This is a genomic window from Halobellus captivus (assembly GCF_003697845.1).
Lineage (GTDB): Archaea > Halobacteriota > Halobacteria > Halobacteriales > Haloferacaceae > Halorubrum > Halorubrum glutamatedens.
Genome location: NZ_RDQE01000016.1, coordinates 1 through 57,671 on the forward strand (window position 1 = coordinate 1; position 57,671 = coordinate 57,671).

Genomic DNA, 57,671 nt, shown 5'->3' on the forward strand with positions numbered 1-57,671 from the left:
TCTCACCTCGCTCTCAATGTCTTTTCCATTCGCTCTCACCTCGCTCTCAATGTCTTTTCCATTCGCTCTCACCTCGCTCTCAATGTCTTTTCCATTGCTCCTTGCCCTGTTCTTAGATGATATTCTTATGGACGTACCACGCAGATTGTCTAGCTGTGAGCGAATAGGTTTGCGACTGTATGCCGCCACAGAATGAGAAATCTACTCGCTGCCAACTGGATTGGTGCTTGTTTTGAGATAGAACTCTGAGTTCTGCGACCCGGAAAAAGAGAAGCCAGTAGAGAGAGTCTAGTTGCTAGTCGTCTCCCAGATCTTTTCGGAGTTTGTTGATGCCGAAGATTTTCTGCGCGCCTTCTGCGTCGAGTTCGTCGCTGATCTTTTGGAAGTTGGTAGTTCTAGCTGCCTCAATATATCCGAGCTGACCAGCGAGCGACGACAGCAGTTTCCGCATCCCGTCGACATCTTTGACGACCCAGATGGCGTCGGCATCTGCGTCTCGGAGTTTGAAGAAGTCGTCTACGACGTGCCGCCGCTTCTCCGGGGACAGCTCAACTTCGATGACTTTGTCCCGATCGTCGGGGGATTCCTCTGTCGCCTCGACGTAGAGATCGAATTTGAGTTCGCTGCCCTCGGGGGTGTAGTACATGTATGTCTCGTACCCGAGCCCGTCGTAATATGCGTCAATGAGCTTGACGCCGACCCGGTGTTCCGGACTTTCCCGACCGTACTCACCACCGTCTCGTGGCGCGAGATTCTTGTCGACAACGACGTTTGCTTCGTCTGTCGGCCAGTAGTACGCCTGTCTGTTACCGAGTTCGAACTTCTCGAGGAAGCCCCACTCGATGAGATCAGGTGCCGTCTCGCTGTACGGGAGGACGTTCATCGTGTCCTTGATGTGGTAGCCAGTCACCCCGTCTGTGAGTGCGTCGAAGACCATCCGAAGGAAGGATTTGTGGTCGCCTGTGAACTCTTCAGAGTCTTCAGGATTGTCTCCATCACTGTCCGAGTCCTCGTCTTCGTCCGCACCAGGACCGGTCTTCACGCCGCTGTCCATGTCGATCGCTTCGTGCTCGCGGTTGACGCAGTGTCGGTCTCGACTTCGTTCACGGACTTGTTCACCCCGTGAGCTGACGTTGAATGTTCCCGCACTATGCCCTGGCGGGATGGGAAGCGGACGGAGTGTCAGTATCTCTGGCTTCTGTTTGTGGAAGCCCGTCGACGGGAGTTGGACGAGCCATTCTCCGCGTCGGAGCCCCGCGATGCGGTCTTTGATCTCGTCGTTTTCGAGATCTTCGTGGAACAGCGACTCGGCTAAGAGGTCGTCCGTCGCGACGTTGCCGATGATCTTCGTGTTGATGTTGTTGAGGATTTCTTTGTACGCCCGCCGGTTGTCCTGTGGATTATCCCCCAGTACCTGCTCTGGATACTGCATGATGAGCCCGAGCGAGAGGTTGAACTCACGCCCTTTCGGGAGGAGTTCTCGGTAGACGATTTCATTACGAGCGATGTTCGCAGACTCTTCGATGATGACGTTCGTGATGTATTCATCATCGTCTGGCGTCCAGATTGACTGCGCCGAAGTCCACAGGTTCGAGAGGAACAGGACGGTGAAAACTTCGCTGCTGGCCCCGCGGAGACTCCCCGTGTCGATGAGGACGACCTTGTTTGAGTTGAGGATGCTCTTCATGTCGAGCATCGGAATCTGCTCTTTGTTGTACCAGTTTGTGTCGTCGTTCCAGTACTCGTCATCGACTGTGTACGACAGCATATCCCAGATGAAGTCGCGCTCTTTCAGCTTTCGGATCCGGTTGAGGACTGCGTCAGTCGTGTTCATGAACTGGCGCGCGTCCTTCTCAAGGTGGGACTCGAGGATGGACGTCACCTGCGTGTCGACCGTTTGCGGGATGGCTTTGAGGACGGTTTCGTAGTCCTCGTCGAGGTCTTCGACTTGCTTGCCGTACTTCTGAAAGACCTGTGCGGCCTCCATGAGCTCACCGATTGAGAAGTAATCTTTCCCGTGTTCGCGGTCGAACAGCGCCTTGATTAGGTTGGTGAGGATTTCGTTCGCGACGAACGCTTGTTCGACTGTCTTCTTCCCGAGGACGAACCGAAGTAACTGAAAATAATGGTCGATGATATCCTGTTTGGCTGTCTCTCGGGTCCGTCCCGCACCCTCTGTGAGTGGCCGGAGATCGAAGAATGGCATCCCTGGAACCTTGCCATCCGCCTCCGGAATCTGGATGTATTCGACGTCCGCGAGATTCCCGAACAGCGTCCGGTGACACCGCAGATAGTTCTCACACATCTCGCCGTCCTTGGGATCGATGAGGATTGTCGGCCCCTCGAGATTGTGGTGGGTGGTGAGCATGTCGTTGAGTGTCGCGACCGTTTTCCCGCTCCCAGTAGTCGCCGCACGGATGTAGTGCTGGGTGAGATGATCTGCTGACAGTGAGAGCGCATCCCGTTTCGCGAGGTGGTCCCACCACTCGTTTTTGCTCTGGATGGTACTGATCTTGTCTGGCTCCTCGGAGTCATCTCGGAGTGCGGTGACGGCGTGACCGATCGTCATGCCGGTCGAGAACTCCTTGAATACTTCCTCGTTTGGCGAGGTGAGCGGCGACTGAGCTGTCGGTCTCCCGCCGGTCCCACCTCGGCTCGCTTTCGGCAGCGTGTCGATTGAGGGGACCGTGATGAAGTTTGAGAGCTCGTCGATGTTACAGACGAGAATCGGCTTTTGTCGCGACCAGGACTCGAGCCCGTTCGGGTAGGTGATCCCGTGGCTGAGCATCCGCTTGTACTCAGGTTCGTTCGTCCCGAGGTAGTTTCCCTCGATAGAGTAGAACTTCCCACTGAGCTGGTTGAGTGAATCTTGGAGATTCCGGGCGCACTCGGTGTCTGAGGTGGCCGCTCGGAGGGTGACGTTGTACGTGTGAGACGGGTCTTTCAGGTCGATCTGACCCATCCGTCCCGTGCCTGAGCGGTAGCCTGCTGTTTGTGAGTCGTGGATTGAGCCGCCGATTTCGTGGGGCGTATCGCTCCGGTGACGCTCCTGTCGCTCTTCGTCAGAGACGCCGAGGACCCCGTCGAGAAGCGTCCGAAGGACAAGGCCGCCGGTCGTGTGGACGCCCTGTTTGAGGTTTCCTTTCTGGCGTTCGGCCTTCGGAGACCAGTCTGCGCGTGGCTCGAAAACCGCTTGAAAGACGACCGAGCCCTCCGTTTGGATGATGGTTTCGAGGAGATTGGAGAGTGGCGAGCGTTCGATCGTTTCGTTGTCAAACGACGAGAGTGTCGTCATCCAGTCCCGTCGCTTCTCCTCAACGCCCTCCCACCGCACCATCTCAGGAACGTCATCGAAGACGTCCGTGATGTCGAAGTTTTCCCGTCCGAACTCGAAGTTTTCTGGATACTGCGATCGCGTAGTGCTTTCGAGCCGGTCACAGGTGACTTCGCCGCGTTCTCCCGGCCCGATGAAGAACTTGAATTGGGCTTCATCCTCGGGCTTGTAGATGATGAACTCGAAGTTTGAGACGGGCTCAATGCCGGCGATATGGAGCTCCATATCGAGTGGGAGCTTACGCCCGTTTCCGTACCGATGGAGTCCGTAGAGTTCTCGTTTGACCGTCTCTGAGTTCACCTCCTCGCGCACCGGAGTTATCTGGATATATTCTTGCTCAGATTCGATCTGTTCGATGAAGTCTTCCGCTTCGTCAGTGTCGATCTCCCCGCTCAGTGAAGCATTAGCGGAGGTCTCGTCAGCATCAGATTTTGGTGTGGAGTCCGCTTTTTCCGCATCAGGAGGCGTATCCGGATTTGTTGGTTCACCGGATTCCGGAGGTACCTCATCATGTTTGTTTTCTTTTTTACTCATGATGATATTCTCGACACACCCCCCCCTAAATAGCTCTTTTTGGGGGTCTACAAACTGTTCACTGTATTTACTATTCCAGGATTATCCAGATGGAACTACGGTAGCACAGCTCTGTTAAAACCCTCAATAGGTGATACATTCTGACCCGGTTGCGGTCAATACAGGCGAGGAACCGAACGGTTCATACATCCCAGATAGAATAAACAGACATGTCCGACCGAACCGACCGATTGCTTGCGGTCCTCGTTATATTGATGGGCCTGTTGGTCATCGCTCAAACGACCGTCGTTCCCCGAAATCAATCGCTTGGCACAATCGGCCTCATCGTCGGCGCTGCATCAATCGGGTACGCCGCATCTCAGATTGTTGCCGCTCGTTGATTCGCACAGACGGTAGGCCAAGCGGTATCTTCGCAGTTCTCATCGACTGGATGTTTCAGGTGAAAATATATCTGAAAAAAAAAAGGATTTCAACAGAGCCGACCAAGAGTAATTGTGGTCTAAGCGTAGTCAGAAGCGACGACGCAGCTACTCTATCCGTTCGTTTTCGAGCCGTTCGGCGACCTCCTCAGGGTGCTGTATCGCGACCTTCAACACCGCCTCGTGTAACTCTCGTCCCGTCTCGTTGCGGATATCCCGGTCACGGAGGTGGCGTTTCACCTCGATATCGAGGAAATCCTCAAACTTCTCGTGTGTGGATTTCCGTGGGTAGATCTGCGCTTGGACGGATTCGTCAAAAGAGAAGGCTGGCTGGTTTCTGTCGTCTACAGTCGACGTGCTCGTATCCTGGCCGGTGGTCTCATCGGCGTCGACGACGGGTCCGGACCCCTCTTCCTCTGTCGCTTGGTCTTTTCCCGCCTCGTTGAGGTCATCAAATCCGGTCATCGGTCGATCCCTCCTTGTTCGACGATCTGAGCGAGTTCGGCGTAGTTCTCCAGTTGGTCACAGCTCTCGTCGTAGTCACGGACGGGAAGAGCAGCGTCGTGCGCAGCGTCGATGGCGCCACGGAACCGGATCCCCGGAAGCCCACCCTCGTACTCACCGACGTCGATAGCGTCCCACTCCTCATGGGTGATGCGGGCGTAGGAAGGAATGATCTCGTCGGCGATATCGAGGGAGTTGAGCTGTTCGAGCAGACCCCGATCGCGGGTGTCCTGATCAATCCGGCTGTTAAGCGCTGTTGGTGTCACCGCGAGGATGTTCAGTTCGAAGTACTCCCGGGCTTCCTCAACGAGCCGTTGGATCGTATTCGAGAGGCCAGAGTCGTAGCCACTCTCAGGTTTGAGCGGAATGATGATGTTCCGCGTGGCGTACATTGCGTTGTCGTTCAGCTTCCCCCGGTTTGCTGGGCAGTCGACGACGATGTAGTCGTATTCGTCACCGAGTAGCGGATCGACGAGATGCTTGCGGAGCCGGGCGCTCCCCATCGTTGCATTCCGGAGTTCGTTCTCGACGGATTCAAGTTCGGTATGGGCTGGGAAGAGGTCGAGACCGTCGACGACGTTCGTGATGTACTGGATCGGCTCCTCGCTGTCGACGAGGACACGCTGTGTATGGTTCACCCCACTTGTAAACTCGTCTTCGAACCCGAGTTGGCGGGTCATGTGCCCGTTGTCGTCGAGGTCAATAACGAGCGCGCTCCCATTGCGGTGGGCGAGTTCGCGCGCCGTGTTGATGGCGGTAGTCGTCTTCCCGAAGCCGCCTTTCAACACGCCGACGCTGACCGCCCGTGGTTCTGTTTCAGACATAGGTATGGTAGCTAAGGTAGCTATGGCATCTGTGCCACCTGAGGTAACTGGTCCAGTTCACTCAATTGCCATAGTCCCTGTTTCTGCCTGAAACAGCGTCTGCGCCGCACTTGAATCTATCTATGCCAGCTACCCTCAGTAAAGTAGTTACCTTAGCTACCTCAGCTACTTTGGCTACGGCATCTGTTTATGATAACTACGGTAGATATCCCTGCGAGGTTAGCTACGGCAGGTGCCTAAGCTACCTAATGTAGGAGAGCTATCACCGCTATCAGAGGTATCTCAGATTGGATCTGTGTGACCTCATCCTGCCGATAGATTTTTAACATTCCGCGGAAATTAAAATATATGGCTGAATCCGCAGTATCACATTCACACCCGCTTGATACGATGCTGGCCGTCTCCGATGTGATTCGGAACGACCGGCTCGCCAAACTGTATGCTCGTGTCCTCGAACTTGACTCGCCAACCGTCGAGGAACTGTCAGAGGGCATCGAGAGTTCGACGACAACCATTTACGAGGATGTCAAATATCTCGCGGAGATCGATCTCTTGGAGCGGGTTACGGAGACGCAACCGTACCGCTATCGGGCGAGTCAGGTTGATATGACGATTCAGGCCGGCGGGGAGACGTTCCAGATCACGCCGACGCTCCTCGTTGCTCTCGCGGAACGCCAATCGAACGAGAATATTAGCCTCTATATCGACCGTCACGGTGTCAGCGGACTCGCAACAGCGATCGAATACGGTCGGGCGTACACGCAGTCGAAAATGAACGCTCGGATCATGTCCCGTGAACAAGAGATACCTGTTCTTGAAGCAGAAACCATCCTCCAAGAACTTCAGGAGATCATTCTGGAGGCTGAGCCTGACATCTCGACAAGCCTCAATATCGAGGAGCTTGACGCTGCTGTCGACGAACGATTAGACGAATAATATCCGTGCCAGCGCAACTGTTCCCATCTGTGGAGAGTCATATTATTGACGCAAACCTCTTCATCCGATTCGAGCGGCACAACACCGTCAATCTGCTTGAGCGGGCTGTCACCGAGCAGAATCTCGTCCTCCTGTTACCCACACGTGTCTATGAAGAACTCACGCCTGAATCACATCCCTACAACACTCCTCCGATAGAGGATGCGATCGAAGCTGGCTGGGTACAGCTTCTCGAAGAGGTCGACTATTCTAATCCGGTCGTTTCTGCGACGATGGACCTAATTCGTCAGTATATTTCTGCTGCCACCGATCGTCCCGAGCACACGATAGAGCAAGCAGATGCGGAAGTGGGTGGGGCAGCAGCAACACTCCTCGAACAGGGACGGACAGAATCGATCGGCATCTACACGAATGATTTGCCCGCGTTCCGCGGGATTGAGCGCGCCCTCTCACAGCATGGCTACGATGACGCAGTTCAACTCGTCAAGGCCTTCGACTTCGTCACGTCCGTCGAAAACCGGTACCAGTTCTCTGGATGATCGCTTTCTGACGCACTGACCACAGAGGATACGGCCATCATTCGTCGTTGATCTCGACAGAGCTCTACTTGTCGTCAAATTCTTCGAGGAGATCGCTCTCGACTTCATCGAAATCATCTGGTGTGTACGTCGTCGGGGGCGACTCGTCGTCACCAAGATCGAGAATCAAATCGATGGCTTCGACAAGATCATACGCAGTTCCAGAAGGAAGGTCTGCGAGGTTCGCGATCTGCCGGATTGTGACATCACCCTCACTGTGTGCTTTCACGAGGTCGTATGCGAGTGCAAACGTGACGATGCCGTGGTCTTCGAGAACCCGCTCGATCGCTGGATATTCGTTCTTCTGTGCGATCACTTCGATAAGTTCAGGCGTAATCGAGACTTCTGTCTCGCGGACTGTCAATGTCATTTCGAACTCTTCAGCGGTGTATACGGCAGTCCTGATATCATGGTCAACTTTGCTGATCAGGCCCGCCTGTTCCAGTTTATGCAGATAGTCGTACATCGTCTTCTTCGAGACTGTTGTTGTTTCAACGAGTTCAGGGCCTGTGGTAAGTCCCGGACCGCCGAATCGACGTATAGAGACTAGCGAGAGACGGGTTCTCGAGTAAATTCTGCGAACGTAGGGATTCCGGTGATCATCCCCGGAGTGTCACCCGCGTTTCGCACGTGTTTTGAATCGTAGCTCATCTTGTATAGAGTTACGAAACTAGAAACGTTCGCGACGGAAATGAGTCACTAGTTTGGATAAGAAGAGGGGAGATGGGGTTTCGCTATGAGTGAGAATTAGTTCTGCTGTGACGCACCTAGATACGGCAGGTAGTTCCACAAGCGCGCTAGTCGTCACCAACGCTGAACTGCGTGTATTCACTCACAGTATTCAAGACGACGCTTGTATTAGACTCCTGTACATCCGCATCACCTAAGAGACGCTTGATCTGATTGTTCATATCGTCGGAGTCTGCGAACTTTCCAATCGCGATAATGTCGTAATCGCCAGTCGTCTCATACACACTCATCATCTGTGGTTCATCGCGAAGCGCGTCTGTAATATCCGGTAGCCCGGGGCCATCGACTTTGAGCTGGAGAATGGCAGTCACGTCGTAGCCAAGTTTGCTGTAATCGACAATTGGCGTGTAACCCTCAATTGCGCCTGCTTCTTCGAGATCTGCTAAATGGTTCGAGACCGTCGTCACAGACACATCAAGCTCGTCGCTGAGATTGCGCAAGCTCTCACGGCCATCTCCTAGAAGCTCGTTTACTAGTTCCGTATCGAGGTTTTCGTACGCCATTGATCCTATTTTGATCTGTAGAGGCCATAATTGTTTTACTTGAGCTCTGGTGAATTGATATTTATCAGACATATTCTCGCCTGAGCCAGCTGGTCGATGAGAGTTGCGAATTACTCGGGGTGAAGATTTTATTACAACATAATGTCAAGCATGTTTTCAGTCATTTCTTGTTCACGCGATGGTCTGTCTGCGAGAACGCTTCGGTCGCCATGTCGGCACGCTCGGCCGCCTCGATATGCTGGTAGGCCTCGCGCACCTGTTCCTCACTGTTGTCGAGATACCGCGCGGCCGCGGCGTAGCCGAACTGCCGAACTAGCACTTCTCCGACACCCCGACGCCCGCCGTGTAGTTCGAGATAGTCGCCATCGAGTGAGAGGTCCAGTTCGTCGCGACGCTCGGCGAGTGTGTCGTGTGTCCAGAGCCGTTCCATGATCGACCGGGCACCGTCGGTGGTGAGCGGCTTCGGCGCGTCGAGGTCGTGCTCAGCAGCGACGATCAGGTCAGGTGCCCCGTTTCGAACACGCTCGATCGCGTTGTCGCGGAGACCGACAGTGGCGAGTCCATTGGCGACGTGTGAGGCAAGCGAGGGGCGGTGTAGCGTCGTGAACACCGGCCACGAGTCCGGCACGTCCAGCACCTCGGCGTACCGCTGCAACGGGCCGATAACGGGCTCGGGGAGTGATGCCTCCTTCCACTCACGGCTCTTTCGGAACACGGTGACGCTGCTGTCCGCGAACGACACGTCACGCCAGCGAATCCCGTTGCGGCCCTCACGGTCCTCCTTCGGCGCCGAGAGGAACTCCGAGCCGCGCAGGCCCGTGTAGGCGACGACGTACACGAGCGCCTGTTCGCGACACCGCTGGTAGGCCTCGAACCGGGCGCGCTGTTTGGCCTGCCACGCCTCGCTCTCTGGATCGCCCCGCTCGGCGTGTGGAACTTCGATCGCGCCGAGCGCGTCGAACGCTTCGGAGACGCACCGGTCAACGAACTGCGTGATCAGGTCACGGTGGATCGGCTCCCACGCCTGCTGGTCTCCTGGACGTCGGCCGTCGTTCTCGGGGAGCGGGTCCTCGGCGTCCGACTCCCGGGCGTAGTGCCGCGGGATGTACCCCTGCGCGTGCGCCCATCCGCACCACGACGCGACGTGCGCGTAGTAGGTGAGCACCGTCCCGGCGGCGTACCCGGCGGTTGAGAGATACCGCGCGTAGTCCGAGAACACCGTCGTATCGAGGTCTGCGAACCGGACGATGTCGCCGTCGACGACGCCCGCCCACGACTCCGGTGGGGAGGCGTTCGCCGGGTCGGCAGTCTCGCCGAGACACCAGCGGCGGAATCGCTGGAGCTCCCGCTCGGCGTCGGCACGATACGCGCCCTGCTCGCCAGCGTCGCCTTTACCCTTGTCGGTGAGGTATTTCGTGAACGTGTCGTCGATCGCGGTCTCGACGGAGCGGCGGCCCGTCATTGGACCACCGAGGTGTGGGGGTTACGCCGGTGGGACGCCGCTGCGGACGCGGGGTTCCGGCTGGAGCGACAGTCTGGGGAAGCGTCGGCCATAATTCTGAATCTGCCTCATTTTGAGCCACGGGTGGGGGTCACTAAGAGTTTACTCTGTCTTACTGAGTTAAGACCAAGTAACGCATTTCGCGGAGCCAGCTCGATTGTGAGCGCAGATCGCTGGGATTCTGGTGAGAGAAGGGTTGTACTCTGATTGACCCCAAAAATAAATCGTATGCCGCTATAGCAAAATTGGAAATGTGAGTTCCCACAGTTTCGGAGGATAGGCTAGTTTTAGATCGAATCGCCATCAAGTCGTGGTGATTCTCAGCAGTCGGGGATCGATTTTGAATCCCTACTCTCGAACTACCGGACGAGCGTACGAAATTGCGTGGATTTTGGCGCTGCTGAATACGGTTGTCACTCTTGAGCGGCGGACCCAGCGAGAGCTCAACCGATTAGTCGTGCGGGATCAACGCCGAGGCAACGAGCTCAACACACTCACCCGCAGTCAACACGGGTGCGTAGTCCATCTCTCCGTCGACACCTGCTTTCAGCAGGAAATCGGTGAGCCGCCAGATATTGTACAAGAGGACCGCGAACACGAAGTAGAATAGGCGAACACGGTAATCTTTCGAGGATGTCTTGGCGAGAAAGTCGCCCTTGATCGATTTGTACTCACTCTCGATCTGCCACCGGCGGCTGTAGCGCTGACAGAACGTCTCGGCTTCCTCGGGACCGACTCGGAGATTCGTCGCGAAGACGGCCGTTCCCTCTCCACTCGTCGACGGTACGTACAGGAGCCGCATTGGATGCGAGCCCGCCTCAACGTGGACAGAGGCCGATTCCCAGGTTCCTATATAACGGTGTGGCGTTTTATATGTCCAAATAATATTGTGCTTATGGGTACAAACCATACAACAGAGTCGAACAGTATTATTCAGTGGCCGTCGGAATCAGTGGGGTATGTGGCGGTTCTTTTGGCTTTCATTACGGGGATCATTCATCTCGTGGCGACGACACGGGCTATTGAGATGAGCGTTGTGCTGGCGGTCCTCTTCGTACTCAACGGACTGGGTTTCCTCGGCGGAGCAGCACTGTATTTCACCCGGTTCTGGCGACGCTCGTTTTTCCTCGCGGCTGCAGTGTACTCATTAGTGACGATTCTCGCGCTGTTCCCGTTCCAAGGTTGGGGGGTCGAAGCGTTCTACATGAACGGGGCGATTAACCCAATTGTCACCGTCACGAAAGTTGCGGAAGCTTTCCTTGTGATCGCGTCGGTTTACTTGTATAGCAGCACAAGCAATTGACATCCTCCCCGCCCTGAAGGAGAGAATCCCCGACCGCGTTGGGATAATTCTTTTTCCCGGTCTTGAATACGTAGGAGTGGTTCACTCCGAATCAACGCCTGTGGAGACTGCGCTCCCTGTGGACACCGTTGTGTCTGTAAAGCGCGCCGTGGAAACAGGAAGCCCCACCCTCAAGGAGCAAACGGCTAACACCGTGAGCGAGTAGGATGGGGTAGTTCACCGACCCACCCACCTAGCAGGTCTGTATCTAGCTTACCGTCGCAACGGTCCACGTCCGAACAGATGTCAAAAAGAACGTTGGTGCCAACGCGGTGGTATCCACGTTCAATTTTTGTATCCCTCACCCTCGATCGGACCGCTAAACACGCCATAGAGGAATTTGAAGTACCACAGTACAAGGAGAAGCGCCGGAAATCCGAGAATCGTCACGAGATTCAGCGCTAACGGTGAGACAACCGCTTCTCGAACCGTCAAGCCAGTTGGCGGATAGATATTCGGATACAGCAGGAGCGCGACCAGCAGGCTCAACAGCGCAGGAAGCCCGAGTGCGCTCACCAGCCAAGCACGGTACTCGCCGCGCAGGGCAAGAACACTTCCCCCTCCTCCCGCAACAACCGACAAGACGACAATCGCACCTACGGGAAGTGAAAGAACTGTTTCGGCAGCACCTCCGGCATCAGTTACGACAACAGTTGTCAGCAGAGCTATAACTCCGATCAAGTACGCCAGCGTCGCAATGATTCCGTACGTGCGCAGGTCGGACGCTAGCCGTGGTCTGGTTTTAGCTGTCAGAAAGGCTGCCCCGGTGGCGACCGAGACGGTCACCAGGCCGACACCGGTCAACAGTGCCGGCAGCGACAGCGTCGGCGCGTCGAAGATCCACCGACCGGCGAGAGTACCGAACAGCAGCGGCGCGAGAAAGCTCCCCCCGATAAAGGAGTAATCCCAGTACCGCTTCCAGCGCTCGTCGTCGCGCTGTTCACGCATTTCTGGGCCGAGCCCGCGGAACAGCAGCGCGAGCACGAACCCGAGCGCGAGCAGGTAGTGATCGGCCAAGACCCGCGAGTACACTCGCGGGAACGCCGCTAGCAGCATCGTTCCGAAGGCGACAACCCACACCTCGTTTGCGTCCCAAACCGGACCGAACGCCGTCAAGAGTGTCTCCTTCTCGTGTTCGTCGTCGCGAGTCGCGTACAGCATCCCGATTCCGAAGTCGAACCCGTCGAGGACTACGTACATCGCCAGCGCAAACATGACGGCACCGAACCAGATCTCGGGGAGTGCGTCGACGAGATACGCGTCGACGAGCAACACAAGCTCAGTCATCGTCGCTCACCTTCGGGACCGGACCGTACCAGCGATCGTCGTCCGATGCCCTCACTCCGAGCTCACTGAGCTCGTCTTCGACCAGCCACCGCAGCACATGAAGGGCTACCAAGATCAATCCGATATAGATAACGACGAAGCCGACGAGCGTCAGAGTCGCTTCGGTTCCGCTCAATGTCGAGGAAACGGCCTCACTAGTTCTGAGTTCGCCCTGAATGACCCACGGTTGTCGGCCGATCTCGGTGACGTACCACCCCGTGAGAAGCGCCGCGTAGCCGAGCGGCGACGCAGCGATCATCGTCTTCAGGAATCGACTGCTCTCCGAGAGGCGTCCGTTGTAGATGAGATACCCGCCCCATAGTGCCAGCCCGATGAACAGGAATCCGAGTCCGACCATGAACCGGAACGACCAGAACACTATCGCTACGGGCGGGTTCTCCTCATACTCGTTTAATCCAAGCACTTCGGCGTCAAAGTCACCACCGGTAGCGAGGAACGACCCGACCCCCGGAAGACTCACAGTAAAGAGGTTCTCGGCTTTCGGATCGGTGATTGCGTCAATGCTCTTTGGGAACGCGAGCAAGTGTAAGTCCGCCGTGCCGGTATCGTAGTGAGCTTCCATGGCTGCGAACTTCTGCGGCTGTGTATCTGCGACGTGACGCCCATACGCGTCACCATGGACTGCTTGCAGAGGAGCGGTGACGAGCAGGATGATAACCGCGAGTTTCAACGCAGTGTTCCACGCAGCGGCATCGCGCTTCTTCCAGACGATGTACGCCGAGACCCCGGCGACCAGCAGCGCGACAGAAATAACCGACGCATTGACCATGTGTACATACATCCACGGCATCCGGGGCGTGAAGAACGCAGCCAGCGGGTCGGTTAGCTTTGCGACCTCCATACCGTTACGCGTGATCATCTCGAAGCCCTGTGGAGTCTGCATCCAAGCGTTGACGATCAGGATCCAGAAGGCCGACAGCCAAGCCCCGACTCCCACCAGTACCGACGAGAGAATGTAGGTCCGATCGCTGACGCGTTCCTGACCGAACAGCAATACCCCGAGGAAAACAGCCTCAAGGAAGAACGCCATCTTCGCTTCGAATGCGAGCGGCCCACCGATCAGCTCTCCAGCCACCTCGGCGAACTGCGGGAAGTTCGTCCCGAACTGGAAGCTCATCGGGATGCCAGTGACCGTTCCCATGACGAATCCGGCGGCGAACACCTTTACCCAGAATGATCGCAGCCGTGTGAACCGCTCGTCGTCGGTCCGAACGTCCTTCCAAGTGAAGTAGACGATGAACGGCGCCAGCCCGACCGAGAGCGAGGCGAAAATTATGTGAACGCTGATCGTCCAGCCGAACTGCGCACGGCTCGCAAGCTCCGGCGAGAGCTGTAGCGCCCATCCCTGAATCAAGACGTCGGGAAGCACCGTCGAGAACATAGGTATATTTGATCACGGAAATAAAAGAGAAGTTGTATAATTCCCCCGTTCGAGGACTGTACTACGGTGGTTTATATCCACAGAGCCGTAGCTTCTGTAGTCAATACGAGACGGTCACGGGTAGCGCCGGAGGCGGAGCTCAGAACACCGTTTCATATCCTCGATGCTGGGGCTTTTCAGCAATCGTGATATCTACCGCTCGTAGCCAGCACCGTTCACAGTGTTCGCTCGACAAATTCCGACACGATACGATCCTCTGCGGTTCGTAGTCGATATTGAACCGTAGAACGGGGTTCATCAAGTATCGACGCAAGATCGGAGACAGAAACTTGTCTCGGCCGTTCGTAGTAGCCGTGCTTGACCGCCGCCTTCAGCACTTCCCAGTGTTCTGGCGAGAAGTCCGTTGCGAGGCGTTCGGTCGCCTTCCAGTCGCTGCCAGTAGTGATATGCGACACCGAAAGCGACACGCCCTCCCGAAGCTGTGCTTCCAGTGTATCGTAGATGTCTCCAATAGGAGAATTACCAGGAAAGAGAATGCGCCACCGGTACTCGTCACCGACTCGGCGGGATTCGAATATGGTTCCTGTCTGAATATGATCGAGTACGATATGCGGAAGTGAATGACAGCTGTCAATTTCCCGGCGAAGTGTGTAGATAGTTCGGCTGGTCTCTTGCCGATCTAGGACGCAATATGACCGGTCCGTATCACAATCTACGACGTCGAAACACTCGTTACAGCGGGTTTCGTTAAGAAACACCTCATCGAACGCGTCCAGCGCTTCGCTCGTCCCCTTCGCGTAGTCGAGCCGCCACATATAGCTGTCATTCACGAAGATCGCGGACGACCACAACGAGAGGCTCTCGTATTGTCGGAACACATCCATCAACTCATCGGCTCCTGACTCGAACTGGAGGACAAACTCAAACTCACGTGTCTCTTGGGCGGGTTCAGGCTCACCGTTCATTCATCTATTGCTAAATAGTAGATATACAAAAGAATTGTTTTTACTGCTGTTTCATTCTTTTAACATCAAATTTCATCTATTGCTAAAGCAATTCTGATTACTGTTACCGGGGTATGTAGAGATGCGATGGCAAACGAGAAAGAACACGGCAGCGGTTCCGTGGAACCGGGCGACACGAGCAAGCGAGTCGGCGCCGAGGTCATTCGCGAACGAGGCGTCGACCCCGAGGAGCTCCGAGAGAAGCTGATCGACGCGATCGGCGCGGAGTTCACGACCTACTATTACTACACGAACCTCCGGATGCACCTCGCCGGGGAGGAGGACTACAAGGAGATCACCGAGGACGCCCGTCTCGAAGACCGGGCCCACTTCGAGCTCGTCGTCCCCCGGGTGTACGAACTCGAGGGGTCGCTGCCGAACGACATCAGGGACTTCGCCGACCGGGCCTCCTGTCCCGACGCCGAGGTACCGACACCGATGGACGACAGCGGCGGCTTCGACACCGAGGACCTCGCGGTGGAAGACATCCTCGAGGTACTGCTCGAAGCGGAACGGTGTGCGATTCGCACTTGGAGCGAGATCTGTGATATGACCCGTGGGGCCGATCCGCGAACCTACGACATGGCCCAGCGGATCCTCAACGAGGAGATGGACCACGAGGCCTGGTTCATCGAGCTGCTGAGCAAGGAGCGCGACGACGAGATCAACCCGGCCGGGCACTTCGCGCGCGGCGAACCGGGCGACGCGCCATACACGAAGAACAACCCGTTCAACGACTCCGCCTGAGCGAGTAACAACGGCCTCCACTCTCCCCCTCATTTATGACACAGTCGTCGGACGATACGTGGACCGTCACGATCGTCGTTCCCGAGGAGTCGTCGCTGGACGAAGCCGGCGAAACACACGAATTTGCGGTCAGTGAGAACGAGACGATTCTGGCGGCCGCGCGTTCGGCGGGTGTGTGGCTCACAGCTGACTGTCAACAAGGTTGGTGTATCACCTGTGCTGCTCGTTTGGTTGACGGCGACGTTGTCCATCCAAACGCGCGTCGGTACGATACTGAAGACCGGGAGGCAGGCTACGTACTCATCTGTACTGCGAAGCCGCGGGCGGACTCGACACTTGTTGTTGAGCAGTACGATGAGTTCCTCGAATTTCGAGCAGCCAATAACAAACCCCCAGGAAACTCGAAGCTAAGTGACTAACATGTCCGAAAACATAACCCGAAAAGAACGAGATAGTTCGTTAACAACTCCGTACAGTGTTCGAAATCGCGGTTTACAACTGGTATGTTTCGATGGTCAAGTGCCTAGCAAAGAGACAGTGTTAGATCAGGGTGTCCGAACACAGACACTCGAGGCGCTTGAACGCGTTCGCACTGTCGCTGCTGAAGCTGGCGTCAGTCGTCAGGAACTAATGCGAACCACAGTATACCTGACTGACATGAGCCAATTAGAGGCAGTTACGCAGGCGTACGACGAATTCTTTGAGGGTCAACGGCCGTCACGGACCTTCGTTGGCGTCGAGCAGTTGCCGAACGATGCTACAGTTCAAATTGAGGCTACTGGTGTATGTAAATGAGGTCCTATTACAACTAAACGGCTCTGTTGAAATCCTCAGCAGGTGATATGTTTTTGCAGCTGTGCTGAATATAGAGCGCATACCGGTCACGTAGCCCTGTCTGTATCAGCGTAACATATAGAGCGGTTTCTTCGTACTGTATGGCTGCGCGCTCTGTTTCGTAATGAGCAGTTCTCGGATAATCGCCCCGAATGGCGGTCTCGTCCCAGTCGCCAAGATAGACACATTTTTGATGAACAATTCGAAATATCGTGCTATGGCAGCCCGTAACAACCGAGGTAAAAGTGGGAGCCCTGCCACGTTACCTGATGTGGTACCATTCGACTTGTCTCATCTAACCCGGCAGAGTTGGGAGTTGGGCAACTCCACCGTTCAGGACGAACAAGCAGCGATTCTTGGTAAATGGACTCATCAGAATAATCAGTGGCGGCTGTCGATTTTCGAGATTACCAGTGAAACAGCCATTATCTGTATCCGGACTCCTGTCGGTCGAGAACGATTTTACGGGGCGATTCAATCGGAACTCAAACCAGCTATTCAAAAACTCGAAGTGAATCCATCTTGGCAGCAAGTTCGGTAAGCACGCGTGTCTTAGGTATACAAGCACATTCTATCGGCTGATTCTGGAATCTTTTGAGAAAATACGCAGTTCTTGTGCTGACTACACGCTCTGTATCTCGCACGCCGGTCCTATCAGTTCCTAATGATTTCAACAGAGCCACTAAACCAGTAGGGTTCTCTTACTAGTAGCGTTCAAATAAGCAAGGGATCATCGGACCGGCGCACCCACGGGGGCCGCGAACAGACATCGATCGGCTCGTCGACGACCTCGAACGAGTGGCCACCACGTGACAGGTCGGGGGGTTCCGGGAGGCCAGCCACCGCCGGGTTCCCCCTCTTAGTTGTTGTTTGGAGCCGCCACCTGTATCGAGCCAGCGAAAAGGATCCAGAGCTCGATCAGTGCCCCATCGCGCCCCCGAGGGGCTGGTAATGCGGGAACATCGGATGTGGGAGGTGAACTCCGAGTGCCATCAATCCGTGCGCGAACAGCACGTATCCTAACACGACGAACACCACGCCGAGTAGCCGATGAACGCGTCGCCGGTGGGCCACGTCGATCGACTGGATAATCGTCCCATAGAGGAAGACGGCCGGAATCGTCCCAATACCGAGGGCACCGAGAGCGATTCCACCGGTGGTCGGAGAGCCACTCGCAAAGGCGAACAGATACGCGGGATACAGCATTGGGCAGGGAAGAAACGCGTGGACGGCCCCGAGACCGACAATACTCGGGCTGTTGACGTGCCGGTGAACTCTCGTTGCGAGCCACGACGTGACGCGCTGGACGCCCGGGATACGAATATCGCCTCCGCTTCCGCCGATGACATACCGAACGCCCGTCGCCACAATGAATCCCCCTACCGCAAGACCGACAGCACCTCGCAGGAAATCAGCGATCGGTGTTAGTTGGTCAGCGGTAACGAACACGACGCTCCCGAGCGCGCCGAAGACGGCCCCGAGAATTGCGTACGTCGTCGCCCGCCCGACGTTGAACAGGAAGTGCTGGCGAACCTCGTAGGTCGTGAGATGACCGGCACATCCGTCGTTGGCTGCTATTGTTCCGCCATCAGGCTGTGGCGTCATTTGTTTCGAGTACATCGTTACTAACGGCCCACACATCCCGATACAGTGTGCGCCGCCGAGCACGCCGATGAGAGCGAAGAGTACGACGTCAATTCGGAGGAGTGACTCGATCATAGTCGACCTCGGTTGCGTACAGGTTTGTGTCGTCTGGTGTACCTCTCGAACAAAAGAGTACTAATACTATCGGATAGAAGGCACGCATCAATTTCCATCCTCCGAGGTTGTGCGCGAAACCACGCAAACACCCTTGTTTGTTCCCGTGGGATTCCCACGCAGTCAGGCGGTTAAGTATGGCTTAGACCAGTTTTCACCGGGGTTACAGGATGTTCAAGTGGCTTCCGTCCCACGATTCTGTATGGTAGGACCACTCGGTGTGGCAGCAGCATTAGTCGGCGCAGTGATCGTCTTCGACACGGACGAAGATCACGACGACGTAGTCCAGAAGACGGCCGACAACCTCGAACCAAAACTCCCGAACACGCGACCTTGTACGCCGATCACCTCGACGGCGACTATCCGAATCCGCAGGGTGCGTTCACCGATATCAACAACACAGTTTGGATAGACGCTTGAACCACTCAACGAAGTCGAGGAGATCGACTTCCACCATAATCGACCTCCTCGGCTTCGTCTTTACTGATTTAACGGTCTATCCCGACGCTGTCTGTCTATTCAACACAGCAGAATATTGATCTCTGTTGAAGTTCGTGGTGGAAAATCAGGGCCACAGACCACGCGCCTCTATCGCCGCCCCGATACGTTTAAGCGCAACTACGTACGCTGCTTCTCGCCACCGAAGGGAGGATTCTTCGACTTCGGCTTTGACGCTATCCCACGCAGAGACCATCTCCGACTCCAGTTCGCTAACGACACGCTCCCTAGACCACTGGCGGTGGTTGATGTCCTGAAGCCACTCGAAATAGGACACGGTCACGCCGCCGGCGTTCGCGAGAATATCTGGTACGACACAGACGCCTCGATCGGCGAGGACATCGTCTGCGTCGGCAGTAGTCGGGCCGTTCGATCCTTCGACGACAATATCTGCCTGGATCTGGTCGACGTTACGGGTCGTGATGACATTCCCGACTGCAGCTGGAATGACGACGTCGACATCCAGCTCCAAAAGCTCCACGTTGGTGAGCGTCTCCGGAGCATCGTGGTTCAAAACACCTTCCGGATCTTCCTTATGTGACGGAACGGTTTGGGCGTCGAGGCCGGTGTCATCGTAGATCGCTCCGTTCACGTCACTAATAGCAACGATTGTTGCACCCCATTCATCGAGAAGTCGAGCAGCGTTCGCACCAACGCTTCCGTACCCCTGAACAGCAACCGTCGACTCCTTGATGTTTTTCCCATAGTACGCCATCGCCTCTCGGGCGATTATCGCAACGCTTCGGCCGGGTGCCTCTTCACGACCATAGCTTCCACCTACGACCGGCGGCTTGCCCGTTACAACACCTGGAACTGTCTCTCCCTGTTGCATACTGTAGGCGTCCATAAACCACGCCATCGTTTTCGCGTCGGTTCCCATATCGGGTGCTGGAATGTCCTGTTTTGCCCCAACCTCATCCCGGATCTCTTCGGCAAACCGACGTGTGAGACGTTCCTTTTCGTCGACACTGAGATATTTAGGATTCACGACGACACCCCCTTTGCCCCCGCCAAATGGGAGATCCATGACGGCGCATTTCCAGGTCATCCACATCGACAGTCCAATACACTCCTCCGCGGTGACGTCTGGGTGGTATCGGAGCCCGCCCTTGTAGGGTCCCCGAACGTCATCGTGCTGTGCGCGATAGCCGGTGAAAACCTCAACCTCACCGTCGTCGCGTTCGAGGGGTATCGAAACTTCAACTACTCTTGACGGGTGTTTGAGACGTTCGATGATCCCACGGTCGAGATCGACATGCGTCGCCGCATTATCGAGTTGGCGGCGTGCTGTTTCTAGCGCGGATGTGTGTGCTGTTTCGTCATCGGGAGTCTGTTCTGTAGTCTGTGTGGTTGTCATAGCTGAGTGCGAGTGTGGCCGTGTTTCGGCACAGCTATGTCCCTACTGTAACCCAGAAAGACCCGGGTGCTGTTGAGACCGACTTCCGGTTCCTGTAAGTGGGCAACGCGTTTCACACTGGGCAATATAACCGAAATAGCAAAGCGAGAGGGGCTCCAAATGGCCAATAGTTTATGTACCAGATACCGCTTCGGACAGGATTCACCTGTACCCAGCACTGCGGATCCACCTACACCAGTTAGGTTACAAGTTCAATATAGAATACCCCATGTTCACATAGCACTTTCTACTGAAGGCATAATGGAACTGACCCACTACTTTACTTATAATACCCCTTCCATATGGAAAAATCGAATACATACAATCTAATGGCATGGTAAATCATGTATGACACAACCACTCACTATTGAGGGTGTGAATACAGGGATTGGCTCGATTAAACAGAAGAACCGAGAGGAACCAAGTCAATGGTAGAGTTCGAGCCTCGTTTATTTGAAGACATCCCCCCAAAGGATCGACCATCGCTCGTCGAGTCGGTTGTACCCATTGTAGGAATGATTGCGTCTCTCAGCGTCGGTATCGTTGGGTTCGGACTCGGCCCGCAGTTCCCCCTGCTCTGGGGTATCGCCTTTACCGGTCTGTTCGCCTGGTACCAGCTCGACTGTTCGTGGGAGGATCTGTACGACGGCATCAGCGACAGTCTCCTTATGGGGATGCGGGCAATTCTCATCATCTTCCTCGCCTACACGCTCGTGTCCACCCTGATACAGGCCGGGACGATCCCGACACTCATGTACTATGGAGTTGAGATACTCACCCCCAAGGTATTCCTTCCGGTGACTGCCATCCTCGTCGCAACCATCACGCTGGCCATCGGTTCCTCGTGGACTGCGGTTGGTGCACTTGGCGTGGCCTTCATCGGTATCGGCTCTGGTCTCGGGATCCCCGCACCAATGACAGCTGGTGCCATTCTCACCGGCGCGTACACCGGTGACAAGATGTCCCCCCTCTCGGATACAACGAACCTCGCTGCAGCGGTGACTGATACCGACCTCTACGACCACATCAGGGCGATGCGGCCCGGCTCCACTCTCGCATTAGGTATCTCACTCGTACTATACACAGTGCTCGGGTTGAGCGTCTCGGGAAGTATCCCCGATGGGCGTATCGCGGCGATTCAAACGGCTATCGAAACTTCCTACGTGGTAACGCCACTCGTCTTTGTTCCACTACTCCTCATCCTTGGTCTAGCGATGTATGGGATCCCGGCGATCCCGACGCTCGGTGCAGGTATCTTCGCGAGTGCCCTGATATCGATTCAAATACAGGGCGTCCCCTTCGCCACTGCATGGGACGCAGCAGTATACGGGACAGGTCCAACAACAGGGATGGAGCTCGTCAACGGATTGTTGGAGAGTGGTGGTATGGTCGACGCCTCGTGGGCGATCACTATCGTCATCGCCGCGCTCTCGCTCGGCGGGATGTTCGAACGAACCGGTATCCTCGCAGTCCTTGCTCACCATTTAGCTCGTCTGTGTCGGGGAGCGGGGAGTACCACCGGTGTGACGGCATTTTCGGCACTGTCTATGAACGTTCTCGCCGCCGAACAGTACATCAGCATCGTCGTACCGGGGATGTCGCTTCGGAACCTATACAACGAGCAGGGACTGAAGTCGCAGAACCTCTCACGTGCCGTCGAAGCCGCCGGGACAACGACAAGCGCGCTCGTCCCCTGGACTAGTGGAGCCGTCTTTATGTCCGGAGTACTCGGTGTCCCGACGATGCAGTACGCACCGTACTATTTCTTCGGATTCCTTTCCCCTCTCATTTTGCTAGTCATGGGGGCAACCGGCTGGCAAATTATGTACACAGACCAGCATAAATCTGTAAGCACCACATCAGCAGAGGACGCTACTGTGCCAGTCGCGAGCGAGGACTGACGAACACTTGTCGGCGACAGACAATTTGGATGTCACGTCAGGTTACGGAGCAGTATCGTTTCAGAGGTGCGTGGCGAACGTGTCGGCAAGTTTCTCCTCGGCACGTCTGAGATGGTGTTCAACTGTCCGTCGGCCGATTCCCACTACATCCGCGATCTCAGTCGTGGTTATATCGCGCGGTATCTCGTAATAACCACACTCATGGGCAGTAAGAAACACCTCGCGTTGGCGGTCGGTGAGTTTTGGAAGATGTGATTTCATCGAAAAGACCGGCGTCTCCGATTCCGCCTTCGCCAGTTCCTGTTTGGATTCGACAAAGACGCTGTAGTCAGCCGAAATGTCCCGATAGAATGACGAGAGGTTCGCTGGGTCGAGGGCAAGCACGCGAACGACCTTCATGCCGTCCTGGTACTGCCACGGAGGCAAGAGCAGACAGTTGTTGGCCACAAGATATGGTTTGATGTAGTTGCCAACCCCCTCTTCCAGACACGCCTCTGTAACAACAACCTGTCCCTCGTCATCACTAAGCTGTTCGTGCACACCCACTTCCGAGCGGACCTGAGCTATCACATCCTCCTGTCGCTCGCCGGTGACATAGAGTAAATCACAGTGGTCGTTACACCAGAGCCTGATTTCCGTGTCCGTCCTCGCCGTCGACTGCGAGTACGGACTGTCCCCGTCAATGTGAAACACTGCCTTGTACATGAAGTCCAATTTGTGTTTGGTATATTTAAATAATCCTCCATATGGAGTTGGTGCCGACGTTGAACTGTATCCCGAAGAAACGGTCTTCGCTTCAATTCCAAACTGGATACAAAACACCTTGACCCCGGAGCTTGACACGGCGTCCGATCGGTCTATTGATATTTAATTAACACAATCACGCAGTTGCGTGGTATGAATGCCCCCGTGCCCACCGATACGACATCCCAGCGAGTTTAATACGTGAACAGCTGCCGACAGCGGGTCCATGCTCAAAGCTGCTGGATTGGTTCTTCAAGCGATGGAGTCACTGGAATCAGTCTCCATCGATCATGTATAAAGGATGGTCCATATGGAGTAAGAAAGGCTACCCACAATTATGCCGAAAGACGAAGTATGGCAACAGGGACCATTCAGGAGGATGTTCCGGACAGAGTACAGTCCATTATTGACGACGTCGGAAAGGTCTCAGAGACTGGCGAGATTCCCACACGAATCCACAACGACAGCGAGATCTTCGAGCTAGAGCGCGATCGGGTGTTCGGGGAGAGTTGGGTATTCATCGGCCACGAATCGGAAATACCGGAGGCGGGCGACTACGCCAAGCGGTACATTGCCGACAATCCAGTCATCTTCGTCCGCGATGAAAACGACGAAATTCGGGTGCTGTTCGATGCCTGTCGGCATCGAGGTACGACCGTCGTGAGGGCGGAACAGGGAAACACAACCCACTTCCGGTGTCCCTACCACAACTGGACGTACAAGAATACGGGCGAACTCGTCGGTGTTCCGCACAAAGAACAGTGCTATCAGGAGCTGGACACATGTGAATATGCGCTCCAGTCGCCACCGCAGGTCGACACCTATGCTGGGCTTGTTTTTGCGTGCCTCTCAGAAGACACGCCCCCCCTCGAAGAATACCTCGGCGATTTTAGATGGTATCTGGATATAGCCATGAATTTCGCGGAGGGAGGCCTAGAGGTCGTCGGCGAACCGATTCGCTGGGAGGCCGATACGAGCTGGAAGATTGCTGCGGACAATTTTACTGGTGACGCCTATCACGTGCCTGCTGCACATAAGTCGACGATGGACCTCGATATCTTCCCCTCAGATCTGACGGCGCTCGCGGGCAACCGCACCTCTCTCGACGTAATCGATTGTGGCGGCCATTCATGTTCCTTCTCGTATTTCGAGGAGAGTCCGGGGGGATACCCGGAGGAGATATACAGCGACGATCACCTCTCGGAGTTGCAGTATAAAATCGCAAAAAACCACGTGTCCATCGTCGGTACTGTCTTCCCAAATCTCTCGTTTAACAATACGCTGAAGAACGCTGATCCGGACAACCGAGAACTGACAAAATTCCTGACTATACGCAAGTGGCAGCCAGTTGCTCCGGATAAGACCCAAATCTGGAACTGGATTCTCGTCCCGAAAAACGCCTCTGAGGAGTTCAAAGAGCAGGCGTACGACACCGGCATCACGACCTTCAGCGTATCTGGTAACTTCGAGGTGGACGACTTCGCAGTCTGGGATGGTATCACGGAGGCCGCAGGAAGTTCGTTCACCCGAAGAAGCAATCGCCAATCGAATTATCAGATGAACATGGACGAGATGGGTGATGCCGAGGACATCTCCGACGAGTGGGATGGTCCAGGCACAGTCATCAACTCTGCCTTCGAGGACGGCACAATGCGGACGTTCTACCAGAGCTGGTATCGGACAATGACCGGACAGCGTATCGACGGGTCGGACGACAACTCGGAACACCGAGGTGCATAAGATGACGAACCACGAACTACGTCTCGACTGCGAGGAGTTCCTTCACCACGAGGCAGAATTACTCGATGACAAACGTCTTCACGACTGGTTCGAGCTGCTCACCGAGGATATAGAATATCTCGTTCCGCGTCGGGTGACACGGGAGCGTGGGTCCGAACGTTCAGAGTTCAGCGGCAAGGGGTTTCTCTACCGCGACGACCACGGAACCCTATCGACGCGCGTCGAGCGTTTTGACAATGACTACGCGTGGGCGGAGAACCCTCCATCACGGACGCGTCGGTTTGTCTCGAACGTTCGTGCGAGCGAACTCTCAAACAACGAGGCGGACGACGTTGCGGTGAAAAGCAACCTGTTGCTCTATCGGAGTCAGGGGGATACCGCGGATCACGATCTCATCGTTGGTGAGCGAGAGGACCGGCTCCGTCGTGTTGACGGTGAGTTTAAGTTAGCTAAGCGGACGGTCTATCTCGACCAGACAGTCCTCGCAACCCGTAACTTATCATTTTTCCTCTGAGCACGAACCACCAATATGAACCTCATACAACTCACCGAACTGACCGCGAATGGCGACAGGATACGCCTGCATCGGATTGAGACTCCAAAGGGAGAGCGTCTCGAAATCGAAACACCCACTTCGTCGATTCGGTTGGACGCAGTCGCCCTCGAGGCGCTTACCTGGCAGGACAACGACGCACTTGCCGCCTTACCAGATGCGAACACCACTCAACGGTCACCCACCGGAACTGGCGAGCTGTCCGAACGCATCCGATTGACGACCATTTCGAATGAGTTTGGGTTCATCGTCGTCTACGAGATGCACACGGAGGCGGGCATCCGGATCGATCTCGAAGCCGAAAAACAGGGCGAGTCGATTCGACTCTGTCCCGCAGAACTCGAAACCCTCGCCGAACAAGATCACGACCTCATTACAGAATGGGTCAAGACCGACCTCAACGATTGAAAATCGATAGCTAACGTAAGCTGTGGACCACGTATTGTTTTTGAAGTGCTTTTGGAAATTGTGGGCATCGCAAGTTACAGCAGTGGCCGAACAGCATGCTGAGAAAATCGTTGTTCCGTCGGTACTCACGGTGACGAACGCCGGGGGTAACTTCATCGCTCAGCACCCAATAACCGTCACGCGGCTGCCGAACATTCCTATTTCTCGAAAAAATGCTAATATTGCGGCTGACTGGAGATATTCTCCCAAACCCGCGAATCGATCCAGCCCGAACACCCACTGGACGATCTCCAGGCAGCTGACAGGGCGAGACTCTTCACCTTGGCGGTGTTTTTTCCGCTCGAAGGAGGTCAAATCGTCGGGATGGGGGAGTTAACGGCAGCATTCCACAGAGACGACGAAATCGCACAGACAGCAGTCGGGAAATTTGTCGGCCGGACCACACAGCGTCCCTCGGACCGCATTCACGGGAGTCGAAATGGGAGCATAAGGTCTATCGGAACTCTCTCTTCCGATTCGGCTCCGTTTGCTTCCCGAGACGTCCCGACGCTGCCTACTGGTTCAGAGAAATAAAAGTCGGAGCGTCCTCCTCAGTCTAGCGGCTCCTCGAGTTCTGTTTCGACGGCTTCGAGTAACGTATCGGAGCGAAGGAGCGCCAGCATAGATTCTATGTCTCGATGGATCGGCCGATCTCCATCTAGATGAGCAACGTGTTCGCGAACGATCTGGTAGGCAACGTTGGTCCCTACGCCGGGGGAACAGTCCTCAACGAAATCGATCGCCTGGGCCGCACAGGCCAGCTCGATCCCGACAACACGGAGCGTAGCCTCGACCGTTTCTCTGGCAACATAAGCGCTCTGTGCACTCATGCTGACGTGGTCCTCCTGATTTCCGCTGACGGGGATGCTATCCATCGATGGACGCCCCTGCGAACGATTCGTACTCACGAGATCGGCTGCCGTGTACTGTGCGATCATATAGCCCGACTGAAGGCCGCTCCCCGTGGTCAGAAACGGAGGTAAATGCGCCTCTTGCACGTTGGGGTTGAGCATTCGATCCATCCGCCGCTCCGAGATCGAGGCTAACTCCGCGAGACCGCTCGTGACATAATCCAGCCGCAAAGCCAACGGTTGTCCATGAAAATTCCCGCCAGAGAGGACAGCAGCCTGCGCAGTGCCGCTTGCGCGGTCGTCCGCGTCGTCTGCAGGAAATACGAGTGGATTGTCTGTCGCACTGTTGAGTTCCGTCTCAACGGCCTCGCGGAGGTGTTGAACCGAGTCGCGGACAGCACCGTGTACCTGTGGCAGACAGCGGAGCGAATATGCGTCCTGCACTCGGTCACAGTTACGGTGCGATTCGACGATTTGGGAGTGTCGGGTGAGCCGACGAATGTTTCTCGCGCTTTCTGTTTGCCCCTGGTGTGGCCGGACGCGCTGGATGCTGGGGTGTGAGCTCGCGGTCGTGCTCATCGTCGCTTCCGTTGTCATCGCACCGGCGATATCTGCCGCCTGCATCGCACGTTCAGCATCACACACGACGAGCGAGGCTAACCCGACAGTCAGTTGCGTCCCGTTGATGAGCCCCAATCCTTCCTTTGCACGAAGCGTCACTGGGTCGATGTTCTTCCGCTTCAGAGCCTCGCCTCCCGGGAGCCGTTCCCCGTCCACAGTGGCTTCACCCTCTCCGGTGACGACGAGAGCGAGATGGGCGAGGGGTGCGAGATCGCCGCTCGCACCGAGGCTCCCCTTGGCCTTCACAACGGGATGAACCGCTTCGTTTAGCATCTTCACGAGAACGTCAATGATCCGTTCCCGGACACCGCTATACCCTTTCACCAGCGCGTTGAGGCGGGTAACGAGCATTGCTCGGACCTCTTCTCGGGTGAGATCGCGGCCCGTCCCGGCAGCGTGGCTCCGAACGAGGTTTTGCTGGAGGCTTTCGATGTCGTTATCCGGTATCCGTTCCTGAACGAGTTCTCCGAACCCTGTATTCACACCGTAGACCGCCTCCCCGGATTCAACGATGTCGACGATGCGCTGGCGCGACTCCCGAACACCTTCACGGACGTCCTCCGGGACTTGAACGGGGGCATCGTGGCGTGCGACGCGGTCAACGTCGCCTGGCGTAAGTGATTCCCCATCGACGACGACCGGGTCAGCAGTCATTGTGGACCACCTCACCATTCTTCACAACCGTTTGGACGTTTTGCACACCGAAATTATACGGGAGGTGCTGATAGTCGGGCACGTCGGCGACGACTAGATCGCCTGGCGATCCCTCTCGAAGGGTTCCTAAGCCGTCCGTTCGGTCGATAGCGTTCGCAGCCGTTACAGTTGCGCTACGGAGGGCCGACGAAGGTGTCATACGCATACCGTTGCAGGCGAGTTCGATCGTGAATTCCATACTTTGTGAGTAACAGTTCGGATTGAAGTCGGTCGCGATAGCGACTGGGACGTCAGCTCCTTCGAAGGCCGGTGCATCTGCGTAGTCAGCTGCAAGCGAAAAGGCAGTCCCCGGCAAGAGAACGGGCGTTACGTTTGCCTCGCCGAGCGCCGTGATGTCCGCCTCGGTCGATTGTAGCAAGTGGTCCGCGCTCGTGGCCCCGATGTCGGCAGCCAACTGCGATCCGCCGAGTCGCTCAAACTCGTCGGCGTGTATTTTCGGCGTCAGCCCCTGTTCTACTCCAGCTTCGAGAACACGTCGGGACTGATCCACCGAAAAGACGCCCGCCTCACAGAAGACGTCACAGAACTCGGCGAGATCGTGTTTCGCCACGACAGGTAACTGCTCTTCGACGACACGGTCAACGTACTCTTCGGGAGCCGTGTCTTCAGGCACGGCGTGAGCGCCCATGAATGTCGGCACCACGTCAATCGGATGCCGGCCGGCTGCCTCGTCGATTGCTTCGAGCATCTTTACTTCAGTCTCGACATCGAGTCCGTAGCCCGATTTTACCTCAGCGGTCGTCGTCCCATGGGCGAGCATGACGTCGAGCTGTGCGAGCAGGTTCTCGACAAGTTGGTCGCGAGAGGCGTCACGCGTCGCCCGCACAGTTCGTAAGATACCGCCACCTTCCGCGAGAATGTCCTGATAGTCCGCCCCCGCGAGTTTTGCAGTGAATTCATCGGCACGATCGCCCGCGAACGCAGCATGTGTGTGTGGGTCGACGAATCCGGGAAGCACCGTTCTGCCGGCAGCGTCGACCGCGTCCGTCGCATTCTCGGGGGGGTGGTCGCGTGTAACTTCCTCGGTCGACCCGATCGCGGTGACGACACCGTCTTCGATTGCCACGGCACCGTCTCGGAACGTTACCATCTCGCCGTCGTCCGTCGGATTAGCAACCTGGGCCGCGTCGTGGACGACAAGGTCGGTCATGCTGACCACCCCGAGAGGAAGTGCGCCACGGTACGTGCTGCAGCGTCAACAGTTCGTCCATCAGTATCGAGTGGTGGCGCACACTCGACAAGTTCGAAGCCCCCAATTCGTTTGTCCTCGGCGACGAGACGAATAAGGCGGAACAGTTCACGTGGCAGCAACCCTCCGGGTGTTGGGGCGCTAGAACCATCATAGATCGCATCAAGCACGTCGATATCGACACTACAATAGATTCGGTCGACGTTGTCGAGCCCGGAGAGTGCCCGATCGACGGCTTCGGGAAGATCAGCCGTTACCTCCTCGGCAGTTACGACCGTTCCTCCATTCTCACAGACGTACTCGTGATAGGCCGTACTCGTCTCGAAGTGTCGAGCACCGATACAGGCGTAGCTGTCGAGGCCGGCTTCGTGTAACTGGCGGTAAGGCGTCCCACTCGTCGGACCATCTCGGACCTCTCGAACGTCAAGATGGGCATCAACGTTGAGCACGCCGACGCTCGAATCCTCGAGTAGCGGGGAGACATTCGGGACGGTCAGTGAGTTGTCGCCGCCGAGGAAGACGGGTAGTGCGTCAAGTGCATGAATCGATTCCGTAACCCCCCGTATCGCGTCCTGCACCTCGCCAACTGAACCTGCTGGGATGTCGACATTCCCGAGATCAGCGACGCTTTCGACGGGGCCTATATCGAAGTGATGGGTCTTCATCCCTGCCAGCGCGTTCCGGAGAGCTTCGGGACCCTCAGCGGCGCCACGCCTGGAGATAACCGCGCCGTCGTACGGCTCGCCGAGGAGGACTACATCGAACTCACCAGCGGTGTCGAGGTCGGCTGGGCTGACAACGTCGCCGAACTGTTCATCTACGGGGTCAGATGACGACCCAGCCCATCCCGACGGTGCAGTGAGGCCTGTCATTCGTCCTCACGCATCGGGATGCGAACGTCCGAAGTAGTTGCTTCGTCAAGCGCTTCCTCATACCCAGCGTCGGCATGCCGGATAACCCCCATACCGGGGTCAGTCGTAAACACACGTCGGGCCTTATCAGCGGCGAGGTCTGACCCGTCGAGGACGACGTGGTTGTTCGTGTGGAGGGAGTTACCGATACCGACACCACCCCCATCGTGGACGCTGACGATGTCGGCGCCAGCAGCGCAGTTGAGCAGGGCATTAAGGATTGGCCAATCGGCCACGGCGTCCGAACCATCTTGCATCGCCTCGGTTTCTCGGTTCGGACTGGCCACGCTGCCAGCATCCAGGTGATCGCGTGTGACAACAACTGGGGCGGCGATCTCGCCCTCGGCGACAAGTTCGTTGATCCGGAGTGCGAACCGCGCCCGCTCGGTCAGGCCATCGTCGCTCTGGTAGCCAAGCCAGCAGACGCGGCTGGGGAGCCCCTGGAACGAGACCTGTTCCTGTGCGAGGTCTATCCAGCGATGCAGCTGATCTTTTTCAGGGAAGAGCTCCTTGACAGCCTCGTCAGTCCGGTGGATGTCCGCTTCGTCTCCTGAGAGGGCAACCCAGCGGAACGGTCCCTTCCCCTGGCAGAACAGGGGTCGGATATACGCCGGAACGAACCCCGGGAAATCGAACGCGTTTGTTACGTCCCGATGTTCCTCGACCTGTCCACGGATGTTGTTTCCATACTCGAAGGCTACTGAACCTCGCTCTTGCATTTCGAGAATGCCCTCGACGTGACGTTGCATCGTGTCGAGGCTCTCTTCGACGTATCGATCAGAGTCTGCCTCACGTAACGCGTCAGCCTCTTCGATAGTATACCCCGCGGGGTAGTACCCTTCCAGTTCATCGTGTGCGCTCGTTTGGTCCGTGACGATATCCGGGACGAAATCACGCTCGAGCAGGCCGTCGAACATATCGGCAGCGTTCATGTGGAGCGCGATTGAAAGTGGCTCGCCACTCGCTTCCGCGTCTTCGGCCAGCTCGATAGCCTCGTCAAGGTCGTCCGTCTTCTCCATACAATAGTCCGTCTCGAGTCGCCTGTCGATCCGATTTTCGTCGACCTCGGCCGCAATACATACACCGTGATTCATCGTCACGGCTAGCGGTTGGGCACCACCCATGCCACCGAGCCCGGCGGTGACCGTGATTGTCCCTTCGAGCCCTTCCCGCTCAGGGAAGTGTTGACGGGCGGCCTCGGCCAGCGTCTCGAAGGTTCCCTGAATAATGCCCTGAGTTCCGATATATGCCCACGAACCGGCGGTCATCTGGCCGTACATAATGAGCCCCTTCGATTCGAGTTCGTGGAAGTGTTCCCAGTCGTCCCAGGCGCCGACCAGGTTCGAGTTCGCAATAAGCACCTGTGGCGAACGCTCATGCGTCTTGAACCGTCCGACTGGTTTGCCCGACTGGATCAGGAGGGTCTCGTCGTCCGCAAGCGTTCGGAGCTCCGAGAGGATAGCATCGTACGCATCCCAGCTCCGGGCTGCCCGACCGGTGCCGCCGTACACCACGAGATCCTCTGGCTTCTCTCCGACTTCCGGATCAAGGTTGTTGTTGAGCATTCGGAGCGCGGCTTCCTGCCGCCATCCTTCACACTCGATATCGGTTCCAGTTGGTGCGCCCTGGTAGCCGAACCACTCCGAGGATGGGGTTCCGATATCATGCGTCGAGTCAGAATCGGCCTGTTGTCGTTTCATGTGTATGTGTACCTAGGAATAGTCGACCGATAATTTAGGTTCTCCTTTTGGAAATGATTTTAAATAATCGGTCGGAATATCCACCCATGTACAAGGCGGTATTCCGGATCAAAAGCGATAGTCCCTATGCAAGCTCGACGTCGCATAACAACACCCAGATCGAGCTATGGTGTAACGACCACTGTGACTTACTTCATATCGCTGGCGACCAACAAGAGGAAGTTATCGAACACGTCAGTTCGGAGGTTGGCGTCCGCGAACGGATCGAAAATGATGGCGGCCAGACCGTGATCACTGAAGCTTGCCTGAAAGAATATGGGGACGACTATATTGAGGCCCATCTCGCCGCGAATGACTGCCTTCTCCTTCCCCCGCTCAGATACGAATATGGCGCGAAAGTTGTCCGCGTGCTGGCGCTCGACCCAGCAAATCTCTCCAGATTGTACAAAGACATCTCGGCGGAATATGAAGTGACGGTTGAGTCTAAGAAGGAGTTGACAACCGTCAGATCAGAGACGCCCGTGCTGTCAGCCAGCACGTTTCTTCCGTCACTTTCCGATCGGCAGCGGGATGTGTTCCTTACTGCGTTCGAGCAGGGATATTATCAGATTCCTCGCGAAACGACGACGAGTGAGATCGCTGATACCGTGAGTGTTGGTCGCCGGACAGTTGAACACCACCTAAGACGTGCCGAAGAGGAGCTTGCAAAATCATTTGTAGAGTACCTATAAGAAAATCTTAAAGAGGATATCAGTTTGATAGTTATTTTCTCATCCGCCCTGTTAAAATTTTCTTCTTCAGACACATTCTCATCTGAAACAGCTGGTCGATGAGAGATACGTATTGACTGATCCAAGTAGAGATGAACTCGTCATTCATATTTACTCTGGGAGACGACATTCAACCACTGTTCCATTCCGAGGTGATTCGTTTTCCTCGGAGGTTCGCCGAATAACGTACTCCGTGACATAATATTGGACAGGTATCCAACGCAGGGTCTCAGAGACAGAACCACCGAGTGGATATATAACGAGCAGGACAGGTGTCCCATTAACATCGAAATACGCTCCCGGCGGAGATCCATTATTAAGTGAAGCATTTGGTGGAAGGTTTTCAATCAATTGTCTGTAGTGATCCGTAGAAGAGGTAATATATTCTTCATAGCCCAAATCTGCGGCTGATTTTAATACTTCTTGGAATCTCTGGTCTTCGATTTCATCAATCGATATGTACTCAAAATCATCGGGTACCGCACTCTCATCAATATCTATTCTGGATGTATCTTTTGGGATGCCATCAGAATCAACCGTCGTGTTAAGTTAAGCATGATTCCACCAGACGGCGTGGGCTTGCAACCACGTTTCCGCGGTCGGTGGATCGACGTGGCTGAAACAGTTTGAAAACGAAGAGGTTCGTCGTTGTACTTCTCTAAAGACACGTTCGACTGAATTTCTGAAGCCGTGTTGTTCGACGCGGTAGCTGTAGTTTTCGCGGCGGAGACCACCGATCAGATCGTCTGCGTCATCAACGAGAAACAGAGCATCTTCGACATCGTGTTTCTTAGCTAATTCGGTGAGAAATTCTCGTGCGATCGGAATCGTGTACGTCGGAAACAGCCGTGAATGAAGGATTCTGTTCGTTTCAGGATCGACGGCAGCGTACAGCCAGTACTGCTCGTCGTTGATCCGGATCGCTTTCTGATCGACCGCAACGCGATCCGGGCTCTCACCATCAGCTGGCTGTAGATCGGCTTTCTGCACCCAATTGTGAACAGCAACACGACTTCGACTGACACCCAACTCCTCAAGAAGAATAACTGTATTCGAAAGTGATAGACCAGCAAGGTGGTGGCGAATACCCTTTTCAATGATCTCGCGGGGTGTCCGCTCTCGCTCCACAAAATCCAAGTCGATCCACTCGGTAGAGCCGGTGAGGCGGTCGCTTTCGGGCATAGGAATTCGAAAGATCGACCGCCTCAGTCTTAACTTAACACCGCGGAATCAACTTCGAATGCCTCTAAATCCAGGATCATTTCAGTGTGGGGGTGTTCAGATAAGGATGAAGAGTGAAGCGGTTCGTTTTCTGAGTGATCTATGCCCGAAAACGACCGCCTCAATGAGTATTTGGACGAGATTGAATTAGAGTTTGTGGAGAAGCAACACCGAAGCTGTTGATGAAACTCAGTATTCAGCTGCATTTAGCAGGATTGTCGCTTTCGAATACTGTCTTGTTTCTTGAGGTTTCGGTGTTGAACGGACACAGTCGACTGTCCACAATTGGGTTCACAAAGCAGATCTACAGCCCGAATCTGGCCGGAACCCGGATCACGTTGCGATTGACGAGACCGTGATCCGATTCAACGGCCAAGAATACTGGCTGTACGCTGCTGTCGACCGACATACAAACGAATTACTGCATACACAGCTTGAGCCCACGACAGATACCGTTCTCGCACGTCAGTTTCTCGATGCACTTCAGAAGAAACACGACGTCGAAGACGCTATTTTTCTCGTCGATGGCTCCCCATCACTCCAGAGTGCCTGCCACCGAGAAGGACTCCGCTTCCAGTACCAAGAACACGGGAAGCGAAATAGTTCCGAACGTGTCTTTTGCGAAGTAAAACGTCGAACCTCTTCGTTCTCAAATAGCTTTAGCAACGCTCACGGGTCGCGTTAAGTTAGAGGATGAGGCGCTCGACTTTAGAGTGTCTATGGCCGAAACCGAGCGCCTCAGCGAATGTATCGCGTGGATCGACTTGTCGTTTGTGGAGCAAGATCGAACGCCGCGATGGGCGATTGAAGTAGGGATCCGCTGTCATTTGGACGGTATGTCACTGCATGAGGTAAGTAAGCATCTTGAACTATTTGGGATCGATCGGAGTCACGTCGCTATCCATAACTGGGTTCATAAAGCCGATCTACAGCCGATCTCGACCGTCCCCGAGGATCAACTCGCGGTTGACGAAAAGATGATCCGCCTCCACGGCCAGAAGTTCTGGCTGTACGGCGCGGTTGATCCACAGACGAACGAAATCCTTCACGTGAGCCTCTATCCGACCGCAAATAAACAGACAACACGATGGTTTCTGACTAAGCTACACCGGCGCTACCAGCTCGATAGCGTGGAATTTCTCGTCGATGACGCAGACTATCTCGGATCGGTTCTGGCTGAAGACGGCTATCGATTTCAAATCATTCAACATGGAAATAGAAATGCCATCGAACGTGTATTTTGGGAAATAGAACGACGAACATCATCGTTTGCGGATAGTTTCAGCAATGTCGCGCTAGAGACAGCTCAAAATTGGCTCGAAGCCTTTGCCGTCTACCACAATTCACGCCAAAGTTAACGCGACCTATTCGGTCGTGTTAACTTAGGCATGGTTCCACCAGACGGAGTGGGCTTGTAACCATGTTTCTGCGGTTGCTGGATCGACGTGACTAAAACAGTTTGAGAACGAAGAGGTTCGTCGTTCTACTTCTCTAAAGACACGTTCGATTGAATTTCTGAAGTCGTGTTGCTGGACGCGGTAGCTGTAGTTCTCCTGGCGGAGACCGCCGATCAGATCGTCTGCGTCATCAACGAGAAATAGAGCGTCTTCGACATCGTGTTTCTCGGATAACTCAGTGAGAAACTCTCGAGCAATCGGGATCGTATATGTCGGAAATAGCCGAGAATGGAGGATTCTGTTCGTTTCTGGATCGACAGCAGCGTACAGCCAGTACTGTTCGTCGTTAATACGAATCGCTTTCTGATCGACCGCAACGCGATCCGGGCTTTCACCTCAGCTGGCTGTAGATCGGCCTTCTGTACCCAGTTATGAACGGCGACACGACTCCGCTCGACACCCAAATCTTCAAGAAGCGTAACTGTATTTAAAAGTAATAGTCCTGCAAGATGCCTCGTGTTCAGATAAGCTGATTCCATGCGAACGCGAACGATCTCAGCCACTCGTCAGCAGTTTCTGCTTCGGCGTTGCTGAAACAGTTTGAAAAGCTGGTAGTTCTGCGTTTTATCTCACGAAAGACACGTTCGACACTGTTCCGATTTCCATGTCGTTCGTATCTGAAATCGAGGCCATGTTTTTCACATGCTCGGTGAAGTGGAACCGCACCATCAACGAGAAAGATCGCGTCATCCACGTCGTGTTTTTCGCGGAGTTCCGCGAAATACTGATCTGCGATCACGTTTGTTCTTGTCGGCTCAAGCTTTGTGTGGAGTAAATCGTTTGAGCCTGGATCGACGGCAGCGTACAGCCAATAGTGTTCATCGTCAAGCTGAATCACCGTTTCATCGACCGCAACGTGATTCGGGCTCCGACCAGATTCTGGCTGTAGATCGGCCTTGTGAACCCAGTTATGAACAGTGGATCGAACCCGATCAACACCGAATACCTCAAGAAACGAAACAGTATTCGAAAGCGATAATCCAGCAAGGTGGAGCTGAATACTAAGCTTCATCAACATCTTCGGTGTTGCCTCTCGCTCCACAAACTCTAAGTTGATCTCGTCTAAACAGCCGCTGAGGCGGGCGTTTTCGGGCATGAATCACTTTGAAAACGCACCGCCTCACCTTTCAATCCTTATCTGAACACCGTCTCCCAAGCCTCTCTCTTGCGACCCTTGGTCTTCTGTTAATGGTCGAAATCCACTACCTGACGACGCTCCGACTGGCGCCGTGGTTCACCATCGTACTCACCGGTATTTTCACACTCGCGATGGCGGCAGTCCTCAATATCGTCCGCTGGATCTCCGATACTCTGTTTGGGACGACGTTTCTGCTCAACGGGCGCACGCAGGATGCGATCAATACGGCGGTGATGATCGAGTTTGTCGCCGCGGCTATTGCCGGAGTCATCGCTGGCGGCATCTTCTATCTACACTTTCAACGGTCGTCTGTTCGGACTGGTAATCGATTACAGGCTGACTCGGCGACACCCGGTACAGAAATAAACACTCAATCGCCCGTCCTGAGCGACAGGTTAGGCATCTCACCACAGCGGCAACGACAAGCCGTCCGCATGATGCAAGCAGGGTTAGCGCTAGTATTTGGATACGGACTCTGGACAGTCCAAGTTCCGCTCCTGATAAATTCGGGGGTTGCATTGGTCATTACGTTTGTCCCGGCAGTGATAGAACGGGACTACGGTATCCCGATCGAACCAGCACTCGCTCTTTGGCTAACTGGCGCAGTTTTCCTCCACGTTCTCGGAACTGTCGGGCTCTACGGCTTGATACCGGCATGGGATTCACTTACGCATACACTTTCGGCGACAGTCGTTGCCGCAGCAGGGTACACGTTCCTCAGGACGATCCACCTCCACGCCTCATCGATTCACTTCCCTCCTTGGGCGATGTTCGTGTTCACCCTCATGGTCGTCCTCGCGACCGGCGTAGTCTGGGAGGTTCTCGAGTTTGTCCTCGATCGAAGTGCGCTCCTCTTTGGGGCTGACCCCGTGCTCGCGCAGCACGGAATTGACGACACGATTATCGACTTGATCTTTAATGGGATCGGTTCGATACTTGTCGCAATGTGGGGCACGGTTTATCTAACGACAGTATCAAAGCGTCTCGCTAGTCAACTCACACAGTAAGCTGTATCTCCTTTCGACCCTATCCCTCACCACGGCTCGAAACCAGATCTTCAGTGAACCGGAACCTAATCACGAACGTCACCGAGTCCCCATATCCTCACTCGCGAGCACGGTTTCGGCCCCCTCGCCGGCCGCGATATCGGTCGTACAGATGTAGACCTCGGTCGCCGTCCGCGTACTGAGGTGCTGGGCAGCGAGGGCGGCGTCCGCCCGCTCGATCTCGTCGGCAGGGCGGTCGCCACCATTCGAGATGTACCGCTGGACGCCGTCCATCACCCGGGAGATGACAGGATTGAGGAATTCCAACGGTGTCGCCATCGTCGCCCAGCTATCGTCTATCGCGGCGTCAACGATCGGGGCTTCGACGGGGCGGCGCACGAGTCATGACTGGACCGCGGTCCACAACAGACTGGAACTGCCGTAGATGGCGACGCTGTCCACACTCTCAAGACAGATCTCGCTGTCGTCATGTGAGCAATCATCGTTCAGTGGATCGGCGAAGAAGTGGATAATCTCGCCAGGCATGTGAGCGCGATCAACTACGTCATTGAGTGGCAATCTCACCTATGGTTTATCTAATCAGCATCAGAGTCTTGATAGTACCATGAGTTTTGATGCCGAAGCAGTACGTGCTGACTTCCCTATCCTAGACCGGCGCGTGAACGGCCATCCACTCACCTACCTCGACAACGCCGCGACCACGCACACTCCCCGCCAGGTGTACGACGTCTTCGAGGAGTTCTACGCGGGGTACAACGCGAATATTCACCGTGGGATCCACGAGCTCAGCCACGAGGCGTCGCTCGCCTACGAAGAGGCACACGACCGCGTCGCCGACTTCCTCGGCGCGGACGGCCGGGAGGAGATCGTCTTCACCAAGAACACCACCGAGAGCATCAACCTCGTCGCGTACGGCCTCAGCCAGCACCTGGGCGAGGGCGACGAGATTGTCGCGACGGAGATGGATCACCACGCCTCGCTCGTCACCTGGCAGCAGATCGCCAAGCGCATGGGCGCGACCGTCCGCCACGTCCCGGTCACGGCCGACGGCCATCTCGACATGGAGGCTGCCCGCGACATCGTCACCGACGACACCGCGGTCCTCTGTGCCCCCCACGTCTCGAACGTACTCGGGACGGTCAACCCGGTCGCGGACATCGCGGCTCTCGCACACAACCACGACGCGTACACGGTCATCGACGGCGCTCAGTCCGCCCCGACGCGGCCCGTCGACGTGGGCGCGATGGACGCGGACTTCTTCGCGTTCAGCGGGCACAAGCTCGCCGGCCCGACCGGGATCGGGGGGCTGTACGGGAAGCAGGAGCTGTTGGAGGACCTCGACCCGTTCCTCTTCGGCGGAGAAATGATCCGGAACGTGACGCTCACCGACTCCACGTGGAACGGACTACCCTGGAAGTTCGAGGCCGGCACGCCGCCCATCGCGGAGGGCATCGCGCTCGGCGCGGCCGTCGACTACCTCGCTGAGCTCGGCATGGACGCCGTCCGCGAGCACGAGAACAACCTCGCGCAGTACCTGCTCCGGGAGCTCGCGGACCGGGAGTTCATCCGGGCGTACGGCCCCGGCGTCGGCGAGGAGCGCACCGGCCTCGTATCGTTCAACGTCGAGGGCGTCCACGGGCACGACCTCTCCAGCCTCCTCAACGACCGCGGCATCGCCATCCGCGCCGGCGACCACTGTACGCAGCCGCTCCACGACCGACTCGACATCCCCGGCTCCGCTCGCGCGTCCTTCTACGTCTACAACACCCGCGCGGACGTGGACCGCCTCCTCGACGTCGTCGACTCGGCCCGCAAGGACTTGGACGCGTACCTCGCCTCCGACCGCTACCACGACTACATCAGCGACCACTACCACCGCCCCCGCAACTCGGGCGCGCTCACTGACCCGACGTTTGTGAAGTCCTCCGAGGAGACGACCTGCGGCGACGACGGCGAATTTCACGTGACGATCACTGACGGGCGTATCGAGGAGATCGCCTTCGAGAGCCGGAGCTGTGCGGTCAGCCGGGCCGTCGCCAGCCTCCTCTCGGAGGACCTGAAGGGCATGGCGGTCGAGGCCGTAGCCGACCTCGACGGGCACGTCGCCCACGCGCTCGATGGGCAATACCCCGACCTTCGACGCGAGTGCGTTGAAGGCCCCGAGGACGTCATCCGCGAGGCAGCCCGTGAATACGTCGAGGAACACGGCACGTAAATCATCACTGTCTCCACTACGAATCCACTCTCCCACTTTCTCCTGAACTGACTCTACAATGATTGCTTGATTTTCAAATACGTCTGGTAAGATACTCGAGTCTATCCATAGAGCCGCTAAATTCGAACACCACATGTTCTGGCTTAACGCGATGAACGACATGGATCAACCATCTTTTATCGTGGCGGACTAGTAGCCATCCACATAGGTGATCCCAGTGTGGCACAGGAGTTCCTGATACCACTGGTTGCGGGGATCATCGGACTTGGTGTCCTCGCACAGATTCTCGCGGCTCGGCTCCAAGTACCGAGCATCATCTTCTTCCTGTTGGTCGGGGTGATCATCGGGAGACCGGGACTCGGAATCGTGACCAGCGAGACATTCGGGACCTCCCTTTCAGCAATCGTCGGGCTCGCGGTCGCGATCATTGTGTTCGAGGGCGCGTTCCATTTGGAGTTTGAGCGCATCCAGAAGGCGCCACGGGCAGCTCTCCGTCTCGTGACGATCGGTGCTGTCATCGCACTGGTCGGCACCGCGGTGGCAGTCCGGTTCCTAGAGGGGTTACCTTGGACGCTCTCGTTCGTGATCGGTGCGCTGCTCGTCGCCACGGGGCCGACGGTCATCTCTCCGATTCTTGAGGTCGTCCCGGTCAGAGACCAAGTCGCGGCGGTCCTCGAGACCGAAGGGATCGTCAACGACGTGACCGCCGCGATCACGGCCGTCGTGCTCTTCGAAGCCGTGGATCCGACGGTCACCGCAGAGGGGCTCGTCCGCGGCTTCGCGCTCCGACTTGGCGACGGACTCCTCGTCGGCCTCATCGTCGCGGGCGTCCTCTACTACCTCCTCCGGTACGTCGACCTCTCGCCCGGCGCGGCACCGCGGAACGCGAGACTGCTTGTCCTCGCCGGCGCGTTGGCCGCATTCGCCGCTGCGAACCAGCTAGCAAGTGAAGCAGGTGTCGCCGCTGCCGCTACTGCTGGCCTCGTTCTCGGGAATATGGACATTCCGTACAAAGAGGACATCACCGACTTCAAAGGCGATATTACTCTTCTCGTGTTAGCATTTGTATTCATCGCGCTCGCCGCCCAGTTGCCGCCAGCGGCGATATTCGATGTGGGCCTCGCAGGGATCGGCGTGGTGGTGCTCGTTGCCGTGGTAATCCGGCCACTCCTAGTATTCCTGTCGACTGTAGGTGAGCGATTCACGCTCTCAGAGCGCGTATTCATCAGCGCCATCGGGCCGCGCGGGATCATCCCAGCGTCGGTCGCAACGCTATTCGCCACAGATCTTAGAACAGCCGCCACTGAACTCAACGATCCTGCCCTCGCACAGCAGGCGGATCTGTTGATTGGAACAGTCTTTCTGGTCATCTTTGTCACTGCCCTCGTACAGGGTGGTCTCGCACGCTACATCGCACAATACCTCAACGTCATACCCATGAGAGTCATCATCGTTGGAGGCGGCCAGGTGGGCCGCGCGCTCGCCAAACGCCTCGAAGACCGCGGCGAAAACGTCGTCATCATCGAGAACGATGAGGCGACAGTCGAATCGCTCCGAAACGACGGCTTCTCCACCGTCATCGGCGACGGAACGGACACGGAGCTGTTACGCAAGGCGGGGGCGGACAACGCCAAGATCGTCGTCGCCGCCACCGGTGACGACGACGCGAACCTCCTCGTCGCACAATTGTCGAAGACGAACTTCGGCGTCGAACGCGTCTTAGCGAAGGCGAACAACTCCGACAACGTCGAGGCGTTCGAGGACTTAGGCGTGAGTACCATCTCGGCCGCGATGTCGGCCGCGTGGGCCCTCGACAACCAGATCGAGCGACCGGACTTGGCCCACTGGATGACCGAGGTCGGTCACAACGGCGACGTCCAACAGCTCGAAGTCACCAACGAGACGTTCTTCGGCAAGAAGGTCAAGGAGGCAGGATCGATGCTGCCCGACGGCTGTCTAATTGCCGTCATCAGCGACGGGGACCGGAAGTCGGTCGAGGTCCCCGGCGCGGAGACGGTTATTGAGCGCGGCGACCACGTCACACTCCTCGGTCAACGCGAAGCCGTCCGAGAGGGGATGGAACTGGTCACCGGAGCCTGAGTCCTACGAGCGTGGGGTTGAGGATCCTTCTTGGATCGGGAACGACAAACACAGTTCTCGGGATCGTCTTCAGCATGTTCGGAAACGGCTTGTTTGTGATCGCTGATCACTAACATCGATCGCTGCTTTCCGGCGAGTGGGCTTGGTCTTTCGAAAGGGAGTTCATCGTGCTGATCGCGGTACGTGACCCACCCTTTCGGTAGGTCCGACCCGGCCTAGGCTGACGGTGATTCCCTGAAGAGACTTCGAGAGGTGTTCAGGGCAAGGACTCCGCCACAGACGGTGACAGCGACCGCTGCGGTCATGGGGTTGAATAGGCCGATGAGCGCGGCCGGTATCGCAATCGCGTTGTACACAAACGCGAGTCCGACGTTCTGCCGAACGCGGCGCCGTGCTGCCTGAGCGAGTTCGAATGTGGTCTCGACGAGCGAGAGGTCGTCGTCGACGATGACAATATCGGCCGCATCCGCGGCGAGCGCCGTCCCGCCGCCTAGCGAAATCCCGAGATCTGCCTGTGCAAGAGCCGGTGCGTCATTGGTTCCGTCCCCGACCATTGCGACGCGCTGGTTGAGTTGGAATCGTCGGATTGCCTCGATCTTCCCTACCGGTGACACGCCCGCAAATACGTATGAGATCGCATCCTGTTCCATAAGAAAGTCTGTCGCCTCCTCATCATCACCAGTGAGGATGGCAACTTCGATCCCACGCTCGTGGAGACTGGTGACCGTATCTAGCCACCCTTGCCGTGGGTTGTCGCCGACCACGACGACCCGTCTGTTTGTCCGTCAAAGCCGATCACGTCCGGGAGACGGCCAAATTCACGGGCCTCGCGAGCCTGTTTTTGAATCGCAGCCGTGACTGTCCAGCCCTGTTCGGCGAACAGGTCGAGGTTCCCGACAAGCACCTCGCGACCCTCGACGGCTCCGGAAACGCCCGTTGCGTGTGTCCGGAAGTCGCACACCTCACGGCAGTCGGGAGTCACTCCGGCGTGGTCAGTGTTGCCTGTATCGATCTGGGCTGTACTCGCGTCGCCAGCGGTCGAGTCGACCGCGGCGACGATGGCTGCTGCGGCCGGATGCGCGGCGAGCCGTTCGAGCGCGGCTGCATCGGAGAGTGCTTCGTCTGATGCGTTGACATCGACGATATCCATCTCGCCCGTCGTGAGCGTCCCGGTCTTGTCGAATACAACCACGTCGACATCCCGGAGTCGCTCGAAGATAGTGTCATCGAGCACGACGATGCCGCGCTCCATCGCGTCGCGGATGCTCGTAGCAACCGAGAGCGGCGTTGCGAGTCCGAGTGCCAGGGACTGGCAACAAGCAGCGCGAGCAGCACGCTCATCACGCCCGCCGACAGCGGTCCGCCGCTGGCGACAGTCCAAGCGCCAATCACGATAGCGACGACGCCAACGAGAATGACGAGCCGGTACGCGAGCTTGTCGGCGCGACGCTGAATCCCGTGGTCAGCGCTCTGGATCGACCACAGCGAATCGGTGATGCGGTCGACACTGCTCGTTACCGGGTCACCGACTTCGATAATCGCGGCGCCGTTGGTGACGACCGCACCGCCCACGATTTTGTCGCCCGTTCCCTTCGCGACTGGGAGTGCCTCGCCGGTGACGACCGCCTCTTTGACGCTACAGTCGTCGCCAACAAGCATTCCGTCAACCGGGATCCGTTCGCCCTCGCGGACAAGGATTCGATCGCCGGACTCCAGCGAATCGACCGACACCTCTGTCGCGGCGTCGCCGTCATCAAGTCGTTGGGCGCTGTTCACCTGCGAGACGGTGAGATCTGTGAGCCGTTCCAACGCTCGCTGTTTGATCGATGTCTCATAAAATGAAACGCCCGAGACGACTGTCGCGACAACGAGCGTCAGGTCATAAAAGATATTATTATCCCCAAGAAGGACCGCGCCCGTACCGTAGCAAAACGCGCTGACGACAGTGACCGCGACGAGGAGGTCCGTCGTCGGGCGACGCATTTTGAGGCTGATGTACGCCCCCCGTAACACCGGCATTCCGGTGAAAAACAACACGATTGCGGTCAACACGAAGTAGATACGTAAGAACAGGAAACCGCTGCTCCCACTCAGTTGGAAGGCGCCTTCGAAGGCGTTGAGAAACACAGCGTCAAGGTAGGGCGCGAGATGGGCTGGATACATGATAGCCACGTACGGGACCATCAGGAACGCGCCGAACACGATCCCAGCCGCGTAGCGGAGTCCGAGGACCTCATCGCTTCGGCGTTTGCGGAGTCCGTCTGCTTCCCGCGAGCGGCGCGTGCCGCTTGCGTCACCATCCGTACTCACATCGGATCGGAGAAACGCAGTGTAACCCGTTCTACTCAACACGTCACGGAGATCGTCCACTGACACCGCATCCGTATCGTGATATACGCGGATCGTCTCAGTGACGTAACTCGCCTCTGCGGCGATCACGCCGAACTGTATGTCGGCGATGTGTTCGAGATACGCTTCGCACGTCGGCGAGTACATCCCGTCGATCCGAAAGAACGTCCGCGTGACGCCATCAGGGAGAGAGCGATCGGTATCTGGCTCCACATCAAGACGGTCCGATGCGCCGGTATCATCGAGGAGCCCGTGAATATCCCGACACCCAGTGCTACAGAACGACTCATCGAATTCTCCCGCGATCGAGTCACTAGCGATCGGATCCTGACATACGTCGCACTCGTTGGTGGGACTATTGGCACTCATTTAGACAACGTATTGGAACAACATCAATCGATTTGAAGAGCATGGTAATAATTCTTAATGGATATTCTGCTGGCCAAGCTGACAAATAGAAGACAGCCTCGGAACACGTGTAAACGTCGTCGGGCGGAGGCGCACCGATAAACGTGCGCTTGAATCGCGGGACATTGAACGTAAACGGTGATTACGAGCCTGCCAGCGATGGCCAGAACGGGAGTCCATGCGAAATCCCCACCCTCAACGAAGCGAACGGCGAAGCCATGAGCGAGTAGGGTGGGTTAGTTCACTAACGGACGGTTTAGGACACGGGACTGTGAAGCGTTATATTGAACGAATGGAATTGATACGAACACTCCGAGATTCGCCGGCCGCGGCGGTAATTTTCGCAAGTACGCTCATCGCAGTCATGGGTGTCTCACTCATCAGCCCGGCACTCCCAGCGGTACAGGAAGCGTGGAATATCTCAGAGTCACAGGCAAGCCTCTTACTATCAGCGTTTACGCTTCCCGGGATATTTCTGACACTCCCTATCGGACTGTTTTCCGATCGAATCGGTCGAAAACCGATTCTGATCCCAGCGCTCGTCGTATTCGGACTCAGTGGGGGCAGTATCATCTTTATCCCCGATTTCACGCTTATTCTTGTACTACGAGCGATCCAAGGTGCGGCGAGTAGTGCGATTGCGATGCTCACGGTTACCCTCCTCGGTGACCTCTTTACCGGTGAACAACGGCGCGTGTTGATCGGCACAAATGCGGCAATTCTCGCAGTTGGCGCTGCCGGCTATCCACTGCTTGGTGGGGTTCTTGCAACACTAGCATGGTCAGCTCCATTCGCATGTTTTCTCCTTGCCCTGTTCGTCGCAGTTCCCGGGATGACGTTGCTTGAAGAGCCCAACCAAGACGGGACTAAATCGAACTCAAGTATCCGTGAGTTCCTCACTGGATCGACTCCGATGGCTCCCTTCGCTGTTCTTTACCTCGCTATCTTTGGAATATTTGTTATTCTGTATGGGGCACAGCTTACTGCTGTTCCGTTTCTGCTTGCCAACGAATATCAGCTCTCGTCAGCAAACATCGGCCTTCTCGTGGGGCTGCCTGCGGTGACAATGGGATTGACCGCAATGCAGGGCGATAGAGTGCTTCAAGTACTCACGAGCTTTCAGTCAATCGCGCTCGGATTCGTGAGTTACGGGATTGGACTTACCGTTGTCGCTCTTGCGGACTCCATCTACGTGATCGCTGGTGCACTCCTCCTGTTCGGTTTGGGTCAGGGGCTCGCGGAGCCAATTACAGATACGGCACTCAACGAACGAGCACCGGACGAATTTCGCGGGAGTATTATGAGTATTCGAACAAGCGTACTCAGACTCGGCACTACTGTCGGTCCGCCACTTAGTGTCGGGGCTGCAGCACTGTTTGGCTATCGTCAAACCCTGTTAGTGTCTGGTGCCGCTGCCTTCTTGATCGGAGTAACGTGGTTTACGGTGAGACGTCAGTGAACACTCAAAGTCAGCTAACAGATTGGAGACGGAATGTGTTCATTGGTGGGTATCCAGAATTCGACGTACGGTGACCTCGGCAAGCTGTGTGAACCCCACTGTATCCGGCATAACATCAACAGCGATCCCATGCTTGTCGACAGCACGTTTTGTCGGTGCTCCTATCGCTCCAACAATCGTCTCCTCTAGCTCGCGTTGGAGTGCAGCGACAGCGTCACGTTCAGTCGCAATTTGAACGAAGTGCTCTATCGTCTTTGGCGAGGTGAACAGTATACCGTCCAGCTTACCGTCTACCGCAAGTGAAACCGACTGTCCCGCAGTCTCCGGTCGTTCCAGGCGATATAAGGCTGTTTCGCTGACAATTCCACCAGCTGCTTCCAGTCCTTCAACAAGTACTTCGCTGCCGTGTGCACTCCGAGCAAGTTCAACGGTTTGGCCCTCGACTTCAGTAGATAACTCGTCGACGAGTCCTGTGGATGTGAATGTCGATGGAACGATATCGACTGAATAGCCCCGATTGCATAATGCGGTTGCAGTCTGATCTCCGACAGCACAAACAGTGGTTCCTCGTTGTTTCCATCCCGCTGTCGCAGCTATATCGACACCGGTCTCGCTTGTGAAGATACAGTAGTCCGCATGTTGGGGAACCTGACCGGTCGGTGTGATTGCCAGCATTGGGTCTGGAATCGGGGATACATCGAGTGACTGGAGATACTCGACCGCCTCAACGATACGGCTGTCGTCGGGTCGGAGAACAGCCACCGTCGGCTGGGACATATTGAACAGTTAGCTGATGCTGGACTTGTGTGTATCGAGAATCGGCGACCCGTCTCGAACGATTCAAACCGGCATCCTGCTAATTGCCGGTATGGACGAGGAGTCTCACGACCACGTTGTTCCGGGAAGTGCTGAAGAGTTGACCACGCCAGACGTGCAGGGCTACGACTTCCGTGGCGAATTCGATTTTCAGGAGATGCTGGAAGCGTATGCAACGACGGGCTTTCAGGCGACGCAACTCGCAGAGGCCATCGACATCGCCGAGCAAATGCAAGACGCCGATGCCACGATCTATCTCACATGCACGTCGAATATCATTTCGTCGGGATTGCGTGAAGTCGTCGCCTACCTCGTTCGTGAAGGGTACGTCGACGTGCTTATCACGACCGCGGGATCGCTGGCGGAGGATGTTATCAAAACGGCGAAGCCGTTCAAAATGGGAGATTGGGATGCGGATGAAGCAGTTCTCCGGGAACAGGGAATCAACCGTCTTGGGAATCTGTTCGTCCCTTCCAACCGTTACGTTTGGTTGGAGGAGTACCTATACGACTTCTTCGAGGAGTTCTTCGCTGAAGAAAAGGTTCGGACGCCGACATCGTTTGCCCGAGAGTTAGGGGAGACACTCGACGATCAGGATTCGGTTCTGAAACAAGCAGCGGACAATGATGTTCCCGTCTACTGTCCGGCACTGACGGATTCCGAGGTGGGGAATTTTCTCTACTATTACCGACAGGGGTACGATTCGGAGGTCGGAATCGAGATTCTCGACGATTACGACTCGCTCATTGAGGACGGAATGCTCGCCGATACGACGGGTCTGATCGCAGTTGGAGGTGGCGTGCCGAAACACCACGCGATTATGACGAACTTGTTCCGCGGTGGGGCCGATTACGTCGTCTATATCTCGACCGGTATGGAAGGGGATGGGTCACTCTCTGGCGCACCCCCGAACGAGGCAGTATCGTGGGGGAAGATCAAAGATGATGACCGGACAAATTATACGCAGGTCGAAGCAGAGGCGACGCTCGTCTTCCCACTGCTCGTGGCGGGTGCTTTCAGCGAGTAGAGATGATACACCCGAACATGAACCACGCAGCCGGCTTGTTGCGTGATCAGTCACGAGACGGATGGGACTTATCAGTATCCTGTACAGTGAACCGACCGGCCATCGGTAGCAAGCCCCTGTGTCTGGATCCACTTGAGCAGTTCTTGAGAACAATATAATAAGGATGGTGGTGCGCCTATAGGCCGAGCGTCTAACGTGTTTGATACTTGTGCGGCGCTGAATCCTTCCCTACTCGCTCGCTCCACTTGCTCGTTGAGGAAGGGGCCTTAGCGCCTCAATTCAAGTAACCAATTTCTTCCGTATTTCAAACTATTTATTGTTCTTATAGAAGATTACTTACTATCTCAGTGAGATATGCTTGGACGGCTCCGAATGTGACTCGCATGGTAGCGGCCCCAAATCCAAGAGCGATGAAACTCACCACGACAACGAGATCAGCCTTCGAATCGTTGGGACTAAGCAAGAGCGTGAGCGCCGCAAGCGTCCCCGACATCGTACTGATGAAGAGCCCTGTTAGAAATGACAAGGTCGTAAAAAATGGGTCAGTGAAACCCATAACGGAGTACGTTGGTTCATAGATTCCGATGAAAGATAAACTGAAACCGATGACGACGTATCCGATAAAGCAGGTAGTGATGAGGATAGTCCCGGGGCTAACGAGTTGATACAGTCGAAACAGTCCCCGTTCAAACGGGGTAGTTGGCTGACGGATCCGCCTGAATGGGCAATAGTCCATCTCCCTACGGCCAGAGTCCCCGTACCTCGTGGGATTCAGCGATCCGTGAGAGCGCAACAATATAGGCTGCATCACGCCACGTGACATCGCGGTGCTCGTATTCGTCTGTGACTGCCTGCCAAGCGGCTTGCATCTCCGTTTCGAGTTCGTCGTTCACCCGTTCGAGCGACCACGATCGGCGATTGATATCCTGGAGCCACTCGAAGTAGCTCACCGTGACTCCGCCAGCATTAGCGAGAATGTCTGGAATCACTGGAATGGCCTGCTCTGCGAGAATCGCACTCGCCGTCGAAGTGGTGGGACCGTTTGCGCCTTCGACGACGAGGTCAGCGGCGATCGCACTCGCATTTGCTTCGGTGATCACGTTTCCGAGAGCGGCAGGGATGAGTACGTCAACATCGAGTGTGAGCAACTCATCGTTTGAGATCACGTCGTCTGCGTATTTCGTGACGGCTTCAGGCTCCTCGTCGTGTGATGGGACGGTCGCCGTCTCGATCCCGTCTGGATCGTACATTGCGCCGTTCACGTCACTGATTGCGACGACCATTGCTCCCCACTCATCAAGCAGTCGGGCGGCGTTCGCACCGACACTACCGTACCCCTGAATTGCGACCGTCGTTCCCTCGAGATCGCTTCCATAATATTCGCAGGCCTGCTTGGTGATGATCGCGACACTTCGTCCAGGCGCTTCCTCACGACCTTCACTCCCTCCAATGACTGGTGGCTTCCCGGTGACGACTCCCGGTATCGTTTCACCTTCCTGCATCGAGTACGCGTCCATCAGCCACGCCATCGTCTGCGGATCAGTACCCATATCCGGCGCGGGAATATCGCGATTCGGCCCGATAACATCGCGAATTTCCTGGGCAAACCGACGAGTGAGTCGCTCTTTTTCTCCCGAGCTCAACTCTTTCGGGTTGACTGCGACGCCACCCTTGGCACCCCCGAACGGGAGATCCATAACAGCGCACTTCCAGGTCATCCACATGCCGAGTCCGACACACTCGTCTCTACTCACCTCGGGGTGATACCGGAGCCCTCCCTTAAATGGGCCTCTGACACTGTCGTGTTGAGCTCGGTATCCGGTGAACACATCGACCGTACCGTCATCGCGTTCGATTGGGACTGTTACTTCGTGGACTTTTTTCGGATATCTGAGCCGTTCGACGATACTGGGGTCGATATCCAAGTGACTGGCAGCATGATCCAACTGACGGCGGGCGGTCTCAAGTGCCGACTCAGGCTCGATTGGTTCTGTCGACTCGTCGTCCGATTCGTTGTGGGTGCTCTCAGATTTTGATGCCATGATCATTCAAGTGACATTCGCCGGTTTCGCATCGGGCCGCCACAGTCGGGACATTGGCCCGGGCTGTCTTCTGTGATGATGATGCTGCCACACTCGAAGCATTCGTATGGGGTTTTTTCGTCTGATTCAGGGTCGACATCTATCATAGTGGGTTCACGAGTGCCAGCCGGTGATATAGGGCACTCTATGTAAGTGTAATAAGTGTATAAGGGAATATTCAGCTGTTAACCACAAAATACTTCCTGAAATATAGGGTTAGTTATTGAACTCTTCGGTTCCCGAAATTGAGACATTGTGCTCCTCGAAGAGCGTTTCGAACAGTTTGCGCTGGACAGTCCGAGAGTGTTTATAAAATGCCGGAGGGGAGATGCCGAGTGTCTCCGCAACATCTTCACCTGTGTTCTCGCGTGGTGACTCGAAGAACCCGCTGTAGTATGCCGTCTGGATCACCTCGAGTTGCCGTGAGGTCAGTTTCTCGAGGAACTTCGAGTACAAGTCGCGTTCCATGGACTGATCCAGCGTCTGCTTCGAACGGAGTTCGACGGTAGAGAACGTCTCTCGGACGAGTTGGGTGATGGTCCGGACATCGATACTGTCCGGAATATCGATGACAAGGCTTGTGGATGTCGGGTCGGCGGTTGCCTCGTGGAAGACAGCACCATGATCGGCCAGCTCCAGGGCGAGAAACGGTTGGGTAAGCCGCAGCCGGAGCACACTCCCCTCACCATCCGTACTAATCTGTTGTACGTCGTCAATCCCGACCAACTGCGAGGCGGCGTCTACAACGTCAGGTACTGTACCGTCGTCGACAGTCACGAACACGTGGCTTCCCTCTGTGGATTGCTGAACGCCGCCCTGATACGAGAGGGTACACGCCGCGTCTCGAGCGAGCCGTGAGAGAATGAATGCCGGATCATCGATGGCGAATTTGACGCGCGTCATCGATGTCGTGAGCAGTGCATTCTTTCGCTCGATAGCACTGAGCGCGGACGCGATGGTTTCGCCGAATTCAGCGAGGACAGCCTTCGTCGTGTCGTCGAACGCGTCCTGGGTTGGTGCGTAGACAGTCAACACGCCGTGCGTGAGGTCGTTGTACACGAGCGGGATGCTCAATACAGAGAGGTAGTCACGAGCGAGTGCGGCTTTCCGCCAGGGATCCTCGCGGAGTCCGGCAGCGACGTTCGTCACCATCGTCACGTCGCCAGTGGCCGCGGTTTGCCCGGCTGGCTCTCCAGCTGACGCGTCGATGGCGAACGCTTGGCTATCCAGATACCCCTGTTCGCTGCCTGCCCAGGCTCGTGGCTCGACGGTGTCGGTGGTCCGGTCAATCGTGCCGAGCCAGGCGAACCGGAATCGGTCCTCGCCGGTCAACAGCTCACAGACCGTATGATCGATCTCCTCTCTCGTCTCGGCTTGGACGAGGGCTTGATCGATCTCCCGAATCGTCTCGTTGATGCGATTCAGCGCAGTGAGCTGTTCGTTTTGCGCCTGCAGTGTGCGATCTTGCTTTCGAAGCCGGGACTCTCGTGTGACGCGGTCGAGGGCTGCCTCGGCGGTTGCAGCGAGAAGATCAGCCAGTTCCCGGGTTACGTCGTCGAAGACGCCGACTCGGTCCGAGCCAGCAACGAACACGCCGTGGTTGCCGAGTGGAATGTAGGCTGTACTGCGAAGATCAGTCGCCTGGTTTTCGAGCCGGTCTGCCTCGTGAACGTCGTCGAAGAACAGCGCTTCGTCTTCTACGAAACTGTAACCTGAAAGCGTTTCGCCGTCGGCGTGTACGGTGGGGAGCGGGCCAGTAAGTTCTCTCATCGTCGCCGAGCGGGCCGTGGGTCGAAGCTCGTTGGCATCAGCATCGAAGAGATAGAACGCACTCGCATCCAGATCGAGGACGACAGGTGTGTCATCGACGACATGCTGGGCGATTTCCTGATGCGTTTCGGCGTACAGAAAATCACGGGCGGTCTCTTGGAGGGTCGCAAGCGCCTCCTCGCGTTGCTTGCGTTTCGTAATATCCCGACAGCTGAAGAGAAGTGTCCCGTCTTGAATCGAGACCTCGCGAACGTTGATCAGAAGCGTGTGCTCACGACCCGCTTTGTCCGTCGCGGTCGTCTCGATGTTCTTAAGCACGCCGTCTTCTGCGAGCTCCTCACAGTCGAAGAGGTCCGTACCGAGGAGGTCGTCGATCGTCCCTTGCTCGTGAATCTCGTCGGCCGTGTAGCCGAAGATGAAGTGGACGTTGGGACAGACGTAGGTGTACTCGCCGGCCTCGTTCGTGATGAGGACGGTGTCGGTCATGTTGTTGAGTGTGACGCGGTGGAGCTCCTCTGATTGTCGGAGGTCGCGTTCGAGATCGACGCGCTCGGTGATGTCGACGCCCTCAACGACGATTGAAACGAGATCTCCACGCTCGTTCTCGACTGGGCGCACGGAGAGATCGATGACGCGTGGATCCCCAACGTGTGGCGGCTGTGTGACGACCGCGTTGCCGAATCTCCCATCGAACGCGTTCTCCACGATTTGTTGTACGTCCGTGCTCTTCGTACCAGTCTTTGCCCACCACGGAAGCGTCCAGAACGGCTCACCGACGATCGTTTCAACATCCACATCGACCATTTCCCGGGCTGTCTCGTTCACACGCGCAAGTGAACCATCCGGGTCGAGCACCCACGTCGCGGTCCGCGAATCGTTGAATATGGCGTCGAACTGTCTTGCGCGGTCCAGTTGTGTGGCCGACCGCCGTGCAGATCGGATGACCCGTTCAGTTCGCTCGATGAGTTCGTCGGCCATCCCTTCTATCGGGTCCGTGAGCGCGATGTAATCCGTGACACCGGCTTTGATAGCGTCGCTGGCAATAGCTTCGCTCCCAGCGGCGGTACAGAGTACGACCGGGAGCGTCGTGGTTTCGGTGCGGATCTCCTTGAGGAGTTCCAGCCCTGTTGCCCCTTCGAGCGTGTCTCCGCTAATGAGACAGTCAATGATCCGATTTCGGACTATATCACTCGCTTCCGCCTTGGTTCCAACTGTATGTACAGTCGCGTCAGTCCGTGTCTCAAGCGTTACAGCGAATCGCGTAAGCCAGTCATTGACTCCGACGAGTAGTACCGTCGACGAATTGAGGACGGGTTGGGAATCGACCATTATTCGATCACTTGAATACAGGGAACGCTTCCCTCGAGCCCGGTTCGAATTCGTCCCCAATTCTGCTGCTGGCCTAGGCCAGAATGAATGTACATTGGTGGTTAATCATCTAACAGTAAGAGAATAAAAGGATTTACCATCTAACCCTTAAAGGTATGCGGAGCGATACACAACATGGATACACTATCATCAGAATTCGTTATAGGCACCTGTCGATACCCGATTTCTGTGATTCACCATCCGTCCACATTATCGAGTAATGACTACCCAACCGACCCCCCAGCATCAAGAACCCACTAATAGCGATCCACATCAGAAACATCAGTCGACGTGGGGTATCGTCGCCGGCGCGAGCCTCATTTCGACAGGGTTGGCAGCCTACGAGATCGTGCCCGCGAGCGTCTCCCCGCTTATTCGTGACTCGCTGGGTATCGGACCAACAATCGCAGGCTTCCTCGTCGGCATCATGTTCGGTACTGCAGTGATTGTAAGCCTTCCAGTTGGTGCGGTGCTTGACCGGACAGACTCTAGAAACGTGATGGCACTCGCCGTTCTCACACTACTCGTGGCTGGAACGTGGGGGTGGATCGCTGGACGACAAGGGGACTACCGATCAGTAATTGCCTCACGAGCGCTCGGTGGAGTCGCCTACGTCGTCGTGTGGAACGCGGGCATCGATATCGTGAGTCGAGCAGCGACCAGCGAGAACCGGGCAACGGCTGTCGGTATCTTTACGGCGAGTGGCCCGGTCGGATTTGCGCTCGGGCAAGGGACTGGCCCAGTGATTGCGCATCGATTCGGGTGGCCTACAATCTTTATCGCGTTCACGGGGCTCACAGTCATCGGTCTCGTTGTGTTCTGGCCGGCCAGTCGAGGGATCGGAACGAGCCGAGGAGCCGCTCCCTCGATTCAGGAGTTTGGTGCGGTTCTCCGGAACCGGAAGGTATGGTCAGTCGGGTTGCTCGGGTTTCTCGGCTATTCGTTATACTTGTTCGTGAATAGCTGGGGTGCGTCGTATTTGACGACCGAACTCGGCCTGTCACTCGCAGTGAGCGGGCTCTTGGTGGCCGTATTCCCCGCAATCGGGGTCGTCTCCAGAATCAGTAGTGGCCTCCTGTCTGATCGAGTATTCGGGGGTCGTCGCCAACCCATCGTTTTTGTGTCCTTCGCAGTTTCTGCTCCGCTCGTACTGCTGTTCACGCAGTTCCGGTCACTTCCACTGCTCGTTACATTCCTGCTGCTCACCGGATTTGCTGTTCAGCTTACGCTGGGGCTGTCCTTTACGTATGTTCGGGAGGTCGTTGATTCACGGGTCGCTGCGACAGCCGTCGCGTTCCAGACTAGTGTTGGGTTAGCGGGGGCGTTCCTTGCACCGATTGCAGGCGGGGTTATTGTCGACAGAGCCGGCTTTGATACGGCATTTCTCCTCGCTGGAGGTCTCGCCATCTGTGGAATTGTGGTTGCATGGCGAGCTCCAGAGCCAGGCTACTCGTAGCAACGGATTCAACTAATCCATTATGATTCCTGCTCCCGTAGCTCTTTGGCCTTCACTTGAGCCGGCACAGGGTCTGCGTCCGCTTCTGGTGGACGCTCTCGTAGGCAACACTCCTGGAGGGTTTCCAGATCTGGAATCGTTGCGATCCCTGCCTTGATCAGGCTCGTGTTCGCGCTCGCGGGCTACCTCGTCCACGACGTTCACGAGACGGTGCCGTTCGTCCTGCTCGACTCGCTCGAAGCGATCGACTCGGACCGAATCGCGCGCGTCGTCGACTACTTCCGAAGCCACGCCGACTACCTCGTCGCCGCGCTCCTCCCCGAGGACGCCGCCGCCCTCCCCGACGAGTACGCCTACGTCGAACAGATCGACTGATTTCCATCTTGACATCCTCCTGCGCCTGAAGACGGAGGAACCTCGCCGGTGGGTGTTTCAGGTTTTGACATCTTCCCCCCCGAAGCGCGAGACTTTCTCCTCGATTCTCCGAAAGTAGCTCTGTTGAAATCCTCAATAAGTGACATATTCTGCCCCAGCGGCGGTCAATACAGGTGATACACAGAACGCTTAGCACAGACGACCAAAACCACACACCCAGATAGTTAGCACTTACACACGGGGCTCTGTTGAACTCATTCTCCAGGAATATTCTCCTCTGAAACAGTTGTTCACTGAAGAATATAACAACCCTTGCTGAGTGAAACAATGTGAATACACTCGTCCTCTGCTAGGACGACTCGTTCGTCGAATGTGTCTCGGTGCCGCAAGCCATGAGAGTTGACAGAGTATTCACGGTGAGTTCTCCCTCAGAATCAATTTCTGCCCGTGTTGACGACTGGTTACAGTCGAAGTTTTCGGGCGTTACCTGCTCGCTGGCCGTCATCTCTGTTTCGAGTACATCAACCGATAGCGTGTATGTCCCGCTCTCAGTGAGGGTGATCAGTACTGTACTCTCAGGTTCGACCGTGTAGAGTCCATCAAATTGCGCTGTCGAGTCGTCCTCAACGAGCATCCTGGCCGTCCACGTTTCTTCCGACGGATTCCGGAGCATGAACATGTGGGTGAATTCCCCCGTATCTGCGGGAATCGGATCGTCACCAAGTGTGTGCGACACGACCTCGTCGGAGGGAGCTGTGTCGGAAACAACACCGGGACACGCCATCCGCGTGGAAATACTCGTTGAGTCGAGTGTGCCATCCTCCTGAACGTTGACCGTCGTTTTGGTCACGTTACAGGTGAATTGGTGAGGGTCGAGAGTGACTACTTCAGTCGCATCTAACTCAGGAACCGTTACTCGAACGGTGTACGTACTGAGATCGGTAAGCGACGCAACGATACTCGCGTTTGCTTGGAGCTCCACCGATTCCTCAAACACTGTCTCGCTGGCAGTCGAAATTGTAATCGTTCCGTGATGGGTCTCCTCCGTGGGGTTCCCGAATGCGACGTGGTGAGCTGTTCTGAGACCACGCTCTTCGATCGATCCGGTCCCGATAGTTCGCTCAGCGGTGTCACCGGCTTTGATAAGTGTCTGCTCCGACATTTGGTCAGTATCGTCTTGTGTGCTCTCGGAAGTGTTCGATTCTGGTTCAGAGTCTGATTCGGACGATGCGCTCAATGCTGCTTGGGAGGTACAACCCGCTGCTGCTGTTGAGAGGCCAATCCCCGCACTTGCCAGAAACATTCTACGTTTCATACACTACCATTAGACGGGGGAGACATCGTCCTATCCCAGATTCAAAGGCGTCTTTGAGTCCCAGAAAGCACTCACGCGGGAGTGTGACTCTGTGTTGGACGATACGTCCGCCAGTACCACGTTACAAAGAGAAACAAGATTAGAACCATACTAACTCCTAGAATGAACCCGCCAGGGCCGGTTCCGAACGTAACGAGTGTCTCCCACAGAGTTGGATCCGGCTGTGGAAGTTCCCCGCCTCGAGATACTGGTACGGGTGTTGATACTGACCAGCGTGCGTGAACGATGACACTGACAACGCCGACGATACCAACTGCGCCAAAGACACGACGCAACGCGGTTGTAAGTGACGGGGTTGTTCGTTCTGCTCCCGCAAAAAGGACAAGCGCGCTATTTGTCGGAGCGTACACATCCATCTCGCGCCCTTGCTCGGAATACCACGTCTCAATGACTTCCACTAACTCTGCGTCTTGAAGCCGGTCGAGGTGGTAGCTAGTATTCTGTACTGAAGAGTCAATCTCAGCAGCAATGTCCGACGCCGTCATCGGTTCTTCATAGATCCGATTAAGGATACGACGGGCCGTTGTTGACGCGACTGCCGATAGAATCTGCTCCGCAGATTCGTCTTCAAATTCAATGAGTCTAGGCTCTAATCCGCGATCAGATGCTGATCGGGGTGTAGGTTTTAGAGGTAGTAGTGAGGACATAGTCGTCCAATTTGTTTACGCTCTAATATGACTAATGAAGACTCAAAGAGACGTTTGTGTCTGAGTTGCCGAATTGCGCAATCATGACTCTGTTGGCACCCTTCAGCCAACAGCTGTTTCAGCCCATATTGTGTCTGTAGAATAAGATTTCAACAGAGCCCCAAAAGTAACCTAGTCATTGCCAACGCTGAATTGCTCGTATTCTTTCACTGCATTCAACACAACACTTGTATTCGATCCTTGGACATCTGCATCAGTCAATATTCGCTTGATCTGGTCGTTCATATCATCTGTATTCAGGAATTTTCCAATCGCGATGATGTCGTAGTCCCCCGTCGTCTCGTAGACGCTCACGATCTGCGATTCATTGTGAAGTGCTTCTGTAATATCCGGGAGTCCAGGCCCCTCAACCTTGAGCTGGAGAATTGCGGTCACGTCGTAGCCGAGCCGCTCATAGTTAACAATTGGAGAATACCCTTCAATGGCACCGGCTTCTTCCAGGTCGCTCAGATGGTTCGACACTGTCGTTACAGACACATCAAGCTGTTCGGCAAGACTACGCAAACTCTCACGCCCATTTCCTAGAAGTGCATTGACCAGCTCTTTGTCAAGATTTTCGTACGTCATTGTTAACTTCTTTATTTGAACCAAGGATAAGAGTGTTAGTTACTATGGCAATACTTCAGAATTCGCTATCCAGAATTACCATTCACTTCCTTGGGACCGTTCTTCTGTTACTGAGTAATGTGTCAACACACTCAAGTCAGCTAAATGATGCCGCCGATCACGAGTAGTCCGACGACAAGCAGCAGCGTCGCAACCACGCTCCCGCCAGCCAGCAGCTTGTTCTCCATCGCCTTCTCGTGGATCGGCATCTCGGCGTACTCCTTGCGGAACGCGTCAAGGTTCTCCTCGTCGTAGAAGTACTTCGTCTTCAGCGCGAACCGTTCGGTCACTGCACAGCCGGTACAGACCGACTCCCCTTCGAGCCGTTCGGTCTTGATGTGAGTGTCACAGGCGATCGCCCCGCAGTTTGGACAGTAGGTGTACGTCCCGTCGACGCCGCTCGTC

General features: G+C 55.9%; 48 protein-coding genes and 9 pseudogenes (1 of these 57 running past the window's edge). 24 read left to right on the plus strand and 33 right to left on the minus strand.

Annotation, left to right across the window (positions count from 1 at the left end):
• Both EAO78_RS18290 and EAO78_RS15645 read right to left on the minus strand, forming a co-directional pair.
• The coding region (locus EAO78_RS18290) for a hypothetical protein (RefSeq protein ID WP_203227909.1) at nt 1-189 on the minus strand (189 nt) is incomplete at its 3' end.
• A gap of 106 nt (nt 190-295) precedes the next feature.
• On the minus strand, nt 296-3,868 hold the full coding sequence (locus EAO78_RS15645) for an ATP-binding protein (protein ID WP_238987734.1): 3,573 nt from the start codon (nt 3,866-3,868) through the stop codon (nt 296-298).
• A gap of 209 nt (nt 3,869-4,077) precedes the next feature.
• Here EAO78_RS15645 and EAO78_RS18295 point away from each other — a divergent pair, with 209 nt between their 5' ends.
• Nucleotides 4,078-4,248: a hypothetical protein gene (locus tag EAO78_RS18295; RefSeq protein ID WP_167320533.1), complete on the plus strand. Its 171-nt coding sequence runs from the start codon at nt 4,078-4,080 to the stop codon at nt 4,246-4,248.
• A gap of 147 nt (nt 4,249-4,395) precedes the next feature.
• Here the strand turns inward: EAO78_RS18295 and EAO78_RS15650 are convergent, their stop codons facing one another.
• Nucleotides 4,396-4,752, minus strand: a complete 357-nt coding sequence (locus tag EAO78_RS15650; RefSeq protein WP_122106742.1) for a hypothetical protein — start codon at nt 4,750-4,752, stop codon at nt 4,396-4,398.
• Nucleotides 4,749-5,615: a ParA family protein gene (locus EAO78_RS15655; protein ID WP_122106743.1), complete on the minus strand. Its 867-nt coding sequence runs from the start codon at nt 5,613-5,615 to the stop codon at nt 4,749-4,751. Before EAO78_RS15655 ends, EAO78_RS15650 begins: the two co-directional genes overlap by 4 nt.
• A 348-nt stretch (nt 5,616-5,963) precedes the next feature.
• On the opposite strand from EAO78_RS15655, the gene EAO78_RS15660 reads away from it, so the two are divergent.
• Nucleotides 5,964-6,551 carry a DUF7437 domain-containing protein gene (locus tag EAO78_RS15660; RefSeq protein WP_122106744.1) on the plus strand — a complete coding sequence of 196 codons (588 nt, stop codon included), beginning with the start codon at nt 5,964-5,966 and terminating at the stop codon, nt 6,549-6,551.
• Between the two features lie 5 nt (nt 6,552-6,556).
• Entirely contained in the window at nt 6,557-7,090 is a 534-nt protein-coding gene (locus EAO78_RS15665) for a hypothetical protein (RefSeq protein WP_136516524.1), read from the plus strand.
• 64 nt (nt 7,091-7,154) lie between these two features.
• Here EAO78_RS15665 and EAO78_RS15670 read toward each other — a convergent pair.
• The 4 genes and pseudogenes from EAO78_RS15670 to EAO78_RS15685 form a co-directional block, all read right to left on the minus strand.
• Nucleotides 7,155-7,780, minus strand: a pseudogene (locus EAO78_RS15670) (transcriptional regulator).
• Nucleotides 7,781-7,926: 146 nt separating this feature from the next.
• Nucleotides 7,927-8,382 carry an HTH-type transcriptional regulator Lrp gene (gene lrp / locus EAO78_RS15675; protein ID WP_122106746.1) on the minus strand — a complete coding sequence of 152 codons (456 nt, stop codon included), beginning with the start codon at nt 8,380-8,382 and terminating at the stop codon, nt 7,927-7,929.
• Nucleotides 8,383-8,542: 160 nt separating this feature from the next.
• Nucleotides 8,543-9,844 carry a site-specific recombinase gene (locus tag EAO78_RS15680; protein WP_122106747.1) on the minus strand — a complete coding sequence of 434 codons (1,302 nt, stop codon included), beginning with the start codon at nt 9,842-9,844 and terminating at the stop codon, nt 8,543-8,545.
• Nucleotides 9,845-10,334: 490 nt separating this feature from the next.
• Nucleotides 10,335-10,724, minus strand: a pseudogene (locus EAO78_RS15685) (transposase); the annotation flags it as partial.
• Nucleotides 10,725-10,778: 54 nt separating this feature from the next.
• Between EAO78_RS15685 and EAO78_RS15690 the strand changes: the two are divergent.
• Both EAO78_RS15690 and EAO78_RS15695 read left to right on the plus strand, forming a co-directional pair.
• A complete protein-coding gene (locus tag EAO78_RS15690) occupies nt 10,779-11,186 on the plus strand; it encodes a DUF7475 family protein (protein WP_049908314.1) in 408 nt (135 codons plus the stop codon).
• Nucleotides 11,187-11,232: 46 nt separating this feature from the next.
• A pseudogene (locus EAO78_RS15695) lies at nt 11,233-11,391 on the plus strand (RNA-guided endonuclease TnpB family protein); the annotation flags it as partial.
• 119 nt (nt 11,392-11,510) lie between these two features.
• Here the strand turns inward: EAO78_RS15695 and EAO78_RS15700 are convergent.
• The 3 genes from EAO78_RS15700 to EAO78_RS15710 all read right to left on the minus strand — a co-directional run bounded on the left by EAO78_RS15700 (nt 11,511) and on the right by EAO78_RS15710 (nt 14,918).
• Nucleotides 11,511-12,512: a cytochrome d ubiquinol oxidase subunit II gene (locus EAO78_RS15700; protein ID WP_122106748.1), complete on the minus strand. Its 1,002-nt coding sequence runs from the start codon at nt 12,510-12,512 to the stop codon at nt 11,511-11,513.
• Nucleotides 12,505-13,953 (minus strand): cytochrome ubiquinol oxidase subunit I, encoded by a 1,449-nt coding sequence (locus EAO78_RS15705; RefSeq protein WP_007344271.1) that lies wholly within the window; start codon nt 13,951-13,953, stop codon nt 12,505-12,507. The genes EAO78_RS15700 and EAO78_RS15705 overlap by 8 nt, the downstream gene beginning before the upstream one ends.
• 215 nt (nt 13,954-14,168) lie before the next feature.
• A complete protein-coding gene (locus EAO78_RS15710) occupies nt 14,169-14,918 on the minus strand; it encodes a helix-turn-helix domain-containing protein (RefSeq protein WP_007344272.1) in 750 nt (249 codons plus the stop codon).
• A gap of 126 nt (nt 14,919-15,044) precedes the next feature.
• On the opposite strand from EAO78_RS15710, the gene dps reads away from it, so the two are divergent.
• From dps to EAO78_RS15730, 4 genes are all read left to right on the plus strand, one after another.
• On the plus strand, nt 15,045-15,704 hold the full coding sequence (gene dps / locus EAO78_RS15715) for a DNA protection during starvation protein (protein WP_007344273.1): 660 nt from the start codon (nt 15,045-15,047) through the stop codon (nt 15,702-15,704).
• Between the two features lie 35 nt (nt 15,705-15,739).
• Nucleotides 15,740-16,123, plus strand: coding sequence for a 2Fe-2S iron-sulfur cluster-binding protein (locus EAO78_RS15720; protein ID WP_007344274.1), 384 nt, complete (start codon nt 15,740-15,742; stop codon nt 16,121-16,123).
• 1 nt (nt 16,124) lies between these two features.
• Nucleotides 16,125-16,499 carry a RidA family protein gene (locus tag EAO78_RS15725; RefSeq protein WP_007344275.1) on the plus strand — a complete coding sequence of 125 codons (375 nt, stop codon included), beginning with the start codon at nt 16,125-16,127 and terminating at the stop codon, nt 16,497-16,499.
• A 256-nt stretch (nt 16,500-16,755) separates the two neighbouring features.
• Complete coding sequence (locus EAO78_RS15730) at nt 16,756-17,079, plus strand: hypothetical protein (RefSeq protein ID WP_082222577.1); 324 nt, start codon at nt 16,756-16,758, stop codon at nt 17,077-17,079.
• A 377-nt stretch (nt 17,080-17,456) separates the two neighbouring features.
• Here the strand turns inward: EAO78_RS15730 and EAO78_RS15740 are convergent, their stop codons facing one another.
• Both EAO78_RS15740 and gdhB (EAO78_RS15745) read right to left on the minus strand, forming a co-directional pair.
• Nucleotides 17,457-18,257, minus strand: a complete 801-nt coding sequence (locus EAO78_RS15740) for a sulfite exporter TauE/SafE family protein (protein ID WP_122106749.1) — start codon at nt 18,255-18,257, stop codon at nt 17,457-17,459.
• 604 nt (nt 18,258-18,861) lie between these two features.
• Complete coding sequence (gene gdhB, locus EAO78_RS15745; protein ID WP_122106750.1) at nt 18,862-20,151, minus strand: glutamate dehydrogenase GdhB; 1,290 nt, start codon at nt 20,149-20,151, stop codon at nt 18,862-18,864.
• 467 nt (nt 20,152-20,618) lie between these two features.
• Here gdhB (EAO78_RS15745) and arcD point away from each other — a divergent pair, with 467 nt between their 5' ends.
• Nucleotides 20,619-22,091, plus strand: a complete 1,473-nt coding sequence (gene arcD, locus EAO78_RS15750; protein ID WP_122106751.1) for an arginine/ornithine antiporter ArcD — start codon at nt 20,619-20,621, stop codon at nt 22,089-22,091.
• Nucleotides 22,092-22,151: 60 nt separating this feature from the next.
• Here the strand turns inward: arcD and EAO78_RS15755 are convergent, their stop codons facing one another.
• Nucleotides 22,152-22,796: a helix-turn-helix domain-containing protein gene (locus tag EAO78_RS15755; RefSeq protein WP_122106752.1), complete on the minus strand. Its 645-nt coding sequence runs from the start codon at nt 22,794-22,796 to the stop codon at nt 22,152-22,154.
• Nucleotides 22,797-23,189: 393 nt separating this feature from the next.
• On the opposite strand from EAO78_RS15755, the gene EAO78_RS15760 reads away from it, so the two are divergent.
• From EAO78_RS15760 to EAO78_RS15770, 3 genes are read left to right on the plus strand one after another with little or no spacing between them, the layout of a single operon-like run.
• The gene (locus EAO78_RS15760) at nt 23,190-24,575 is read left to right on the plus strand and encodes an aromatic ring-hydroxylating oxygenase subunit alpha (protein WP_122106753.1); all 1,386 of its coding nucleotides are present in this window, start codon (nt 23,190-23,192) and stop codon (nt 24,573-24,575) included.
• 1 nt (nt 24,576) lies between these two features.
• Nucleotides 24,577-25,089 (plus strand): aromatic-ring-hydroxylating dioxygenase subunit beta, encoded by a 513-nt coding sequence (locus EAO78_RS15765; protein ID WP_122106754.1) that lies wholly within the window; start codon nt 24,577-24,579, stop codon nt 25,087-25,089.
• A gap of 15 nt (nt 25,090-25,104) precedes the next feature.
• Nucleotides 25,105-25,536 carry a hypothetical protein gene (locus EAO78_RS15770; protein WP_122106755.1) on the plus strand — a complete coding sequence of 144 codons (432 nt, stop codon included), beginning with the start codon at nt 25,105-25,107 and terminating at the stop codon, nt 25,534-25,536.
• Nucleotides 25,537-26,126: 590 nt separating this feature from the next.
• Here EAO78_RS15770 and hutH read toward each other — a convergent pair.
• From hutH to hutU, 4 genes are read right to left on the minus strand one after another with little or no spacing between them, the layout of a single operon-like run.
• Nucleotides 26,127-27,701 (minus strand): histidine ammonia-lyase, encoded by a 1,575-nt coding sequence (gene hutH, locus EAO78_RS15780; RefSeq protein ID WP_122106756.1) that lies wholly within the window; start codon nt 27,699-27,701, stop codon nt 26,127-26,129.
• Entirely contained in the window at nt 27,691-28,911 is a 1,221-nt protein-coding gene (hutI, locus tag EAO78_RS15785) for an imidazolonepropionase (RefSeq protein WP_122106757.1), read from the minus strand. Before hutI ends, hutH begins: the two co-directional genes overlap by 11 nt.
• Nucleotides 28,908-29,822, minus strand: coding sequence for a formimidoylglutamase (gene hutG / locus EAO78_RS15790; protein WP_122106758.1), 915 nt, complete (start codon nt 29,820-29,822; stop codon nt 28,908-28,910). Before hutG ends, hutI begins: the two co-directional genes overlap by 4 nt.
• Entirely contained in the window at nt 29,819-31,561 is a 1,743-nt protein-coding gene (gene hutU, locus EAO78_RS15795) for a urocanate hydratase (protein ID WP_122106759.1), read from the minus strand. The genes hutG and hutU overlap by 4 nt, the downstream gene beginning before the upstream one ends.
• 86 nt (nt 31,562-31,647) lie before the next feature.
• On the opposite strand from hutU, the gene EAO78_RS15800 reads away from it, so the two are divergent.
• Entirely contained in the window at nt 31,648-32,292 is a 645-nt protein-coding gene (locus EAO78_RS15800) for a helix-turn-helix domain-containing protein (protein ID WP_122106760.1), read from the plus strand.
• Between the two features lie 588 nt (nt 32,293-32,880).
• Here the strand turns inward: EAO78_RS15800 and EAO78_RS15805 are convergent.
• Nucleotides 32,881-33,513: an IS6 family transposase gene (locus EAO78_RS15805; protein WP_122106761.1), complete on the minus strand. Its 633-nt coding sequence runs from the start codon at nt 33,511-33,513 to the stop codon at nt 32,881-32,883.
• Between the two features lie 141 nt (nt 33,514-33,654).
• Here EAO78_RS15805 and EAO78_RS15810 point away from each other — a divergent pair.
• Nucleotides 33,655-34,237, plus strand: a pseudogene (locus EAO78_RS15810) (IS6 family transposase).
• Between the two features lie 34 nt (nt 34,238-34,271).
• Nucleotides 34,272-34,910 carry an IS6 family transposase gene (locus EAO78_RS15815; protein WP_122106762.1) on the plus strand — a complete coding sequence of 213 codons (639 nt, stop codon included), beginning with the start codon at nt 34,272-34,274 and terminating at the stop codon, nt 34,908-34,910.
• 24 nt (nt 34,911-34,934) lie between these two features.
• Here the strand turns inward: EAO78_RS15815 and EAO78_RS15820 are convergent.
• Nucleotides 34,935-35,461: pseudogene (locus EAO78_RS15820) on the minus strand (IS6 family transposase); the annotation flags it as partial.
• An 8-nt stretch (nt 35,462-35,469) separates the two neighbouring features.
• Nucleotides 35,470-36,105: an IS6 family transposase gene (locus tag EAO78_RS15825; protein ID WP_122106763.1), complete on the minus strand. Its 636-nt coding sequence runs from the start codon at nt 36,103-36,105 to the stop codon at nt 35,470-35,472.
• A gap of 92 nt (nt 36,106-36,197) precedes the next feature.
• Between EAO78_RS15825 and EAO78_RS15830 the strand changes: the two genes are divergently transcribed.
• Nucleotides 36,198-37,154, plus strand: a complete 957-nt coding sequence (locus EAO78_RS15830) for a hypothetical protein (protein WP_122106764.1) — start codon at nt 36,198-36,200, stop codon at nt 37,152-37,154.
• Between the two features lie 19 nt (nt 37,155-37,173).
• Here the strand turns inward: EAO78_RS15830 and EAO78_RS15835 are convergent.
• Nucleotides 37,174-37,520 (minus strand): annotated as a pseudogene (locus tag EAO78_RS15835) (hypothetical protein); the annotation flags it as partial.
• A gap of 238 nt (nt 37,521-37,758) precedes the next feature.
• Between EAO78_RS15835 and EAO78_RS15840 the strand changes: the two are divergent.
• Nucleotides 37,759-39,369, plus strand: coding sequence for a SufS family cysteine desulfurase (locus EAO78_RS15840; RefSeq protein WP_122106765.1), 1,611 nt, complete (start codon nt 37,759-37,761; stop codon nt 39,367-39,369).
• Between the two features lie 219 nt (nt 39,370-39,588).
• Nucleotides 39,589-41,469 (plus strand): cation:proton antiporter domain-containing protein, encoded by a 1,881-nt coding sequence (locus EAO78_RS15845; RefSeq protein ID WP_122106766.1) that lies wholly within the window; start codon nt 39,589-39,591, stop codon nt 41,467-41,469.
• A gap of 215 nt (nt 41,470-41,684) precedes the next feature.
• Here EAO78_RS15845 and EAO78_RS18650 read toward each other — a convergent pair whose 3' ends face one another.
• The 3 genes and pseudogenes from EAO78_RS18650 to EAO78_RS18695 form a co-directional block, all read right to left on the minus strand.
• Nucleotides 41,685-42,233 (minus strand): HAD-IC family P-type ATPase, encoded by a 549-nt coding sequence (locus EAO78_RS18650; RefSeq protein ID WP_203227912.1) that lies wholly within the window; start codon nt 42,231-42,233, stop codon nt 41,685-41,687.
• A complete protein-coding gene (locus EAO78_RS18655; protein WP_343032415.1) occupies nt 42,200-42,721 on the minus strand; it encodes an HAD family hydrolase in 522 nt (173 codons plus the stop codon). The genes EAO78_RS18650 and EAO78_RS18655 overlap by 34 nt, the downstream gene beginning before the upstream one ends.
• A 116-nt stretch (nt 42,722-42,837) precedes the next feature.
• A pseudogene (locus EAO78_RS18695) lies at nt 42,838-44,187 on the minus strand (P-type ATPase actuator domain-containing protein); the annotation flags it as partial.
• A 113-nt stretch (nt 44,188-44,300) separates the two neighbouring features.
• Here EAO78_RS18695 and EAO78_RS18765 point away from each other — a divergent pair.
• Together EAO78_RS18765 and EAO78_RS15860 are read left to right on the plus strand one after the other, a co-directional pair.
• Nucleotides 44,301-44,456: pseudogene (locus tag EAO78_RS18765) on the plus strand (RNA-guided endonuclease TnpB family protein); the annotation flags it as partial.
• A gap of 62 nt (nt 44,457-44,518) precedes the next feature.
• A complete protein-coding gene (locus tag EAO78_RS15860; RefSeq protein WP_122106767.1) occupies nt 44,519-45,685 on the plus strand; it encodes an MFS transporter in 1,167 nt (388 codons plus the stop codon).
• Between the two features lie 39 nt (nt 45,686-45,724).
• Here EAO78_RS15860 and EAO78_RS15865 read toward each other — a convergent pair whose 3' ends face one another.
• Entirely contained in the window at nt 45,725-46,462 is a 738-nt protein-coding gene (locus EAO78_RS15865) for a uroporphyrinogen-III synthase (RefSeq protein ID WP_122106768.1), read from the minus strand.
• A 91-nt stretch (nt 46,463-46,553) separates the two neighbouring features.
• Here EAO78_RS15865 and EAO78_RS15870 point away from each other — a divergent pair, with 91 nt between their 5' ends.
• Complete coding sequence (locus tag EAO78_RS15870; RefSeq protein ID WP_122106780.1) at nt 46,554-47,528, plus strand: deoxyhypusine synthase; 975 nt, start codon at nt 46,554-46,556, stop codon at nt 47,526-47,528.
• Nucleotides 47,529-48,268: 740 nt separating this feature from the next.
• On the opposite strand, the gene gdhB (EAO78_RS15880) is transcribed toward EAO78_RS15870, so the two are convergent.
• The 3 genes from gdhB (EAO78_RS15880) to EAO78_RS15890 form a co-directional block, all read right to left on the minus strand.
• A complete protein-coding gene (gdhB, locus tag EAO78_RS15880; protein WP_122106770.1) occupies nt 48,269-49,576 on the minus strand; it encodes a glutamate dehydrogenase GdhB in 1,308 nt (435 codons plus the stop codon).
• Nucleotides 49,573-49,716, minus strand: coding sequence for a rubrerythrin-like domain-containing protein (locus EAO78_RS15885; protein WP_122106771.1), 144 nt, complete (start codon nt 49,714-49,716; stop codon nt 49,573-49,575). Before EAO78_RS15885 ends, gdhB (EAO78_RS15880) begins: the two co-directional genes overlap by 4 nt.
• A gap of 109 nt (nt 49,717-49,825) precedes the next feature.
• On the minus strand, nt 49,826-52,708 hold the full coding sequence (locus tag EAO78_RS15890) for a bacterio-opsin activator domain-containing protein (protein WP_122106772.1): 2,883 nt from the start codon (nt 52,706-52,708) through the stop codon (nt 49,826-49,828).
• 259 nt (nt 52,709-52,967) lie between these two features.
• Here EAO78_RS15890 and EAO78_RS15895 point away from each other — a divergent pair, with 259 nt between their 5' ends.
• The gene (locus EAO78_RS15895) at nt 52,968-54,203 is read left to right on the plus strand and encodes an MFS transporter (RefSeq protein WP_122106773.1); all 1,236 of its coding nucleotides are present in this window, start codon (nt 52,968-52,970) and stop codon (nt 54,201-54,203) included.
• A 162-nt stretch (nt 54,204-54,365) separates the two neighbouring features.
• A pseudogene (locus EAO78_RS15900) lies at nt 54,366-54,578 on the plus strand (archaea-specific SMC-related protein); the annotation flags it as partial.
• Between the two features lie 349 nt (nt 54,579-54,927).
• Here EAO78_RS15900 and EAO78_RS15905 read toward each other — a convergent pair.
• The 4 genes from EAO78_RS15905 to EAO78_RS15920 all read right to left on the minus strand — a co-directional run.
• Nucleotides 54,928-55,740 (minus strand): hypothetical protein, encoded by an 813-nt coding sequence (locus tag EAO78_RS15905; protein WP_238987738.1) that lies wholly within the window; start codon nt 55,738-55,740, stop codon nt 54,928-54,930.
• 224 nt (nt 55,741-55,964) lie between these two features.
• Nucleotides 55,965-56,600 carry an ArsR/SmtB family transcription factor gene (locus tag EAO78_RS15910; protein WP_122106775.1) on the minus strand — a complete coding sequence of 212 codons (636 nt, stop codon included), beginning with the start codon at nt 56,598-56,600 and terminating at the stop codon, nt 55,965-55,967.
• A gap of 171 nt (nt 56,601-56,771) precedes the next feature.
• Nucleotides 56,772-57,227, minus strand: coding sequence for an HTH-type transcriptional regulator Lrp (gene lrp, locus EAO78_RS15915; protein WP_122106776.1), 456 nt, complete (start codon nt 57,225-57,227; stop codon nt 56,772-56,774).
• Between the two features lie 140 nt (nt 57,228-57,367).
• Nucleotides 57,368-57,671 carry the 3' end of a restriction endonuclease gene (locus EAO78_RS15920; protein WP_122106777.1) on the minus strand. It continues 1,061 nt past the right edge of the window, so the window shows 304 of its 1,365 coding nt (coding positions 1,062-1,365); its start codon lies beyond the right edge, outside the window — the gene reads right to left on this strand; its stop codon occupies nt 57,368-57,370.

What these genes read in the sequence shown, in the direction of transcription:
- EAO78_RS15805 (WP_122106761.1), bottom strand. Translation starts at nt 33,513, where the DNA reads ATGCCCGAAAGCGACCGCCTCACCGGCTCTACCGAGTGGATCGACTTG.
- EAO78_RS15720 (WP_007344274.1), top strand. Translation starts at nt 15,740, where the DNA reads ATGACACAGTCGTCGGACGATACGTGGACCGTCACGATCGTCGTTCCC.
- EAO78_RS15730 (WP_082222577.1), top strand. Translation starts at nt 16,756, where the DNA reads ATGGCAGCCCGTAACAACCGAGGTAAAAGTGGGAGCCCTGCCACGTTA.
- EAO78_RS15890 (WP_122106772.1), bottom strand. Translation starts at nt 52,708, where the DNA reads ATGGTCGATTCCCAACCCGTCCTCAATTCGTCGACGGTACTACTCGTC.
- arcD (WP_122106751.1), top strand. Translation starts at nt 20,619, where the DNA reads ATGGTAGAGTTCGAGCCTCGTTTATTTGAAGACATCCCCCCAAAGGAT.
- EAO78_RS15800 (WP_122106760.1), top strand. Translation starts at nt 31,648, where the DNA reads ATGTACAAGGCGGTATTCCGGATCAAAAGCGATAGTCCCTATGCAAGC.
- EAO78_RS15660 (WP_122106744.1), top strand. Translation starts at nt 5,964, where the DNA reads ATGGCTGAATCCGCAGTATCACATTCACACCCGCTTGATACGATGCTG.
- EAO78_RS15885 (WP_122106771.1), bottom strand. Translation starts at nt 49,716, where the DNA reads ATGATAGATGTCGACCCTGAATCAGACGAAAAAACCCCATACGAATGC.
- EAO78_RS15710 (WP_007344272.1), bottom strand. Translation starts at nt 14,918, where the DNA reads ATGAACGGTGAGCCTGAACCCGCCCAAGAGACACGTGAGTTTGAGTTT.
- EAO78_RS15650 (WP_122106742.1), bottom strand. Translation starts at nt 4,752, where the DNA reads ATGACCGGATTTGATGACCTCAACGAGGCGGGAAAAGACCAAGCGACA.
- EAO78_RS15680 (WP_122106747.1), bottom strand. Translation starts at nt 9,844, where the DNA reads ATGACGGGCCGCCGCTCCGTCGAGACCGCGATCGACGACACGTTCACG.
- hutG (WP_122106758.1), bottom strand. Translation starts at nt 29,822, where the DNA reads ATGACAGGCCTCACTGCACCGTCGGGATGGGCTGGGTCGTCATCTGAC.
- hutU (WP_122106759.1), bottom strand. Translation starts at nt 31,561, where the DNA reads ATGAAACGACAACAGGCCGATTCTGACTCGACGCATGATATCGGAACC.
- dps (WP_007344273.1), top strand. Translation starts at nt 15,045, where the DNA reads ATGGCAAACGAGAAAGAACACGGCAGCGGTTCCGTGGAACCGGGCGAC.
- EAO78_RS15725 (WP_007344275.1), top strand. Translation starts at nt 16,125, where the DNA reads ATGTCCGAAAACATAACCCGAAAAGAACGAGATAGTTCGTTAACAACT.
- EAO78_RS15840 (WP_122106765.1), top strand. Translation starts at nt 37,759, where the DNA reads ATGAGTTTTGATGCCGAAGCAGTACGTGCTGACTTCCCTATCCTAGAC.
- EAO78_RS15860 (WP_122106767.1), top strand. Translation starts at nt 44,519, where the DNA reads ATGGAATTGATACGAACACTCCGAGATTCGCCGGCCGCGGCGGTAATT.
- gdhB (WP_122106750.1), bottom strand. Translation starts at nt 20,151, where the DNA reads ATGACAACCACACAGACTACAGAACAGACTCCCGATGACGAAACAGCA.
- EAO78_RS18295 (WP_167320533.1), top strand. Translation starts at nt 4,078, where the DNA reads ATGTCCGACCGAACCGACCGATTGCTTGCGGTCCTCGTTATATTGATG.
- hutH (WP_122106756.1), bottom strand. Translation starts at nt 27,701, where the DNA reads ATGACTGCTGACCCGGTCGTCGTCGATGGGGAATCACTTACGCCAGGC.
- EAO78_RS15645 (WP_238987734.1), bottom strand. Translation starts at nt 3,868, where the DNA reads ATGAGTAAAAAAGAAAACAAACATGATGAGGTACCTCCGGAATCCGGT.
- EAO78_RS15755 (WP_122106752.1), bottom strand. Translation starts at nt 22,796, where the DNA reads ATGTACAAGGCAGTGTTTCACATTGACGGGGACAGTCCGTACTCGCAG.
- hutI (WP_122106757.1), bottom strand. Translation starts at nt 28,911, where the DNA reads ATGACCGACCTTGTCGTCCACGACGCGGCCCAGGTTGCTAATCCGACG.
- lrp (WP_122106746.1), bottom strand. Translation starts at nt 8,382, where the DNA reads ATGGCGTACGAAAACCTCGATACGGAACTAGTAAACGAGCTTCTAGGA.
- EAO78_RS15655 (WP_122106743.1), bottom strand. Translation starts at nt 5,615, where the DNA reads ATGTCTGAAACAGAACCACGGGCGGTCAGCGTCGGCGTGTTGAAAGGC.
- EAO78_RS15895 (WP_122106773.1), top strand. Translation starts at nt 52,968, where the DNA reads ATGACTACCCAACCGACCCCCCAGCATCAAGAACCCACTAATAGCGAT.
- EAO78_RS15830 (WP_122106764.1), top strand. Translation starts at nt 36,198, where the DNA reads ATGGTCGAAATCCACTACCTGACGACGCTCCGACTGGCGCCGTGGTTC.
- EAO78_RS15825 (WP_122106763.1), bottom strand. Translation starts at nt 36,105, where the DNA reads ATGCCCGAAAACGCCCGCCTCAGCGGCTGTTTAGACGAGATCAACTTA.
- lrp (WP_122106776.1), bottom strand. Translation starts at nt 57,227, where the DNA reads ATGACGTACGAAAATCTTGACAAAGAGCTGGTCAATGCACTTCTAGGA.
- EAO78_RS15705 (WP_007344271.1), bottom strand. Translation starts at nt 13,953, where the DNA reads ATGTTCTCGACGGTGCTTCCCGACGTCTTGATTCAGGGATGGGCGCTA.
- EAO78_RS15760 (WP_122106753.1), top strand. Translation starts at nt 23,190, where the DNA reads ATGGCAACAGGGACCATTCAGGAGGATGTTCCGGACAGAGTACAGTCC.
- EAO78_RS15905 (WP_238987738.1), bottom strand. Translation starts at nt 55,740, where the DNA reads ATGTCGGAGCAGACACTTATCAAAGCCGGTGACACCGCTGAGCGAACT.
- EAO78_RS15740 (WP_122106749.1), bottom strand. Translation starts at nt 18,257, where the DNA reads ATGATCGAGTCACTCCTCCGAATTGACGTCGTACTCTTCGCTCTCATC.
- EAO78_RS15700 (WP_122106748.1), bottom strand. Translation starts at nt 12,512, where the DNA reads ATGACTGAGCTTGTGTTGCTCGTCGACGCGTATCTCGTCGACGCACTC.
- EAO78_RS18655 (WP_343032415.1), bottom strand. Translation starts at nt 42,721, where the DNA reads ATGGAGCGCGGCATCGTCGTGCTCGATGACACTATCTTCGAGCGACTC.
- EAO78_RS15865 (WP_122106768.1), bottom strand. Translation starts at nt 46,462, where the DNA reads ATGTCCCAGCCGACGGTGGCTGTTCTCCGACCCGACGACAGCCGTATC.
- EAO78_RS15870 (WP_122106780.1), top strand. Translation starts at nt 46,554, where the DNA reads ATGGACGAGGAGTCTCACGACCACGTTGTTCCGGGAAGTGCTGAAGAG.
- EAO78_RS15690 (WP_049908314.1), top strand. Translation starts at nt 10,779, where the DNA reads ATGGGTACAAACCATACAACAGAGTCGAACAGTATTATTCAGTGGCCG.
- EAO78_RS15770 (WP_122106755.1), top strand. Translation starts at nt 25,105, where the DNA reads ATGAACCTCATACAACTCACCGAACTGACCGCGAATGGCGACAGGATA.
- EAO78_RS15765 (WP_122106754.1), top strand. Translation starts at nt 24,577, where the DNA reads ATGACGAACCACGAACTACGTCTCGACTGCGAGGAGTTCCTTCACCAC.
- EAO78_RS15910 (WP_122106775.1), bottom strand. Translation starts at nt 56,600, where the DNA reads ATGTCCTCACTACTACCTCTAAAACCTACACCCCGATCAGCATCTGAT.
- gdhB (WP_122106770.1), bottom strand. Translation starts at nt 49,576, where the DNA reads ATGATCATGGCATCAAAATCTGAGAGCACCCACAACGAATCGGACGAC.
- EAO78_RS15815 (WP_122106762.1), top strand. Translation starts at nt 34,272, where the DNA reads ATGGCCGAAACCGAGCGCCTCAGCGAATGTATCGCGTGGATCGACTTG.